The organism is Rhizobium sp. R339 (genome assembly GCF_002211395.1).
Taxonomy (GTDB): Bacteria; Pseudomonadota; Alphaproteobacteria; order Rhizobiales; family Rhizobiaceae; genus Rhizobium.
Genome location: NZ_LOKV01000023.1, coordinates 112,849 through 169,832 on the forward strand (window position 1 = coordinate 112,849; position 56,984 = coordinate 169,832).

At 62.2% G+C, this 56,984-nt stretch carries 52 protein-coding genes and 1 tRNA gene (2 of these 53 only partly in view); 21 read left to right on the forward strand and 32 right to left on the reverse strand.

The window, feature by feature from the left end; all coding sequences use genetic code 11:
• Window positions 1-285, forward strand: the 3' portion of a protein-coding gene (locus tag ATY76_RS19760; protein ID WP_088676425.1) for a helix-turn-helix transcriptional regulator. Its footprint begins 81 nt before the window's first position; 285 of the gene's 366 nt are visible here — the last part of the coding sequence; its start codon lies beyond the left edge, outside the window; its stop codon occupies window positions 283-285.
• Between the two features lie 268 nt (window positions 286-553).
• Here ATY76_RS19760 and ATY76_RS19765 read toward each other — a convergent pair whose 3' ends face one another.
• The 7 genes from ATY76_RS19765 to ATY76_RS19795 form a co-directional block, all read right to left on the reverse strand.
• Complete coding sequence (locus tag ATY76_RS19765; protein ID WP_088676426.1) at window positions 554-754, reverse strand: hypothetical protein; 201 nt, start codon at window positions 752-754, stop codon at window positions 554-556.
• 299 nt (window positions 755-1,053) lie between these two features.
• On the reverse strand, window positions 1,054-2,181 hold the full coding sequence (gene dnaJ / locus ATY76_RS19770) for a molecular chaperone DnaJ (protein WP_088676427.1): 1,128 nt from the start codon (window positions 2,179-2,181) through the stop codon (window positions 1,054-1,056).
• 85 nt (window positions 2,182-2,266) lie between these two features.
• Window positions 2,267-4,183, reverse strand: coding sequence for a molecular chaperone DnaK (gene dnaK, locus ATY76_RS19775; protein ID WP_088676428.1), 1,917 nt, complete (start codon window positions 4,181-4,183; stop codon window positions 2,267-2,269).
• Window positions 4,184-4,465: 282 nt separating this feature from the next.
• Entirely contained in the window at window positions 4,466-6,793 is a 2,328-nt protein-coding gene (locus ATY76_RS19780) for a transglycosylase domain-containing protein (protein WP_088676429.1), read from the reverse strand.
• Between the two features lie 151 nt (window positions 6,794-6,944).
• Complete coding sequence (locus tag ATY76_RS19785; protein WP_088676430.1) at window positions 6,945-7,166, reverse strand: hypothetical protein; 222 nt, start codon at window positions 7,164-7,166, stop codon at window positions 6,945-6,947.
• A 359-nt stretch (window positions 7,167-7,525) separates the two neighbouring features.
• A complete protein-coding gene (locus ATY76_RS19790; protein WP_088676946.1) occupies window positions 7,526-8,188 on the reverse strand; it encodes an SH3 domain-containing protein in 663 nt (220 codons plus the stop codon).
• Between the two features lie 355 nt (window positions 8,189-8,543).
• Window positions 8,544-9,932 carry a dipeptidase gene (locus tag ATY76_RS19795; protein WP_088676431.1) on the reverse strand — a complete coding sequence of 463 codons (1,389 nt, stop codon included), beginning with the start codon at window positions 9,930-9,932 and terminating at the stop codon, window positions 8,544-8,546.
• 285 nt (window positions 9,933-10,217) lie between these two features.
• On the opposite strand from ATY76_RS19795, the gene ATY76_RS19800 reads away from it, so the two are divergent.
• Window positions 10,218-12,602 (forward strand): EAL domain-containing protein, encoded by a 2,385-nt coding sequence (locus ATY76_RS19800; RefSeq protein WP_088676432.1) that lies wholly within the window; start codon window positions 10,218-10,220, stop codon window positions 12,600-12,602.
• An 11-nt stretch (window positions 12,603-12,613) separates the two neighbouring features.
• Here the strand turns inward: ATY76_RS19800 and ATY76_RS19805 are convergent, their stop codons facing one another.
• Window positions 12,614-13,030 (reverse strand): MarR family transcriptional regulator, encoded by a 417-nt coding sequence (locus tag ATY76_RS19805; RefSeq protein WP_088676433.1) that lies wholly within the window; start codon window positions 13,028-13,030, stop codon window positions 12,614-12,616.
• 426 nt (window positions 13,031-13,456) lie between these two features.
• Here ATY76_RS19805 and polA point away from each other — a divergent pair, with 426 nt between their 5' ends.
• Window positions 13,457-16,456: a DNA polymerase I gene (gene polA / locus ATY76_RS19810; RefSeq protein WP_088676434.1), complete on the forward strand. Its 3,000-nt coding sequence runs from the start codon at window positions 13,457-13,459 to the stop codon at window positions 16,454-16,456.
• 170 nt (window positions 16,457-16,626) lie between these two features.
• Window positions 16,627-18,969 (forward strand): DNA translocase FtsK, encoded by a 2,343-nt coding sequence (locus ATY76_RS19815; RefSeq protein ID WP_088676435.1) that lies wholly within the window; start codon window positions 16,627-16,629, stop codon window positions 18,967-18,969.
• Window positions 18,970-19,003: 34 nt separating this feature from the next.
• Here the strand turns inward: ATY76_RS19815 and ATY76_RS19820 are convergent, their stop codons facing one another.
• From ATY76_RS19820 to phnG, 15 genes are all read right to left on the reverse strand, one after another.
• Window positions 19,004-19,510, reverse strand: a complete 507-nt coding sequence (locus tag ATY76_RS19820) for a GrpB family protein (RefSeq protein ID WP_088676436.1) — start codon at window positions 19,508-19,510, stop codon at window positions 19,004-19,006.
• Window positions 19,511-19,529: 19 nt separating this feature from the next.
• Window positions 19,530-20,123, reverse strand: a complete 594-nt coding sequence (gene phnN / locus ATY76_RS19825) for a phosphonate metabolism protein/1,5-bisphosphokinase (PRPP-forming) PhnN (protein ID WP_190233710.1) — start codon at window positions 20,121-20,123, stop codon at window positions 19,530-19,532.
• Window positions 20,123-21,262, reverse strand: a complete 1,140-nt coding sequence (locus ATY76_RS19830; RefSeq protein ID WP_088676438.1) for an alpha-D-ribose 1-methylphosphonate 5-triphosphate diphosphatase — start codon at window positions 21,260-21,262, stop codon at window positions 20,123-20,125. The genes phnN and ATY76_RS19830 overlap by 1 nt, the downstream gene beginning before the upstream one ends.
• Window positions 21,263-21,276: 14 nt before the next feature.
• Window positions 21,277-21,972, reverse strand: a complete 696-nt coding sequence (locus ATY76_RS19835) for a DUF1045 domain-containing protein (protein WP_088676439.1) — start codon at window positions 21,970-21,972, stop codon at window positions 21,277-21,279.
• A gap of 141 nt (window positions 21,973-22,113) precedes the next feature.
• Entirely contained in the window at window positions 22,114-23,457 is a 1,344-nt protein-coding gene (gene phnE / locus ATY76_RS19840; protein WP_088676947.1) for a phosphonate ABC transporter, permease protein PhnE, read from the reverse strand.
• Window positions 23,458-23,464: 7 nt separating this feature from the next.
• The gene (phnE, locus tag ATY76_RS19845; protein WP_088676440.1) at window positions 23,465-24,424 is read right to left on the reverse strand and encodes a phosphonate ABC transporter, permease protein PhnE; all 960 of its coding nucleotides are present in this window, start codon (window positions 24,422-24,424) and stop codon (window positions 23,465-23,467) included.
• Window positions 24,425-24,489: 65 nt separating this feature from the next.
• Window positions 24,490-25,395: a phosphonate ABC transporter substrate-binding protein gene (phnD, locus tag ATY76_RS19850; RefSeq protein WP_088676441.1), complete on the reverse strand. Its 906-nt coding sequence runs from the start codon at window positions 25,393-25,395 to the stop codon at window positions 24,490-24,492.
• An 88-nt stretch (window positions 25,396-25,483) separates the two neighbouring features.
• A complete protein-coding gene (phnC, locus tag ATY76_RS19855; protein WP_088676442.1) occupies window positions 25,484-26,329 on the reverse strand; it encodes a phosphonate ABC transporter ATP-binding protein in 846 nt (281 codons plus the stop codon).
• A gap of 117 nt (window positions 26,330-26,446) precedes the next feature.
• Window positions 26,447-27,064 carry a DapH/DapD/GlmU-related protein gene (locus tag ATY76_RS19860; protein WP_088676443.1) on the reverse strand — a complete coding sequence of 206 codons (618 nt, stop codon included), beginning with the start codon at window positions 27,062-27,064 and terminating at the stop codon, window positions 26,447-26,449.
• Window positions 27,061-27,768: a phosphonate C-P lyase system protein PhnL gene (gene phnL / locus ATY76_RS19865; protein ID WP_088676444.1), complete on the reverse strand. Its 708-nt coding sequence runs from the start codon at window positions 27,766-27,768 to the stop codon at window positions 27,061-27,063. The genes ATY76_RS19860 and phnL overlap by 4 nt, the downstream gene beginning before the upstream one ends.
• Window positions 27,769-27,805: 37 nt before the next feature.
• Entirely contained in the window at window positions 27,806-28,582 is a 777-nt protein-coding gene (gene phnK, locus ATY76_RS19870; RefSeq protein WP_020052375.1) for a phosphonate C-P lyase system protein PhnK, read from the reverse strand.
• The gene (locus ATY76_RS19875) at window positions 28,579-29,454 is read right to left on the reverse strand and encodes an alpha-D-ribose 1-methylphosphonate 5-phosphate C-P-lyase PhnJ (protein WP_088676445.1); all 876 of its coding nucleotides are present in this window, start codon (window positions 29,452-29,454) and stop codon (window positions 28,579-28,581) included. Before ATY76_RS19875 ends, phnK begins: the two co-directional genes overlap by 4 nt.
• The gene (locus ATY76_RS19880) at window positions 29,451-30,557 is read right to left on the reverse strand and encodes a carbon-phosphorus lyase complex subunit PhnI (RefSeq protein WP_088676446.1); all 1,107 of its coding nucleotides are present in this window, start codon (window positions 30,555-30,557) and stop codon (window positions 29,451-29,453) included. The genes ATY76_RS19875 and ATY76_RS19880 overlap by 4 nt, the downstream gene beginning before the upstream one ends.
• 4 nt (window positions 30,558-30,561) lie before the next feature.
• The gene (gene phnH, locus ATY76_RS19885) at window positions 30,562-31,170 is read right to left on the reverse strand and encodes a phosphonate C-P lyase system protein PhnH (RefSeq protein ID WP_088676447.1); all 609 of its coding nucleotides are present in this window, start codon (window positions 31,168-31,170) and stop codon (window positions 30,562-30,564) included.
• Window positions 31,170-31,646 (reverse strand): phosphonate C-P lyase system protein PhnG, encoded by a 477-nt coding sequence (gene phnG / locus ATY76_RS19890; RefSeq protein WP_088676448.1) that lies wholly within the window; start codon window positions 31,644-31,646, stop codon window positions 31,170-31,172. Before phnG ends, phnH begins: the two co-directional genes overlap by 1 nt.
• A gap of 111 nt (window positions 31,647-31,757) precedes the next feature.
• Here phnG and phnF point away from each other — a divergent pair, with 111 nt between their 5' ends.
• Window positions 31,758-32,495 (forward strand): phosphonate metabolism transcriptional regulator PhnF, encoded by a 738-nt coding sequence (phnF, locus tag ATY76_RS19895; protein WP_088676449.1) that lies wholly within the window; start codon window positions 31,758-31,760, stop codon window positions 32,493-32,495.
• A 43-nt stretch (window positions 32,496-32,538) separates the two neighbouring features.
• Here the strand turns inward: phnF and ATY76_RS19900 are convergent, their stop codons facing one another.
• The 6 genes from ATY76_RS19900 to mepA form a co-directional block, all read right to left on the reverse strand.
• On the reverse strand, window positions 32,539-33,174 hold the full coding sequence (locus tag ATY76_RS19900; protein ID WP_004673523.1) for a 2,3-bisphosphoglycerate-dependent phosphoglycerate mutase: 636 nt from the start codon (window positions 33,172-33,174) through the stop codon (window positions 32,539-32,541).
• 21 nt (window positions 33,175-33,195) lie between these two features.
• Window positions 33,196-34,020 carry a 4-hydroxy-tetrahydrodipicolinate reductase gene (dapB, locus tag ATY76_RS19905; protein WP_088676948.1) on the reverse strand — a complete coding sequence of 275 codons (825 nt, stop codon included), beginning with the start codon at window positions 34,018-34,020 and terminating at the stop codon, window positions 33,196-33,198.
• A gap of 19 nt (window positions 34,021-34,039) precedes the next feature.
• Window positions 34,040-35,827, reverse strand: coding sequence for an ABC transporter ATP-binding protein (locus ATY76_RS19910; RefSeq protein WP_088676450.1), 1,788 nt, complete (start codon window positions 35,825-35,827; stop codon window positions 34,040-34,042).
• 123 nt (window positions 35,828-35,950) lie between these two features.
• A complete protein-coding gene (locus tag ATY76_RS19915) occupies window positions 35,951-36,976 on the reverse strand; it encodes a glucokinase (protein ID WP_088676451.1) in 1,026 nt (341 codons plus the stop codon).
• Between the two features lie 17 nt (window positions 36,977-36,993).
• Window positions 36,994-37,374, reverse strand: coding sequence for a methylglyoxal synthase (locus ATY76_RS19920; RefSeq protein ID WP_088676452.1), 381 nt, complete (start codon window positions 37,372-37,374; stop codon window positions 36,994-36,996).
• Between the two features lie 88 nt (window positions 37,375-37,462).
• A complete protein-coding gene (mepA, locus tag ATY76_RS19925) occupies window positions 37,463-38,539 on the reverse strand; it encodes a penicillin-insensitive murein endopeptidase (protein WP_088676453.1) in 1,077 nt (358 codons plus the stop codon).
• A 239-nt stretch (window positions 38,540-38,778) separates the two neighbouring features.
• Here mepA and ATY76_RS19930 point away from each other — a divergent pair, with 239 nt between their 5' ends.
• The 7 genes from ATY76_RS19930 to pncB all read left to right on the forward strand — a co-directional run bounded on the left by ATY76_RS19930 (window position 38,779) and on the right by pncB (window position 47,540).
• Window positions 38,779-40,611, forward strand: coding sequence for an extracellular solute-binding protein (locus ATY76_RS19930; protein WP_088676454.1), 1,833 nt, complete (start codon window positions 38,779-38,781; stop codon window positions 40,609-40,611).
• Between the two features lie 150 nt (window positions 40,612-40,761).
• Window positions 40,762-41,850: a microcin C ABC transporter permease YejB gene (locus tag ATY76_RS19935; protein WP_088676455.1), complete on the forward strand. Its 1,089-nt coding sequence runs from the start codon at window positions 40,762-40,764 to the stop codon at window positions 41,848-41,850.
• A complete protein-coding gene (locus ATY76_RS19940) occupies window positions 41,850-42,998 on the forward strand; it encodes an ABC transporter permease (protein ID WP_088676456.1) in 1,149 nt (382 codons plus the stop codon). Before ATY76_RS19935 ends, ATY76_RS19940 begins: the two co-directional genes overlap by 1 nt.
• Complete coding sequence (locus ATY76_RS19945; RefSeq protein ID WP_088676457.1) at window positions 42,995-44,632, forward strand: ABC transporter ATP-binding protein; 1,638 nt, start codon at window positions 42,995-42,997, stop codon at window positions 44,630-44,632. Before ATY76_RS19940 ends, ATY76_RS19945 begins: the two co-directional genes overlap by 4 nt.
• An 8-nt stretch (window positions 44,633-44,640) precedes the next feature.
• The gene (locus ATY76_RS19950; protein ID WP_088676458.1) at window positions 44,641-45,600 is read left to right on the forward strand and encodes a glyoxylate/hydroxypyruvate reductase A; all 960 of its coding nucleotides are present in this window, start codon (window positions 44,641-44,643) and stop codon (window positions 45,598-45,600) included.
• 84 nt (window positions 45,601-45,684) lie between these two features.
• On the forward strand, window positions 45,685-46,047 hold the full coding sequence (locus ATY76_RS19955) for a hypothetical protein (protein ID WP_190233702.1): 363 nt from the start codon (window positions 45,685-45,687) through the stop codon (window positions 46,045-46,047).
• Between the two features lie 188 nt (window positions 46,048-46,235).
• Window positions 46,236-47,540 carry a nicotinate phosphoribosyltransferase gene (pncB, locus tag ATY76_RS19960; protein WP_088676459.1) on the forward strand — a complete coding sequence of 435 codons (1,305 nt, stop codon included), beginning with the start codon at window positions 46,236-46,238 and terminating at the stop codon, window positions 47,538-47,540.
• Here pncB and ATY76_RS19965 read toward each other — a convergent pair.
• From ATY76_RS19965 to ATY76_RS19975, 3 genes are all read right to left on the reverse strand, one after another.
• A complete protein-coding gene (locus tag ATY76_RS19965) occupies window positions 47,522-47,761 on the reverse strand; it encodes a CrpP-related protein (protein WP_088676950.1) in 240 nt (79 codons plus the stop codon). The two genes, pncB and ATY76_RS19965, sit on opposite strands and share 19 nt — an antisense overlap.
• A gap of 371 nt (window positions 47,762-48,132) precedes the next feature.
• Entirely contained in the window at window positions 48,133-48,342 is a 210-nt protein-coding gene (locus ATY76_RS19970) for a KTSC domain-containing protein (protein WP_042117711.1), read from the reverse strand.
• Between the two features lie 241 nt (window positions 48,343-48,583).
• Window positions 48,584-48,673, reverse strand: a tRNA-Ser gene (locus tag ATY76_RS19975).
• Window positions 48,674-48,900: 227 nt separating this feature from the next.
• On the opposite strand from ATY76_RS19975, the gene ATY76_RS19980 reads away from it, so the two are divergent.
• The 9 genes from ATY76_RS19980 to deoA all read left to right on the forward strand — a co-directional run.
• Window positions 48,901-49,218 (forward strand): hypothetical protein, encoded by a 318-nt coding sequence (locus ATY76_RS19980; RefSeq protein WP_088676951.1) that lies wholly within the window; start codon window positions 48,901-48,903, stop codon window positions 49,216-49,218.
• Window positions 49,219-49,537: 319 nt separating this feature from the next.
• A complete protein-coding gene (locus ATY76_RS19985) occupies window positions 49,538-50,530 on the forward strand; it encodes a BMP family ABC transporter substrate-binding protein (protein ID WP_088676460.1) in 993 nt (330 codons plus the stop codon).
• A gap of 88 nt (window positions 50,531-50,618) precedes the next feature.
• Complete coding sequence (locus ATY76_RS19990; RefSeq protein ID WP_088676461.1) at window positions 50,619-52,130, forward strand: ABC transporter ATP-binding protein; 1,512 nt, start codon at window positions 50,619-50,621, stop codon at window positions 52,128-52,130.
• A 7-nt stretch (window positions 52,131-52,137) separates the two neighbouring features.
• Complete coding sequence (locus ATY76_RS19995) at window positions 52,138-53,241, forward strand: ABC transporter permease (RefSeq protein ID WP_088676462.1); 1,104 nt, start codon at window positions 52,138-52,140, stop codon at window positions 53,239-53,241.
• Window positions 53,242-53,252: 11 nt separating this feature from the next.
• On the forward strand, window positions 53,253-54,224 hold the full coding sequence (locus ATY76_RS20000) for an ABC transporter permease (RefSeq protein ID WP_088676463.1): 972 nt from the start codon (window positions 53,253-53,255) through the stop codon (window positions 54,222-54,224).
• A gap of 2 nt (window positions 54,225-54,226) precedes the next feature.
• A complete protein-coding gene (locus ATY76_RS20005; protein ID WP_088676464.1) occupies window positions 54,227-54,616 on the forward strand; it encodes a cytidine deaminase in 390 nt (129 codons plus the stop codon).
• Entirely contained in the window at window positions 54,613-55,413 is an 801-nt protein-coding gene (locus ATY76_RS20010; protein ID WP_088676465.1) for a purine-nucleoside phosphorylase, read from the forward strand. Before ATY76_RS20005 ends, ATY76_RS20010 begins: the two co-directional genes overlap by 4 nt.
• Window positions 55,414-55,528: 115 nt before the next feature.
• Window positions 55,529-56,305, forward strand: a complete 777-nt coding sequence (gene deoC / locus ATY76_RS20015; protein WP_088676466.1) for a deoxyribose-phosphate aldolase — start codon at window positions 55,529-55,531, stop codon at window positions 56,303-56,305.
• 1 nt (window position 56,306) lies between these two features.
• On the forward strand, window positions 56,307-56,984 hold the 5' portion of the coding sequence (gene deoA, locus ATY76_RS20020) for a thymidine phosphorylase (protein WP_088676467.1). 630 nt of this gene lie beyond the right edge of the window; only the first 678 of its 1,308 coding nucleotides appear in the window; it begins with the start codon at window positions 56,307-56,309; its stop codon lies beyond the right edge, outside the window.

Genomic DNA, 56,984 nt, shown 5'->3' on the forward strand with positions numbered 1-56,984 from the left:
GGTGAAGCACTCGGACTGACTTTCCAGCAGATCCAGAAATACGAAAAGGGAACGAACCGCGTTTCTGCCAGCAAACTGCACCAGATCGCAGTATTTCTCGGTGTCGAGATCTCCGCTCTCTTCGAGGGAACGGGCATATCGGAATTCGGCAGCCGGATCGAACTCAGCCCCGACGCCTATGCGCTTGCCCTGAGCTACGACAAGCTGAGCTCGACCGCAGGCAAGGAAGCCGTCAAGACCATCCTCACGCTCATGACCGGCGAAGCGGTCGAAAGCGCCGCCTGAGCGTCAGCTTTATGCCAGGAAAAACGGGGCCTCTTCAAGGAATGGAGGGCGCCCGGACCTTTGCATGTCTGCAGCGCAATCGCGCGGCAGGTCCACATCACCTAAGGAACAGAGCGTCTGGGTGACGGCGTGCGAAGAGAGCGGCTGCGGCGGATGCGTCGCCTGAAGGCATGCCGCGCAAAGTGGGCAGCGGTTTTTTTTCGACAACGATGTGCGAGGAAATGAAGACCTGAAGCGCGCGAAGCGATCCGAAAGATCGCCGCATATGTTAGTGAATCTCGCACCCATGCAGCGCCGTCAGCAGATCGTCCTGCGTCTGGTGGCCGGCATGGTAGAGGTCGATCGCCATGCTGGCGATGGAAAGGCCCTGCTGGCTGCGAAGCTTGATGTTGCGTTCGGCGCACCATGTGTAGATGGCGCCGGCGAGAACGTCGATGTCTTCGGACTGAGAGGAAAAGGCTGGCGCCATGATGGATACTCTTGCTTCCGTGGTCCCGCGTCCGATGGGACGCGCTGAGAACGCTGTGTTGTCTTAATTGCGCATCATTCTCCCGGTATCGGTGCCGTCTTCTGATTATGCGCTGACGGCAGAGATTGAAGTCATTTGGAAAACTTGCAAGCGGCATCATCCGCCTGCGTTAACGCAGTTTCTTTTCCGATTGAACGCCGTATCGATCTGGAACAGATGTCCCAAATTGGGACTGGCCCGATAAAAAAGCCGGAGACGTTTCCGTCCCCGGCTGTTGCGATTGCGTATCGATCGGAGCCTCAGCCTTCGAAGAATTCCTTCATCCGGGCAAAGAAGCCCGTCGATTCGGGATTGTTCTCCTTGGAGGAAATCTGCTCGAACTCCTGCAGCAGCTCGCGCTGACGCTTCGTCAGCTTCTGCGGCGTTTCGATCTGGATCTGAATGTAGAGGTCGCCCGTCTGCGCCGAACGCAGCACCGGCATGCCCTTGCTCTTCAGACGGAACTGCTTGCCGGCCTGCGTGCCCTCGGGAACCGTTACGCGCGATTTCGTGCCGTCGAGCGTCGCCACGTCGAAAGTACCGCCGAGGGCGGCCGTCGTCATCGAGATCGGAACGGCGCAATAGAGATCGGCTCCATCGCGCTGGTAGAACTCGTGCGGCTTCACCGACAGGAAGATATAGAGATCGCCGGCCGGTCCGCCGCGGGTGCCGGCTTCACCCTCGCCCTGGAGGCGAATGCGTGTGCCGTCCTCGATGCCCGAGGGAATATTGACCGAGAGCGAACGCTCTTCCGTCACCCGGCCCTGGCCGTGGCACTTCTGGCAGGGATCGGGAATGATCTGGCCGCGGCCATGGCAGGTCGGGCAGGTCCGCTCGATCGAGAAGAAGCCCTGCGCGGCGCGCACACGCCCCGTCCCCTGGCAGGTGCCGCAGTTCTTCGGCTGCGTGCCGGGCTTGGCGCCTGAACCCGAACAGACGTCGCAGGTGATCGACGTCGGCACGCGGATCTGCGCCGTCTTGCCGGAGAAGGCCTCTTCCAGCGTGATTTCCATGTTGTAGCGAAGATCGGCGCCGCGTTCGCGCCCGCCCGACGAGCGCTGGCGCGCGCGTCCGCCGCCCATCATCTCGCCGAAAATATCCTCGAAAATGTCCGAGAAGCCGCCGCCGGCAAATCCGCCGCCACCGCCGCCCATGCCGCCATGCTCGAAGGCCGCATGGCCGTAACGATCATAGGCCGCCCGCTTCTGCGGGTCCTTGAGCATTTCATAGGCTTCGTTGATTTCCTTGAACTTCCGTTCGGCGTCCTTGTCATCCGGGTTCTTGTCCGGATGGTATTTCATCGCCAGTTTTCGGAAGGCGCTTTTCAGCTCTTTCTCGTCCGCCGACTTGGCTACACCCAGAGTTTCGTAAAAGTCCGCTTTTGCCATTAAGGATTAAACCCCGGAAATGGATTTCCGGCTGCCATGGTGAGCAGCCGGATCAGGTGTTGAAGCATAACCACGCCGCCGCGGATTACGCGGACTTCTTGCGGTCGTCGTCCTTGATTTCCTCGTAGTCGGCATCGACGACATTGTCGCCGCCTTCCGCCGAGGCATCGGCAGCAGCGCCGCCTTCGGCCTGCTGTGCTTCATAGATCGCCTGGCCGAGCTTCATGGAAACTTCCATGAGTGTCTGGGTCTTGGCCTTGATGTCTTCGGCGTCGGCTTCGGTTGCCTCGGTCGCGGACTTCAGAGCGGCGATCGCATCCGAGATTGCGGTGCGGTCGGCTTCGGAGACCTTGTCGCCGTAATCCTTCAGCGACTTTTCCGTGGAGTGGATCAGGCTTTCGGCCTGGTTCTTGGCTTCCACGCCCTCGCGGCGCTTCTTGTCTTCGGCCGCATGCGACTCGGCATCCTTGACCATCTTCTCGATGTCGGCGTCGGAAAGACCGCCGGAAGCCTGGATGCGGATCTGCTGTTCCTTGCCGGTGCCCTTGTCCTTGGCCGAAACCTGCACGATGCCGTTGGCGTCGATGTCGAAGGTGACTTCGATCTGCGGCACGCCGCGCGGCGACGGCGGCAGGCCGACGAGGTCGAACTGGCCGAGCAGCTTGTTATCGGCAGCCATTTCGCGCTCGCCCTGCGAAACGCGGATGGTGACGGCCTGCTGGTTGTCTTCCGCGGTCGAGAAGGTCTGGCTCTTCTTCGTCGGGATCGTCGTGTTGCGCTCGATCAGGCGGGTGAAGACGCCGCCGAGCGTTTCGATGCCGAGCGACAGCGGGGTCACGTCGAGGAGCAGAACGTCCTTGACGTCGCCCTGGAGAACGCCGGCCTGGATCGCGGCGCCGAGGGCGACGACTTCATCCGGGTTGACGCCCTTGTGCGGCTCCTTGCCGAACAGCTGCTTGACGACTTCCTGTACCTTCGGCATGCGGCTCATACCGCCGACGAGAACGACTTCGTCGATTTCGGCTGCGGTAACGCCGGCATCCTTGAGGGCTGCCTTGCAGGGCGCGATCGTGCGCTGGACGAGATCGTCGACCAGGCTTTCGAGCTTGGCGCGGGTCAGCTTCAGCGTCAGGTGCTTCGGGCCCGAGGCGTCAGCCGTGATGAACGGCAGGTTGATTTCGGTCTGCTGCGAGGACGACAGCTCGATCTTGGCCTTTTCGGCAGCTTCCTTGAGGCGCTGCAGGGCAAGCTTGTCGTTCTTCAGGTCGATGCCGTTGTCCTTCTTGAACTCGGCAACGAGATATTCGACGAGACGCATGTCGAAGTCTTCACCGCCGAGGAAGGTGTCGCCGTTGGTGGACTTCACTTCGAAGACGCCGTCGCCGATTTCCAGGATCGAAATATCGAAGGTGCCGCCGCCAAGGTCGTAAACGGCGATCGTCTTGCCGTCCTTCTTGTCGAGGCCGTAGGCGAGAGCGGCAGCGGTCGGCTCGTTGATGATGCGGAGCACTTCAAGACCGGCGATGCGGCCGGCATCCTTGGTTGCCTGGCGCTGAGCGTCGTTGAAGTATGCCGGAACGGTGATGACGGCCTTTTCGACCTTTTCGCCGAGATAGGATTCGGCGGTTTCCTTCATCTTCTGAAGGATCATCGCGGAAATCTGTGCGGGCGAGTAGCCCTTGCCATTGGCTTCGACCCAGGCGTCGCCATTGTCGCCCTTGACGATGCTGAAGGGAACGAGATGCTTGTCCTTCTCGACGGTCGGATCTTCGTAGCGGCGGCCGATCAGGCGCTTCACCGCAAAGAGCGTGTTCGTCGGGTTGGTGACCGCCTGGCGCTTGGCCGGCTGGCCGACGAGGCGCTCGCCATCATCGGAAAAAGCCACCATGGAAGGGGTGGTGCGTGCACCTTCCGCATTCTCGATGACCTTCGCGTCCTTGCCGTCCATGACTGCGACGCAGGAATTCGTCGTTCCAAGGTCGATACCAATTACTTTTGCCATGTCATTCTCTCCTTGAAGCAAGCTGTCGGAACCCCGAGAAGGCATTTCCCTGACAGCCCCTTACGGGATGGGTCTACTTGAGATTACGCAATCGTGATTGCGGTGATGCGGCGTATATAAGGAGCGGTTTTCTGGACTGCAAGGCGGCAATTGGCCCGGAATCCAGCAAAACGAATGTGTTGCATTCAATTTTGACGGCAGCCGGGAAGGAGGTCTGCCGCTTGCCCGGAAGGGAGCCGTTTCCTAAAGCATCGGGCTTGTGCCGGGCGTGCCGCAAAAATCTCATTGGCCCATGATCAGATCAAGCAGGGTGGTGCGGCGCGGCTGCACCGAAGAGGTCGCCTGCGGCGTCCCGACATCGCCGGGCGGCACGACGTTTCCATAGCCGGAGCCATCGCCTTCGGCGACGTCTGAAGGCGGAACCGGACCGTTTCCGGACGGCGCATTTTGCTGGCGCACGGGCGCCTGCGGATAGCGATTGGAACTTTCGTCACCGCCGAAGACGCCGGAAATGATGCCGCCGATCGTCGTCGATGGCGGCGCCTCGGCCGTGACCGGCTGCCCGCCGTCGGGTACGGCCTGCGCCATCGGCTGGCCGTTGTTCTGATCGCCGATCAGCTGGCCGTTGCCAAAGAGCGGAGCCGGCGAAAGACCCTTATGGGCGGCGATCATGAATTCCTTCCAGGCCTTGGCCGGAAGACCGCCGCCGGTCACTTTCTTCATCGGCTTGCCGTCGTCATTGCCGAACCAGACGCCTGTCGTGAGATTGCTGGTGAAGCCGACGAACAGCGCGTCGCGCGAATTCTGAGTCGTGCCGGTCTTTCCTGCCGCCTGCCAGCCGGGGATCTTGGCGCTCTTGCCGGTGCCGTTTTCGATGACGCCCATCATCATCGCATCCATTTCGGCGGCGATCTGCTCGGAGAGCACGCGCGGCGGGCTGTCATAGGTATTTTCGTAGAGAACCTTGCCTTCGGCGGTGGTCACCCGGCGGATGACATGCGGCGTCGCCTTGTAGCCGCCGTTCATGAAGGCGGCGTAGGAGGCGGTCAGCTCCATCAGCGAGACCTCGGATGTGCCGAGCGCAATCGACGCGTTCGGCTGCAGCTCGCTTTCGATGCCGAGCCGGTGGGCGAGCTTGATCACCTGATCCGGCCCGTCATACATCACCAGCTGCGCGGCCACTGTGTTCAGTGACTTGGCAAGCGCGGTTGCCAGTGTCACTTCGCCATTGTATTTTTTCTCGTAATTCTCCGGCGTCCAATCGCCGATGCGGATCGGCGCGTCGTTGAACACCGAAAAAGGCGTCAGTCCCTTCTCCAGCGCAGCGGCATAGACGAAGGGTTTGAACGAGGATCCCGGTTGGCGCTTCGCCTTGACGGCGCGGTTGAACTGGCTTGCCGCATAATCCCTGCCGCCGACGAGCGCGCGGATCGCGCCGGTGCCGTCGATCGAGACGAGTGCCGCCTGCGAGGCGTCGAGCTTGCCGCCTTCCTTGTCGAGCACGTCGACCAGCGATTGTTCGGCCTTCTTCTCCAGTGATTTGTCGATGGTCGTATCGACGATGACGTCTTCCTTGATGTCGCCGATCAGCCCGGGCAATTGATCCATCACCATGTCGGCGACATAGTGCCCGGCGCCCGACCAATAGCTCTTGGCCGAAGCCGGGGTCTGCGACATCGCCGTCTTCACCTCGGAATCGGTGATGAAGCCCTGCTCTCGCATCGCCGCGAGTACGAGTTGGGCGCGTGCATTCGCCGCTTCCGCGTCGCGGGCCGGCGACAGCCGCGACGGCGCCTTGAGCAGGCCGGCCAGCACGGCGGCCTCGCCGAGGTTCACGTCACGCGCTGATTTGTTGAAGTAGCGCCGCGACGCCGCTTCGACGCCATAGGCATTCGATCCGAAGAACACGCGGTTGAGATACATCGCAAGGATCTGGTCCTTGGTATATTTCTGCTCCAGCCAGAGCGCCAGCAGCACCTCCTGCACCTTGCGCTCCAGCGTTCTCTCGGGAGAGAGGAAGAGGTTCTTGGCAAGCTGCTGCGTCAGTGTCGAGCCGCCCTGCACCATGTGGCCGGCGGTGAAGTTGGTGACGATCGCTCGGCCGAGGCCGAGCGGATCAACGCCGAAATGCGAATAGAAGCGCCGGTCTTCGATGGCGATGACGGCTTCCGGAATATAGGGCGACATGTTTTCGAGCGACAGCGCCTCGCCGCCGGTGGCACCGCGATTGGCGATGACGCTGCCGTCGACGGCGGTAATCTTGACGTTCGGCGGCCGTTCCGGGATCGCCCATGTGCTGGCGCTCGGCATGCGCGAGCCGTAATAGACGACAAGCCCGGCGACGCCGATGCCGGCCCAGATGAAAAGCACGACGCACCAGTAGACCACGCCGCGCAGGAAGCCGAAAAAGCCGCCGCCTTCGCGCTCGCGCGGCTCGCGCCGCCGGCGGGGAGCCGCCCTCTGTTTCGGGGGTTTTGAGCTGCCGCGCCGCGCGGACCGGTTTCCGGCTATGCGGTCGTCGGCATCGAGCGAGAACTCGTCATCGTCGCGTGCCGGACGGCCGCTGAAGGACGGTTCGATTCTGTCGCCTGATCTGCCTCTGCCTGCCATCGCCGACCGGTCACACCCCTGTTCGATCGCGAAGCCCGGCTTCGCACAACGGCGCACTTGCGGGCGACGCGATCATCCGAGTGAACTTTAATTGCGGCGATTTAACGGGGTGTTAAAGAACATAAAGTGGCGGAAACTACGCCTCTCGCCTTCAATACTGGCGAGCCTCGTAATCATCGGTCGTCTCCGGGTCTTGCTTATATTCCCATTGGCCCAAATGGAAACGGCGCCAGATCTGGCCGGAAGGATTGAGGTTTGTCCCATCGGTGAGGCGCACGGGAAGGATGGGATTGTATTTATGCCAAACGGTAAGGTCTTTGGCGGCCGCCCGAGGGCCGAAAAGCCCGAAGAAAGCCAGGTAGTCTTGCGTCATCAGCTTCCAGCCTCGAACGGATCAAATCAATCCGCAATGTCGTGAAGGTGCAATAAAGAACCCTGCAAGACAAGGGCATCACGAGATCCTCACAGCAAATCGTCGGTGGCTTCCGTCGCACCCACGACGCTGCGTTGCACATCTTTTCTCGGACAGGTGGAACCAACAGGCTTCGAGGTTGTTTATGGGGAAGCGGGACAGCCCCCTCACGTCCCGCGAATGATCGGCCGTCTCCCCTCAACACGCGCCGATCGACATCAGGCCCGGTGCATCCCCCCAAGGGATCGCCGGGCTTTTTCTCGAGTGCCCGCCGTGCCGACAAATGCCAAAAGGGCGGCGCTGCCGCCGCCCCTTATTTATCATTGGTCGCAGGAGAGATCGCCGGGGAGGCAATCAGGATCTCTGCGATCCGGTCTGCGGTTTCCATCTCGCCAGCCGTCCTGCCTCTCCTGATCGCCGGCTCGATTGCGCCAGTCTCTGTCGCGGTCCCGGTTGCGCCAATCCCTGTCGCCGTCCCGGTTGCGATCCGCATCGCGCCAGTTCCGGTCGTCGTTCCGGTTGTCTCGGTCCCGCCGATCCCGGTCCCGGGCGCGATTGTCGCGGTCGCGGTAGTAATAGTCCGGGCCGCGGCTCCAGCGGTCACGCTCGCGGTAGAAATCTCGGTTGCGGTAATAGCGATCCCAATAATTGTCGACGCTGAAGCGGATGACCGGAATGCCGAGCGGACGGTAATATTGCGGACCGACATAGATGCGGCGCTGCTGATAGAGGGCCTGGACATATTGGCCGGAGACCCAGCCGCGGCCGCCGTAGAATTCCACGTCGCACCAGTTGACGTCGGAAAGGCAGCCGCGAATCTCGACGGCGGAGCCGGCGGGTATGACCGCGACGGCAGGATACCGGGTGCTCGGTCCCGCACGCATGTTGACGTTCGCCGTCGAATAGCCCTCGGCAGCCTGCGCGACCACAGGCGCCAGCACGAACAGGCCGGCCGCAGCGATTTTAGCAAACAGATTTTTCACGCTTCTCTTACTCCTGATAGGCGCATTCTCGGGCAGCGCCTTGTATTTGCCATCCGACCGAACGGTGAAACCTTCGCCCTCTACGCGAGAGAGCGTTATCATTCACCTTGTCTTTCAATGACTTATATGACGATCGCGATGAACGTAGCTTGAACGGGGAGACTCCCGCGCCTTCTCATAGCCGGGCAACCCCGCGCATTCGAGGAGGCGTTAACGATCCGTTAACCTTTCGAGGGCAGTCTGCCTGCAATACCCGCTGCTCCTTGACCACGGATGAACTGGCACTGAGCGAGCGGATGACGAAAGGCCGGTTTCAACCGGCCTTTTTGTTATCGCGATCTGGAACGCCGCACCTTCAGGCGGCGAGCGCCTGAAGGATCCGCACCCAGGAGCGGATGCCCTTGTGGTAGGAAACGAGCTCGTATTTTTCGTTCGGCGAATGGATGCGGTCATCGCTGAGGCCGAAGCCGACGAGCAGCGATTCCATGCCGAGCATCTTCTGGAAATCGCCGACGATCGGGATCGAGCCGCCCATGCCGATGACGATGGCGGGTTTCGGCCACTCGTCGGACAGCGCGCTCTTCGCCTTGGTCAGAACAGGCGAATCATAGGAGAGATGAATCGCCGGCGAGCCGCCGTGCGAATGGAATTCGACCGAGCAGTCGGCCGGAATCTTCGACCTGATATAGCTGCGGAAGGCCTCGCGGATGGCGGCCGGATCCTGCGTGCCGACGAGTCGGAACGATACCTTCGCCGAAGCCTTGGCGGCGATCACCGTCTTGAAGCCTTCGCCGGTATATCCGCCCCAGATGCCGTTGACCTCGGCAGTCGGCCGCGCCCAGGTAAGTTCCAGCACCGAGCGGCCTTTTTCGCCGGATGGAATGGAAAGGCCGACTTCGCCGAGGAAGCTTTCCGCCGTCTTGCCGAGCGTCTCCCATGACGCCTTGATGTTGTCGGGCGTCTCCTCGACGCCTTCATAGAAGCCGTCGAGCGTAATGCGGCCCGTTTCGTCATGCAGGCCGGCAAGGGCCTCGACGAGGATATGGATCGGATTTGCCGCAGCACCGCCGAAGAGGCCGGAGTGCAGATCGCGGTCGGCAGCCGTCACGATCACTTCCTCGCCGACGAGGCCGCGCAGCGCTGCGGCGATCGCCGGCGTGTCGCGGTCCCACATGCCGGTATCGCAAACCAGCGCATAATCGGCCTTGAGTTCGGCGGCATTGGCTTCCAGGAAGGGCTTCAGCGACGGCGAACCGGATTCTTCCTCGCCCTCGAACAGGATGGTGATGCGGCAGGGAAGGGCGCCGTTGATTTCCTTATAGGCGCGGCAGGCCTCGACGAAGGTCATCAACTGGCCCTTGTCATCCGACGTGCCGCGGCCGGTCAGGATCTCGCGGCCTTCGCCGACATCCTTGATCGACGGCTCGAAGGGGTCGTTCTCCCAAAGTTCGATCGGATCGACCGGCTGAACGTCGTAGTGGCCGTAGAAAAGAACGTGCGGCGCATCGGCGCCGGCGCCGGCATGGTGGGCGACCACCATCGGATGGCCGGGCGTGTCGCGCACCGATGCCTCGAAGCCCAGCCCCTGGAGATAGGCGACCAGCCATTCGGCGGCTTTGCGGCATTCTGCCTTATAGGCGGGATCGGTGGAAATCGACTGGATGCGCAGAAGCTCGAACAGCTTTTCAAGGCTCGATGAAAGATTCTGGTCCGCGCGCGAAAGCACCGGTTGTATATCGGTCATTTTCGACTCCTTTTCGAAATTCGGCCGGACGATAGACCAAACCGGAAAGGCAGGCGAGGCGGAAAAGCAAAATCGATGGGGCGCAAGCGCGCCGAAACGACTCGGATCGCTTTGACGGAAGCACGTCTAAAGCTCTTTGTTTTTTTGCATGTCGTTATCCCCGAACCGCTGCCCATGTCCTGAGGACATGCATTAGTAATAAAGAAGAAAGTTCTAATTCAATTTACAGTTATTTAGCACAAGCTAAATAGCATCGGCCGAAAGCAAGCTGTTCGGGGGGAGCAGATGTTCTCGGTCATTACATGTATTCGCGACAATCACGATTGGCGCCTGGTTATAGTGGCGGCCGCTGTCTGCTTGGTTGGCGCCATGGCGGCGATGCTGCTGCTTTCCCGTGCGCAGGAGTGCGACGCCGGGCGGCGCAAGCTCTGGATCGGCGCATCCGGCTTTGCCTTCGGCACCGGTGTATGGGCAACGCATTTCATCGCGATGCTCGCTTATGACGGCGGCACGCCGATCAGCTACGCACTCGACCTGACACTGCTTTCCTTTTTTCTGTCGGTCACAAGCTCGTGGGTGGCGATCCTCGCCGCGACGCAACGTGACGGACAATTTTCCCGCATTTGCGGCGGCGTCCTGATGGCTCTCGGCATTGCCGCCATGCACCTGACCGGCATGCAGGCGATCGAGACGCAGGCGGTGATCCTCTACGATCCCGTGATGACACTGACAGCGGTTCTGGCCGGAATGTTTCTGGCGAGCGCCGCCTTCCATATCTTTTTCACTTTGAAGGGCATGCGGCGGCTGCTGACCTCGTCCCTGGTCTTCGTCCTTGCCATCTGCACGCTCCACTTCATCTCGATGGGCAGCATTACGCTCGTGCCGGACCCCGGCAAGGAGGTTCCCACATTGGTGCTCGACACCAGGGTGCTCGCCGCCATCGTCGTGGTGGCGGCAACCGCTCTCATCCTGGTCGTCCTTGCCGTGGTCTTCGTCCAAAGCCATCTGACGGATCTGCGCGGACTTGCCAATGCCTCGCAGGAGGGGCTGCTGATCCTGCGCGAAGGCCGGATCATCGACGCCAACGAGCGGTTCCAGGCCTTGTCAGGCTGGATGCTGGCCGCCCTCTTGGGCAAGGCGCCCTCGGATGTCCTGACGGTCGTTCAAGGAGCGCGGGAGAACAGGCCCGGCGAGACGCTGCTGAACACACGCGCCGGCAGGGAAATTGCCGTCGAGGCGACCAGCAGCAGGATCGTTTATCGTGGCCGCAATTGCGAGGTGCTGGCGGTACGCGATCTCACCGAGCGCAAGCAGGCCGAGGAGATGATCGAGCATCTCGCCCACCACGACGTGCTGACCGACCTGCCGAACAGGTCGCTCTTCGACACCCGCATCCGGCAGGCGCTGCAGGTGGCCGAACGAAAGAACACCGAAGTCGCGCTGTTCCTTCTCGACCTTGATCGGTTCAAGGCGGTCAACGATATCTTCGGCCATGCCGAAGGCGACCGCATTCTCTGCAAGGTGGCCTCGATCCTGCGCCGGGTGGCGGGTGACAGCGATACGATCGCCCGCCTCGGCGGCGACGAATTCGCCATCATCCAGCCCGCGGCGCAACAGCCGGCGTCGGCGCAAAGGCTTGCGGCTGCGATCATCGACGAATTCGCCGCCGAGATGGACACGGCCCGGGATCCGACCGCCGTCGGCGTCAGCCTCGGCATCGCGCTCTATCCCAGGGATGGGAGCACGGCTGAAGAACTCTACAACAATGCCGATACCGCGCTCTACCGCGTCAAGCACGACGGCCGCGGCCAGGCCTGCTTCTTCGATGCGGAAATGGACGAAGCGGCGCGCAACCGCCGCCAGATCGAGAGCGACCTGCGCCACGCGATCATCCGCAACCAGCTTCATGTCAGCTACCAGCCGATCCTCAACGCGCAGAGTGGCGAGATCAGCGGCTACGAGGCCCTGATGCGCTGGCACCGGCCGGGCCACGGCATGACCGAGCCGGACGTCTTCATCCCGATCGCCGAGGAAAGCGGTTCGATCGTGCAGCTTGGCGAATGGATATTGCAGCAGGCCTGCATGGAGGCCATGCGCTGGCCGCAGCCGCTGAGGATTGCCGTCAATGTTTCGCCGGTGCAGTTCATGCTGCCCAATCTGTGCGAGCGGATCGGGGCGGTCCTCGCCGAGACGGGACTGGCGCCCGATCGGCTGGAACTCGAGATCACCGAGGCAGCCCTGATCCGCGATCGCGACCGGGTGATGGTGACGCTGCAGCGCCTGCGCAAATTGGGCGTGCACATCGTCATGGACGATTTCGGCACCGGCTACTCCTCGCTCTCCAACCTGCGCTCGTTCCCCTTTGACAAGATCAAGGTCGACCGCAGCTTCACCGGCGTGCTGGAGCATGATGCGACGGCTCGATCGATCGTGCGCGCCATCATCGGTCTCGGCCACAGCCTCGGCATGCCCGTGGTCACCGAGGGCGTGGAAACCGAGGTGCAGCGCCGGATCGTCGTCGAGGAAGGCTGCGCGCAGGTGCAGGGCATATTGCTCGGCGAGCCGGATATCGAGCCGAGCGTAAAGCTTGCCGCTCATCAAGGCTTCATGCCCAAGCAGGCCGGAACCGGCGTGCCGCCGCGATGGCGCACAAGCCTCGTCAGCGAATGATCTTAATTTGGTCAGAGCGCCTTGGCGTTTTCCAGGAGCCGGCGGATATATTCGAGCGTCAGTTCACGCTCGAAAGAGCGAAAACCTTTGAACAGCGCAAGGTCGGCCTCGCGCGCGGTCTCGATCGCCTCCGCCTCCATGGCGCGCGCCTTCGGCGTCAGGAAGATCAGTTGCGCCCGCTTGTCGGATGGATGCGGCTGCCGTTCGATCAATCCGTCTCGGACCATGCGCGAAAGCGTATTGGCCATGGTCGCCTGCTCGATGTCGACCCGTTCGAGAAGCTGTTTCTGGGTCAGTCCGTCTTCGGCCCAAAGCTCCAGCAAGATGGGAAACTGGCCCGGAGAAAAACCAAGCCCGACCGCGCGCTGGTGCAGCGAGCGGGCGAAACCTTTCGCCAACTGGCTGGCAAGGTAAGCTCCCGAATCCATGCGGTTAAATCCCATGATTGCAAGTTGGCTCAAAAGCATGCCGGAGACAATGCAGCAAATCGCCCAGGATGATCCAAAACATATGAGCCGAGATCATAATTTCGAGTGGCTGCAAAAAACATAAAGCCGCCATGGCCTGGAGGTTGGCCATGGCGGCTTGATAGTGAGGACAAAGGCCCGGAGAGGGGGATAAGGCCTTTGTCCAAGCCTGACGCGGCGGGGGACAAGCCGGTGATCAGACCCGCGGCACATCAAGCGCCGGTGACATGGATTTGTGACTACGAATGTGGTTTTTCAAGGGTAACGCTACGTTACAAATCGGTAACAGTTTGGTGAGCAGAAATCTCTCGGATTTCAAACGCCCATAATCTCAGGCGTTCGAACTTTATATGGACCTCGTCCCGTGCCCGCGCTATCCATGCACGCATGAAAAAAGGCGATCACCTCTTCCTAGTCGACGGTTCCGGATTCATTTTTCGGGCGTTTCATGCATTGCCGCCGCTAACGCGCAAAACAGACGGCCTGCCGGTCGGCGCCGTTTCCGGTTTCTGCAACATGCTGTGGAAGCTGTTGAGAGATGCGCGCAATACGGATGTCGGCGTCACGCCGACCCATCTTGCCGTCATCTTCGACTATTCGGCCAAGACGTTCCGCAAGGATCTCTACGATGCCTACAAGGCCAATCGCTCGGCGCCTCCGGAAGAACTCGTTCCGCAATTCGGCCTCATAAGAGAGGCGACGCGCGCCTTCAACTTGCCCTGCATCGAGACCGAAGGCTTCGAGGCCGACGACATCATCGCCACTTACGCCCGCTTGGCCGAGGCGTCGGGCGCCGATGTCACCATCGTCTCGTCAGACAAGGATCTGATGCAGCTCGTCACACCGAATGTCCACATGTACGACAGCATGAAGGACAAGCAGATCGGCATTCCCGATGTCGTCGAGAAATGGGGCGTGCCGCCGGAAAAGATGATCGACCTACAGGCGATGACCGGCGATTCCGTCGACAATGTCCCCGGCATTCCCGGCATCGGCCCGAAGACTGCCGCCCAATTGCTCGAGGAATATGGCGACCTCGACACGCTGCTCGAACGCGCCACCGAGATCAAGCAGGTCAAGCGCCGCGAGACGATCCTCGCCAATATCGACATGGCAAAGCTTTCGCGCGAACTCGTGCGGCTGCGCACCGATGTTCCGCTCGACCTCGATCTCGATGCGCTGGTGCTGGAACCGCAGAACGGGCCGAAGCTGATCGGCTTCCTCAAGGCGATGGAATTCACCACGCTGACGCGCCGGGTCGCCGAAGTTTGCGATTGCGATGCGAGCGCCATCGAACCGGCGGTCGTGCGCATCGAATGGGGTGATGCGGCCCACGGTCCCGATCTCAGTGCGGCAGAGCCGGAACCGGTCGCCGGCGGCATCCCTGACGTTGCCGGTGAAGCCGTGCCGGTGCCGCAGCGTGCGAAGACGAAGGCCGCCGTCGAAGGCGCCTTTTCGCCTGCCGATCTTGCCAAGACGCGGGCCGAGGCCTTCGCGACGCTGCCCTTCGATCATTCCGCCTATGTGACGATCCGCGATCTCGCCGCACTCGACCGCTGGATCGCCGATGCGCGCGATACCGGCCTCGTCGCCTTCGATACCGAGACCACGTCGCTCGATGCGATGCAGGCCGAGCTCGTCGGTTTCTCGATGGCGATTGCCGACAATGTCGCCGATCCCACCGGCACGAAGATCCGCGCCGCCTACGTGCCGCTTGCCCACAAGAACGGCGTCGGCGATCTGCTTGGCGGCGGCCTTGCCGAAAACCAGATCCCGATGCGCGATGCCCTGCCGCGGCTCAAGGCCTTGCTGGAGGACGAATCGGTTCTCAAGGTCGCCCAGAACCTGAAATACGATTACCTCCTGATGAAGCGATACGGCGTCGAGACCAGAAGTTTCGACGATACGATGCTGATTTCCTACGTGCTCGACGCCGGCACTGGCGCCCACGGCATGGACCCGCTCTCGGAAAAATTCCTCGGCCATACGCCGATCCCCTACAAGGATGTGGCTGGCAGCGGCAAGGCGAACGTCACCTTCGATCTGGTCGATATCGACCGCGCCACCCATTATGCCGCCGAAGATGCCGATGTGACGCTGCGCCTCTGGCTGGTGTTGAAGCCGAGGCTGGCGGCCGCGGGCTTGACCAGCGTTTACGAACGGCTGGAGCGGCCGCTGCTGCCAGTGCTGGCGCACATGGAATCGCGTGGCATCACCGTCGACCGGCAGATTCTGTCGCGCCTCTCCGGCGAGCTCGCCCAGGGCGCCGCACGCCTGGAGGACGAGATCTACACGCTGGCCGGCGAGCGTTTCAATATCGGTTCGCCGAAGCAGCTGGGCGATATCCTGTTCGGCAAGATGGGCCTTGCCGGCGGCAGCAAGACGAAGACCGGCCAATGGTCGACTTCTGCGTCGGTTCTGGAGGATCTCGCCGCCGCCGGTTTCGAACTGCCGCGCAAGATTGTCGACTGGCGCCAGCTCACCAAGCTGAAATCCACCTATACCGACGCGCTGCCCGGCTATGTCCATCCGGGAACCAAGCGGGTTCACACCTCCTATTCGCTGGCATCGACGACGACGGGGCGCCTGTCCTCTTCCGAGCCGAACCTGCAGAACATTCCGGTGCGCACCGCCGAAGGCCGCAAGATCCGTACCGCCTTCATCTCGACGCCGGGCCACAAGCTGATCTCGGCCGACTACAGCCAGATCGAACTGCGCGTGCTCGCCCATGTGGCCGAGATCCCGCAGTTGACCAAGGCATTCGAGGATGGCGTCGACATCCATGCCATGACGGCGTCGGAAATGTTCGGTGTGCCCGTCGAAGGCATGCCGAGTGAGGTCCGCCGCCGCGCCAAGGCGATCAATTTCGGCATCATCTACGGCATCTCGGCCTTCGGGCTTGCTAACCAGCTTTCGATCGAGCGTTCGGAAGCCGGCGATTACATCAAGAAGTATTTCGAGCGCTTCCCCGGCATCCGCGACTATATGGACAGCCGCAAGGCGATGGCGCGCGACAAGGGCTATGTCGAAACGATCTTCGGCCGGCGAATCAATTATCCGGAGATTCGTTCCTCCAATCCGTCCGTGCGGGCCTTCAACGAACGGGCGGCAATCAACGCCCCGATCCAGGGCTCGGCGGCGGACGTCATCCGCCGGGCGATGATCAAGATGGAGCCGGCGCTCGCGGAAGCCGGCCTTGCCGAGCGCGTTCGCATGCTGCTGCAGGTGCATGACGAACTCATCTTCGAAGTCGAGGACGAGGATGTCGAAAAGGCGATGCCCATCATCGTCTCGGTCATGGAAAATGCCACCATGCCGGCGCTCGAAATGCGCGTGCCGCTGAAGGTCGATGCGCGTGCCGCCACCAATTGGGACGAGGCGCACTAGCCACGTCCCTAAAAAAGCGAAGATTTTTCCTCTTTACCCAATTCATTGAAATCACAGCAACTTATGCCCAGAAGCCGTATCGGAACGATACGGCAGGAAGGAACTTATTAACCTTCCTTTTCTATCCCGGTAGGGTCGTAATTTGCCAAGCGTGAGTGAGTAGCGGACGCATGCGTTTTCCCAGAACCAATTTGACGGATGCCGCAGATTTTTCCAGCGGGCTTGAAACTGAGCTTCGAGAGGAAGATGCCGGCGAAAGGCCGCCGGCGCCGATTTGGCAGAGCAATTTTTCCCTGGCGCCGAACGTTCGTTTCACCCGAACGCCGGAAACGCTGATCAGCCGGCGCCGGTCGCCGAACGAACCCGTTCGCGATGATTCGCAAATTGCACAGCAGGCGATCCGAATCGAGCCGGTCGCCGTCGACGTGCCCTTCGATATTTACCTGCCGGAGCCGGAAGAGCTTGCCCCGGCGCCTGTTCCCGTGGTCGAGGCTCAACAGCCGGCGCTCTCCGTCGCAGCTGAAGCGCCGGGCCTGCGTGCGGCGTCCGAGCTGTCTTCGATTTCGGATTTTGCCTTCTGGGAAGTCATGGCCTTCGAGGAGGTCGAGCCGATCCGCGCGCCCGCAATCATTCTGCCGAAGATCGAGACCACCCCAGAATCGATCACCTCCTTGTTCCGCGTCATGGAATGGCGTCCGGGCGCACCGAAAATCACGCCCGCCGCATCCCGCCCGGTCCAGCCGCTGGTTGCAGCGCCGGTGCGGCCTGCCGTGCGCCTGCCCGCGGCGATATCGCGGGAAAGACCCGCCCCGGCTCCGGAGGCGCCCGTCGCGCCGGTGCTTCAGGTCGCTCAGGCACCTCAGGCAGCACCCGTTCCTCAAGCTGCACCTGTAGCTCAGGCTGCACCGGCCCCCCGTCAGATGCCGCCCGTCGCGGCGGTCCTGCCGTCGCCGCGTCTTGCGGCAAGGCCGGAAAAGGTCGATTCGTCAGGCTACGAGTTTCCGCCTCGGGCTCTTTTGCAGGAGCCGCCGGAGCGCCTTGGCGAGATCATGTCGCAGGAGACGCTGGAGCAGAATGCCGGCCTCCTGGAAAGCGTGCTGGAGGATTTCGGCGTCAAGGGCGAGATCATCCATGTCCGCCCCGGTCCCGTCGTCACTCTCTACGAATTCGAGCCGGCGCCGGGCGTGAAGTCGTCGCGCGTCATCGGCCTTGCCGATGATATCGCCCGCTCGATGTCGGCGCTTTCGGCCCGTGTTGCCGTCGTGCCGGGCCGCAACGTCATCGGCATCGAACTGCCGAATGTCACCCGCGAAACCGTCTATTTCCGCGAGATGATCGAAAGCCAGGATTTCGAGAAGAGCGGCTATAAGCTGGCGCTCGGCCTCGGCAAGACCATCGGCGGCGAGCCCGTCATTGCCGAACTCGCCAAGATGCCGCATTTGCTCGTTGCCGGCACCACCGGCTCGGGCAAGTCGGTCGCCATCAACACGATGATCCTGTCGCTGCTCTACCGGATGACGCCGGAGCAGTGCCGGCTGATCATGGTCGATCCGAAGATGCTCGAACTTTCCGTCTATGACGGCATTCCGCATCTGCTGACGCCTGTCGTTACCGATCCGAAGAAGGCGGTCATGGCGCTGAAATGGGCCGTGCGTGAAATGGAGGAGCGTTATCGCAAGATGTCGCGCCTCGGCGTACGCAACATCGACGGCTATAACGACCGTGTGGCGCAGGCGCGCGAAAAGGACGAAACCGTCCACATCATGGTCCAGGTCGGCTTCGACCGGCAGACCGGCGCGCCGATCGAGGAGCAGCAGGAGCTGGATCTGGCGCCGATGCCCTATATCGTCGTCATCGTCGACGAGATGGCCGACCTGATGATGGTCGCCGGCAAGGAGATCGAAGGTGCGATCCAGCGTCTCGCGCAAATGGCGCGTGCCGCCGGCATTCACCTGATCATGGCGACGCAGCGCCCGTCGGTCGACGTCATAACAGGCACGATCAAGGCGAACTTCCCGACCCGCATCTCCTTCCAGGTCACCTCGAAGATCGACAGCCGCACCATTCTAGGCGAACAGGGCGCCGAGCAACTGCTCGGCCAGGGCGACATGCTGCATATGCAGGGCGGCGGGCGCATCGCCCGCGTTCACGGCCCGTTCGTCTCGGATGCCGAGGTCGAAAAGGTCGTTGCCCATCTGAAGACGCAGGGACGCCCCGAATATCTCGATACCGTCACCGCCGATGAGGAGGAAGAGACGGAAGAGGAAGAGGGCGGCGCGGTGTTCGACAAGAGCGCCATGGGCGCCGAGGACGGTGACGAGCTTTACCAGCAGGCGGTCAAGGTCGTCATGCGCGACAAGAAATGCTCCACCTCCTACATCCAACGCCGCCTCGGCATCGGCTACAACCGTGCGGCCTCCCTGGTGGAGCGCATGGAAAAGGAAGGTCTCGTCGGACCGGCTAACCACGTCGGCAAGCGCGAGATTGTATCGGGACGAGGCGAGGGCGACTGATCGATGGCGGGACGGAGTGCGGGCGCATTCCGTCTCACGGTCTCAGCGCCGCCAATCGCACGGTCTCGCTAACGAATTCGGTCTTTCCGCCGGTATAGACGTCCCAATCACCGTCTGCCTGCGCAGCCAGCCGCCGTTTCAGTTCGGCATAGGCCGTGGCTCTCTCGGGATGATCTCTGAGGTAGTCGCGAAACAGGATGCGTTGCCGATGCGCGAAATTTTCCGGGCCGCAAAGATAAAGCCTGAACCCGTACCCTTCGCAGTCTCGGGTGAAGACCCACCGGCCTTCTCCATGAAGGTCGCCGTGAAAGATGAAATTCGCCGCGCGCAGCAATTCGATCGCCGTCTGTAGAGCATCGGCGGAAATCGTCACGGCATCGACGTCGATCTTCGGCTTGGCCGCCAGGCCAGGCACGGAGGTGCTGCCGATATGATCGATGGAAAGTACGAGGCCCGGGAGCAGGACGGAGACCTCGGCGCTGATGTCGTCAAAAAGCAGCGGCCAGGAAGGGTCGTAATCGACAACTTTGATGGCGCGCATGCTGGTCTCTCGCTTGCGGTCAGTGCACCTCGGCCAGGAGCCCGTCCAGGATCTCGATCATCTTCTGCTCGGCCTCTTCGAGCGAGCCGCTATTGTCGAGATCCGTCACGTCGTATTCGCCACGCACTGTCAGCGGTCCGCGGGCGAGCCGCGCCATGATATCCTCATGCGTCTCGCGTCCGCGCGCCTCCAGCCGACCGGCAAGTACCTCGGGGCGGGCGGTGACGTTGATCACCTTCAGCCGGGGGAAGGCGGCCTGGAAACGGTGAAGCGCGGAGCGCGAGCCGTTGGCGACGACGATATGGCCCTTCGACAGCGCCACCGAGACTTCGGCCGGAATGCCGTATTTCAGGCCGTGCGCTTCCCACCAGACGGCGAAGGAACCTGACTGCTCCATGGCTGCAAAGCCTTGGAGGGAGACGGAAAGATGATCCTCGCCCCCGGCGTCGCGGTGACGGGTGATGACGCGGCGGGTGAAATGAACCTCGGCGCGGCCGGTGAAATGCCGGGCGGCAAGCTTCATCAGCGTGTCCTTGCCGGCGCCGCTCGGCCCGACGACGACGACCATGATGCCGTGCTCGGCGCCGGCTCCGGGATGCGGTTCGTGCGGCATCATGCGACACGGCGTCCCTGGCGCCAGACGGAGCGCGTCACCGGCACGCCATGCGAACGGTGAACGCGCACGAGATCGGCGCGCAGCCCGGTTGCGATCCGGCCGCGGTCGTCGAGGCTGACGGTACGGGCGGGCGTCGACGTCACCATGGCGATCGCCTTCGGCAGCGTGATGCTCTCCACCTCGTCAGCGAGGATGAAAGGCGCGTGCAGCAGGCTGAGCGGCACGTAATCGGAGGATAGCACGTCGAGCACGCCCATTTCGGCGAGATCGCGGGCGGCGATATTGCCCGAGTGGGATTTGCCGCGCACGATATTCGGCGCGCCCATCAGCACGCTCATGCCGTGCTCGTGCGAGGCCCGGGCGGCATCGAAGCTGGTCGGGAATTCGGCAAGGCGCACACCGTTGTCGATCGCCTCGTCGACATGCGAAAGCGTTGCATCGTCATGGCTTGCGACGGTGATGCCGCGCTCACCACAGACCTTGGCAATGGCGTTGCGATGCGGCGTCGAATTGCGCGCCGATTCGGCCTGACGTTTGGCGACGAAGCGGGCGAAGACCTCGTCGCTCAAGCCGCGCTTCTTCTGGTAGTAGAAAATGTACTGGTCCATTGTCTGGAACTGCCGCTGGCCGGGCGCATGGTCCATCAATGAGACGAGGCGCACATGCGGATCGTTTTCGAAATCGGCGAAATGCTCGAGCACATTGTCGGCCGAGACCTCGCAGCGCAGGTGAATGAGGTGCTCGGCGCGCAGCCGTCCTTCCTTCTCCGCCGCCTGGATGGCATCGGCCATCTCGCGCATCTCGCCATGCTCGAAGCCGCCGTCCTCGTCCGCCCCCATTCGCAGGCAGTCGAAAACCGTGGTAATGCCCGATGTGACGATCTGGGCGTCGTGCGCCTGGATCGCGGCCGTCTTGTTCCAGCGGATGCCGGGACGCGGCTGGTAATGGCCTTCGAGATGGTCGGTGTGCAGCTCCACGAGGCCCGGAATGATGTAGTCGCCATCGAAATCTTCGCCGGCTACCGAATTGCCTTCGGAGATATCGGCAATCTTGCCGTCGCGAATGAGCATCGAGCCTGTGAGGATGTCGTCCTCGAGAACGATGCGGGCATTGGAAAACACGGTCTCTTTGCTCATGGGCGTCTGATCTTTCAGCGTTTGGCGCCGGCAAGCGGCAGCCAGGAATGAACTTTGAACGGGGCGCCGCGCGTCTCCTCGGTGAAGACGGCAAGGCCGGAAATCAAAAGCGGCCGGCCGGTGAAACCGGAAAAACGCTCGGCCAGGATCGCCTTCATCACTGCGGCACGTATCTCCGGCACCTGGCCGGTCAGTGTCATGTGAAAGCCGAAATCCTCCATGACGTAAGGATAACCCCAGCGCAGCAGATTGGCACGCTGGCTGTCGCTGAGCTTCTCCGGATCGCGCCTGATAATATCGGCTTCGGAGAGCGCCGCGCGAAAGGGCTCAAAGGATTTTACCACCTTCGCGGCGAAATCCTGAAGAGGTTGATGAGGAGAACCGGGAACAAGGGCAAAAAAACGGCCGAGCTGGCCAAGCACGAGCTCGGGGATCTCAAAAGCCGGCGTGCGCGCGGCAAACTCTTCAACAACCGCCATGAGATCCCTCTCGGTGACCGAGGCGGCAAGCGAAAACGGCGCCTTGATCGTGGCGTGAAAGCCGTAGCGTCGCGGGTCGGCGGTCAGTTCGAACTGCTCGGCGGCACTCAGCGTCTCATGCTCCGGCGCAGGATAGGTCTCGCCGGTGAAAGCATCGCGGCCGAGCCAGCGCGAGGCCGCGCCGGTCAGGGGATCATCCTTCGGCGGCGAAAAATAGAGAGCGTAGCGCAAGGCTTTTATCCTGGGGATCGTCGAGACGGGGGAGCGCAATGTGCAGTGATTTGGCGGCGAACCGCAAGCAGGCTCCCGGCTAAAAGATTTCCGTGACAGAATGATGATGGCGGCAGCGCCCCCACGCTTTGAATTCTTAGGTCAGTGCGCTTTCGTGCCCATCAGCCGGTGGCGCAACGCGTTCGAGGCCGCGTCGAAGAGGAAGACGACGATCAGGATCAGAATGACCATGTAGGCGACGTTTTCCCAATTGGCGTTGGTGCGCATGGCCTCCCAGAGTTTGAGGCCGATGCCGCCCGCGCCGACGGCGCCGATGATCGTCGCGCCGCGAACGTTCGATTCCCACTGATAGAGCGTCTGGCTGACGATAACAGGGACGATCTGCGGCATAATGCCGTAACGGTGGACGAGCACGGCCTCAGCGCCGGTCGATTTGACGCCCTCCCGCGGCTTGTTGTCGATATTCTCCAGCCCTTCGGAATAGAGCTTGCCGAGCGTGCCGGTCTCGGTGAGGAAGATTGCGCCGGAACCGGCAAGCGGGCCGGGACCGAAGGCGCGGGTCAGGAACAGCGCCCAGATCAGCATGTCGACCGAGCGCAGGAAATCGAAGAAGCGCTTGAGGATCTGGTTCAAAAGCCGGTTCGGCGTGATGTTGCGCGCCGCCAGGAAGGCGAGCGGGAAGGCGGCGAGCGAGCCGAGCAGCGTTCCGAGGAACGCCATGACGATTGTCTGGAAAAGCTTCGTCCAGACGTCGCCATGCTGCCACTCGCTGTTGTTCCAGATGTCGTCGAAGGCAAGCGACAGGTTGGACTGGTCGGGCTTGAGGCGCGGGCCGGAGACGATGAGGCTGACGACCTCGCCGGCCGGCTTGTCGAAGAAGGACGATTGCGGGTCGAACAGGAAGTTCGCCCAGCCGATGAAACGCTTGCGGATCTTCACGCGGTCGACGGAAATGCTGACGTCGCCGCCAAAGCCGAGATTTGCGAGCACGTTGTCGTCATAAACGGTCATCCAGCTCGGCACGGGTCCGACGACCTTCGGCGCGCCGCTCGACACGTCGACGGGGACGCTGACGCCATGCGCGGCGACGATCGTCTCGCTCTTCGAGACGGTAACGGTGCGGCTCGTGCCGATGATGGAAACGGTGACGCTGCCGTCGGGATTGTTGACCAGCCAATCGGGGTGGGGATTGTCGCCGAGCGGCGAGAAACGGGGATAACGCACCTCGATCGAACCGTCGTCCTGAATGCGGAATTCCGGCTGAACGTCGTAGCTCACCCATTGGCTGAGATAAATACCGACACGCTCCCAGCGGGCTTCGGCGAAGAGCTTCGGCAGGTCGAAGAACCAGACGGCGTAGAGGCCGTAGAGCAGCGTCGCGATCGCGATCATCAGCCCGCCGAAACGCTGGCGGAACGACCGGTGGAAATATTCGGGATAGCGCGCTTCTATCTCGTTCATGCGGTTTGCGTCGATCACCGTCATGGCGGCCTCAATGTTGTAGAAGGAAAGCATGCTCGCCGACGAGACGGCGGCGCAGCCATGCGGAGAACTGATCGACGGCGACGATCGTCACGAACAGCAGGAGAACGAGCGCCATCGTCTTGGCGCCGAAGCCGCGCGAGATCGAAAGCTTCAGTTCCTCGCCGATGCCGCCGCCGCCGACGGCGCCGATAATGGTCGAGGCGCGCACGTTGATCTCAAGGCGCAAGAGCGTATAGGAGGTGAAATTCGGCAGCACCTGCGGCAGGGCGGCGAAGCGAACGCGCTCGCACCAGTTGGCACCGACCGCTTTCATGCCCTCATGCGGCTTCATGTCGATATTCTCGGCCACCTCGTAGAAGAGTTTGCCGAGTGCGCCGATCGTGTGCAGGGTGATGGCGATGATGGCGGCGACCGGCCCGATCGACAGGATCGCCGAAAACAGGCCGGCGATGACGATCTCCGGGAAGGCGCGCAGGAATTCCATCAGCCGTTTGGTGAAGATGCGCAACGGCCATGAACTGGTCAGGTTGCGCGCGGCAAAGAAGCTCAAGGGAACGGCAAAGATAAAGGCGATGATCGTCGAAAGCAGCGCCACGTTGATCGTGACGATCATCAGCTCGAAATATTCGGGAATGTAGAAGGCGCCCGAGACATAGACGCGCCCCTTGTCGAAATTGAATTCCTCGCCGCCCTTGTCGTTCACGCTCGCTATGTCGAACAGCGCGCGCCAGACGTCGTTCCAGTCCTTGGGAATGAGCCAGCTCAGAAAATCGAAGAGATGCGGCAGGCGGTCGAAGAAATGGCCGGCGTTGCTCTCGTCGGCGAAGCGGACGGAGCTGACGAAAGCCGCGATCAGGATGACCAGGCCGAGCACGGTATAGAAGCGGCGCTTGGCGACCATGCGGCCCCAGGCGGTGCCGATCTCCTCGGTGCTCTGCATGTGCGGCTGTGTATCGGCAATAGTCATGGACGCCCCGCCCGGTTACAAAGAAAGGGCGGCCGTTTCCGGCCGCCCCGCATTCCAAAGCCCGATCAGCCGCCGATGGCAGCTTTGCGGACTTCGACAACAGTGTTGTAGAACTCGTGCTTGACGGGGGCATAGCCCTTGTAATCACCGCCTTCGACGGCTGCGAAGCACTTGTGATCCTTTTCCGGCAACGCCGTGAAGAAGGCTGCGAGCTTCGTCTGCCACTCCTGGCCTAGAGCGTTGCGAACGACGAGCGGACCGTTCGGGATCAGCGGCGAACGCCAGACTTCGACCAGCTTGTTCGGATCGACGGCGCCCTTGTCGACTTCCTTGCGGAAGGTGCCGGAGGTGTAGCCGTCCTTGAAATCGCCGATGCCCGAGGAGTCGTCGACGGCAACGTCGACCTTGCCGTCATAGGCGGCGAGAAGGTTGTTCTCATGGCCGCCGTTGAACTGCGTCGAAGCGAAGAACTTGTCATTCGGCATGCCCGTATCCTTCGGGATCTGCGTCAGCGGCACGAGATAGCCCGAGGTGGAATCCGGATCGGCATAACCGAGCTTCTTGCCCTTGGCGTCCTTGATGGTCTTGATGCCGGAGGACTTCAGCGCGAGGCCGATCGAGTGGTAGCCGGTCGAACCGTCCTTCTGCTGCGTCGTGAGGATCGGCGTAACGGCCTTCGGATCCTTGATGTAGACGGCTGCATAGCCGGAAGCGCCGAGTTCGGCGAAGTCGAGCGTGCCGCCGAGCAGGCCCTGGATGACGCCGTCATAATCGGCGGCCGGGAAGAGCGAGACCTTCTCGAAGCCGAATTCCTGCTTCAGGTGGTCGGCGAGGCAGGCATAGTTGCGCAGGCGGTCGGTTTCGTTTTCGCCGCCGAGGATGCCGATACGGAATTCCTTGAGGTCTGCGGCGTTGGCGGCGCCGGCGAGCGCAAACAGCGCCGTTGCCGCAAAGAGTGCTTTCTTCAACATGCGTTCTCTCCTATCGGCCGGTGTCCCCGGCCTTCCCGTTACAAAGAAATGTGCCCTTGACGCGGGCCTTCGATCGCGGCCGTCCCGCTCAGAGACCGGCCAGCGCCAGCGGCTGGACGCCGGCGGATTGATTGTCCGCCCGCTCGGGCGCGATGTTGATCGATGTGGAGGTCATCGTTTCGTCGATGCCGGCCCCGTCCCTGTCCGTCCCGTAGATCGCCCTCACCGCGTCGGCCGTCAGTTCCGACGGCTTGCCGTCGAAGACGACGCGGCCGCCGGCCATGCCGACGATGCGCTCACAATAGTTGCGGGCGGTATCGAGCGTGTGCAGGTTGGTGATGACGGTGATGCCCTCGCGCTCGTTGATATCGCGCAGCGCGTCCATGACGATCTTGGCGTTCAGCGGATCGAGCGAGGCGATCGGCTCGTCGGCAAGCACCATCTTCGGGTTCTGCATCAGCGCGCGAGCGATCGCCACGCGCTGCTGCTGTCCGCCGGAAAGCGTGCCGGCCGCCTGCAGTGCCGTCTGCTCGATGCCGAGGCGTTCGAGGGCGGCGATCGCATGCACGCGCTCCTCGCGGGTGAAGATGTTAAGCAAGCTGAGAAACGTCGAGCGGTGATTGAGGCGGCCGAGCATGACATTGGTGAGAACATCGAGGCGCGGCACCAGGTTGAACTGCTGGAAAATCATCGCACAGTCGCGCTGCCAGTTGCGCAGCGCCCGGCCGCGAAGCCCGGAAACCTCGACGCCGGCGAAGTGAATAGAGCCGGAGCTCGGCTCCTGCAGGCGGTTGATCATGCGCAGCAGCGTCGACTTGCCGGCGCCGGAGCGGCCGATGATGCCGACCATCTGGCCTTGGGGAATGCTGAGCGTGACGGTGTCGACGGCGAGCTTGCTTCCGAAACGGCGTGTGACATTCTGCAGCTCGAACATCATGCTCTTCCCTTGTATTCCAGGCTCTGATGAGCATCGCATTAGTCCCGCTTCGTGAACCTCGCGTGTCATATTTGTGTAGTTCGTGTCACAATTCTCCGTGCCTATATCGGAGGTTTAGCCAGCATATCTCGCCAGAAAATCTTCCGCGCTCAGGTTGCGAAAATCCTGCAACGCCTGGCGCAGAAGGTCATGGTCCCAGTCCCACCAGGCAAGCCGGTCCATGCGCTCGCCGACCGCTTTCGGAAAGCGCTCGCGGATCAATTGAGCCGGCACACCGCCGACGATCGAGTAGGCCGCGACATTCTTCGAGACGACGGCGCCGGCGCCGATCACCGCGCCGTTGCCGACGCTGACGCCCGGCAGGATCGTCGCCCCATGGCCGATCCAGACGTCGTTGCCGATCGTCACCCGGTTTGCGCGCCGCCAGGCGAAGAAATCTTCCTCCACGTCGCCGTCCGGCCAGTAGTCGGCGGCGCGATAGGTGAAATGGTGCAGCGTCGCACGCCAGGTCGGATGATTGGTGGCGTTGATGCGCACGGCGGCGGCGATGTTGACGAACTTGCCGATCGTCGCGCACCAGACGGAGCCGTCCTGCATGATGTAGGAATAGTCGCCGAAGGTGGCCTCGCTGATGCGGCAGCGATCGGAGACCTCCGTATAGCGCCCGAAGGTGGAATCGCTGACCTCGGCCGTTGCGTGGATATAGGGCTCGATATCAAGCTTGCGGCTCATGCGGCGATCTCACGCGGCGAGAATTGCTGGACGTCGAGGATGCGGTCGGCGACCGCCTCGCGCACTTCCTTGTCGTGGAAGATGCCGAGAAGGGCGACGCCCGCCTTTTTCTTCTCCGCGATCATATCGACGACGACGGCACGATTCTTGGCATCGAGCGAGGCTGTGGGTTCGTCGAGAAGCAGGATCGTATGCTCAGTGATGAAGCCGCGGGCAATGTTGACGCGCTGCTGTTCGCCGCCGGAGAAGGTGGCGGGCGGAAGCTGCCACAGCGCTTCCGGCAGGTTGAGCCGGGCAAGCAGGGCGCCCGCCTTTTCCCGTGCTGGTCCGGCTGCCTCGCCATGCGCCACCAGCGGTTCCGCCACCACGTCGATTGCCGCGACGCGCGGCACGGTGCGCAGGAATTGGCTGACATAGCCGAGCGTATTGCGCCGCACGTTGAGTATGGTGCGCGGATCGGCGGAAGCGAGATCGACGATGCGCTCCTCGTGGCGGACGAGGATCTGGCCGGTATCGACGGCGTAGTTGCCGTAGATCATCTTGAGCAGCGAGCTTTTGCCGATGCCCGACGGGCCGCCGAGCACGACGCATTCGCCTGATGCGACCGAGAAGGCGACATCGGAGACGACAGGCAGCCGGATGCCGTCGCGCAGGTGCATGGTGAAGCTCTTCGAGACTTCGGAAACGACGAGGGGCGTTGGCATGATGTCTTCTTCCTTGGTTTTGGACCTGCAGCGGCGCTCAGACCTGCAGGATCGAGGAAACGAGCAGTTGTGTGTAGGGTTCGCGCGGATCGTCGAGCACCCGGTCGGTGAGCCCGTGTTCGATGACGTGGCCGTCCTTCATCACCATCATGCGATGCGATAGCAGACGCGCGACCGCAAGATCGTGGGTGACGATGATGGCAGAGAGGCCGAGATCGTTGACGAGACCGCGCACGAGATCGAGCAGGCGCGCCTGCACGGAGACGTCGAGGCCGCCGGTCGGCTCGTCCATGAAGACCAGCCGCGGACCGGTGACGAGATTGCGGGCGATCTGCAGGCGCTGGCGCATGCCGCCGGAAAAGGCGCGCGGCTGGTCGTCGATGCGGTCGGCATCGATCTCGACGCGTTCGAGCCAGTCGATCGCCGAGGCGCGGATCTTGCCGTAGTGCCGGTCGCCGATCGCCATCAGTCTCTCGCCGACATTGGCGCCGGCCGAGACCGTCATGCGCAGGCCGTCGGCCGGGTTCTGATGCACGAAGCCCCAGTCCGTGCGCATCAGGAAACGCCGCTCGGCCTCGTTCATGCGGTAGAGATCGCGGTAGCTGCCGTCGCGCATGTGGTATTCGACGCTGCCCGTGCTCGGCAGCAGACGGGTGGAGAGGCAATTCAGCAGGGTGGTCTTGCCGGAGCCGGATTCGCCGACGATGGCGAGCACTTCGCCCGGCCAGAGCTCGAAAGAGACATCGCGGCAGCCGATGCGGTTGCCGTAGAATTTCGAGACATCATGGACTTTGAGAAGCGGAGTATCGCTCATTCTGCAGCCTCCCGGGCCAGCATCTCGCCGGCATGCCCCTGTGCGCGGCGGTCTTCGCAATGATCGGTGTCGGAGCAGACGAACATGCGGCCGCCCTTGTCGTCGAGGATGACTTCGTCGAGATAGACATCCTCCGCGGCGCAAAGGGCGCAGGGTTTGTCGAAGCGCTGGATGTCGAAGGGATAGTCCTCGAAATCCAGGCTGACGACGTCGGTATAGGGCGGGACTGCATAGATGCGCTTCTCTCGGCCGGCGCCGAAGAGCTGAAGGGCATCCGACATATGCATCTTCGGATTGTCGAATTTCGGCGTCGGCGACGGGTCCATGACGTAGCGGCCGTGAACCTTTACCGGATAGGCGTAGGTCCTGGAGATGCGGCCGTTATGGGCAATGTCTTCATAGAGCTTCACATGCATGAGACCGTATTCTTCCAGCGCATGCATCTTGCGCGTCTCGGTTTCGCGCGGCTCGAGGAAGCGCAGCGGCTCGGGAATCGGCACCTGATAGACGAGCACCTGTCCGGCCCTGAGCTTTTCCTCAGGGATACGGTGGCGCGTCTGGATGATCGTCGCTTCGCTTGTGTGAGTGGTCACCGCGACATTGGCGACCTTCTGGAAGAAGGCGCGGATGGAGACGGCGTTGGTCGTGTCGTCGGCGCCCTGGTCGATGACCTTCAGCACGTCGTCGGGCCCGATGATCGAGGCCGTCACTTGCACGCCGCCGGTGCCCCAGCCGTAGGGCATCGGCATTTCGCGCGAGGCGAAGGGCACCTGATAGCCGGGAATGGCGATCGCCTTCAGGATGGCGCGGCGGATCATCCGCTTGGTCTGTTCGTCGAGATAGGCGAAGTTGTAGCTGGCCAGATCGCTCATTCGGCGGCTTCCTTCATGTCTTCGCCGCTGTTGCGGGCGGCTTCGAATTCGCGACGCATGCGGCGGACGAGATCGAGTTCGGCCTGGAAGTCCACATAATGCGGAAGCTTCAGATGCTCGACGAAGCCTGTCGCCTGGACGTTGTCGGAATGGGAGATGACGAATTCCTCGTCCTGGGCCGGCGCGGTGATATCCTCGCCGAGCTCTTCAGCCCGCAATGCGCGATCCACCAGCGACATCGCCATCGCCTTGCGCTCGCTCTGGCCGAAGACGAGCCCATAGCCGCGGGTGAATTGCGGCGGCGCCTTGGCCGACCCCTTGAACTGGTTGACCATCTGGCATTCGGTGATCTGGATGGTGCCGAGCGAGACGGCGAAGCCGAGTTCCGATACATCGAACTCCACCTCGACCTCGCCGATGCGGATCTCGCCGGTGAAGGGATGATTGCGGCCATAGCCGCGCTGCGTGGAATAACCGAGCGCCAGCAAAAAACCCTCGTCGCCGCGGGCAAGCGCCTGCAGGCGCAGATCGCGGCTCATCGGAAATTCCATCGGCTCGCGGGTCAGGTCGCCGATCTCGTGATCCTCGGGCATGTCGCCATCGGCCTCGATCAACCCTTCCTCGCCGAGGATTTCGGAGACACGCATGACGCGGCCGGTTTCGGCAGTGCGCTGGACGGGCGCCTCGACCGCTTCATCGGAAAGCAGCGAGGGATCGAGCAGGCGGTGGGTATAATCGAAGGTGGGCCCAAGTAGCTGGCCGCCCGGCAGATCCTTGTAGGTCGCCGAGATGCGCCGCTCGATGGTCATATCAGCCGTGTCGAGCGGCCTGGAATAGCCGAAGCGCGGCAGCGTCGTGCGATAGGCGCGCAGCAGGAAGATCGCCTCGATCATATCGCCGCGCGACTGGCGGACGGCCAGTGCGGCGAGCGTACGGTCGAAAAGCGAGGCCTCGGCCATGACGCGGTCGACGGCGAGCGCCAGCTGCGCCACGATCTGGTCGATGCCGATCGCCGGCAGCGAGCGGTCGCCGCGCCGGCGGTCGGCAAGCAGGCGGTGGGCATTGGCGATGGCGGCCTCGCCACCCTTGACGGCAACATACATGAGCTCAGATCTCCGTTGCTGTGATCTTGGTGGTGCGCGGCAGGCAGAGAAACCGCTTGCCCGATGTCAGCACGATGTCGATGCCGCGGGGGAAGAGCGCGCGATTCTCGGTCCAGAGCCGTAAAAAAGTCTCCGGCAGGCCAACCGGCGCGATCTCCGCGACGCTCTGGATGCCGGGACCCATCAGCGCCAATCCGCGTCCGCCTTCGAGTGCGGAAAGTTCGATGACGAGGGTCGTCGAGCGGTCGGGGTATTCCTGCGTCCCCAATGCAAAGAGGCCGAAAGAGCAAAGCGTGGTGCCCGCCTCGATGAAGGCAAAGCGCGCATCGGCCTTTTCGGGAGTCAGCGGAGCGCCGGTATGGAAGCCGAGCCAGTCCGGCACGGCGGATTTCGCCAATCCCTGCGTCAGCCACACGGACGTGTCGTGGTCGCAAAGGGTGAGCGCGATCGCGCCGGCGGCGATGCCGAGCGGCGCCGGCGGATCGATATCCGGCCCTGCGGTCTGGATGGTGCCGGGGCGGGCCATGCCGTCCATCAGCATCTTGAAGACGCTCTGCGCATGGAAAACCGGATCGGCAAAGCCGCCGGTCAAGGCTTCTGTAGCGAGTCCCATCAGTTGTCCCCCCGCACCATGGTGAAGAAATCGACGCGGGTCGCGGCCGTCTCCTCCGCCTTGCGGCGTTCGGCGGCGGCGAGGCGTTCGGCGATCGGTAAAAGCAGCGCCTGTTCGACGAAATCCTTCGTCGCATCTTCCTGCCAGAGCGCGTCGAAGATCGCCGCAAGCCGCGCCTTCTTGCGGTCGGTGCCGAGCGCCTGCGCATGGCCGATAGAGCCGGATTCCAGCCGGACCGTCGCGCGCGTCACCGTCACTTCGCCAAGGTTGAACGGCGCCCCGCCGCCGCCGATGCGGCCGCGCACCATGACCAGCCCGGTCTCCGGTCCGCGCACCGGATGCGCCGCGGGCTTTTGCGGCAAGGCATCCCAGACCGCCTGGAGTTCGCTCCGTTCCGCACGCGCCAGCAGGTCGGCGGCGCGTTTGCGCCCTAAGACCGCCTGTGACGCAGCGTCGTTCCTGTCCGCTGATGCCATCGCCGCTTCCTCTAAAATGTCTATTGATATAGACAACCATACAAGCTATACCTAGCCTTAAATCGATGTCGTGACAAGCGTGTGACATCGCCGGCGCAGGGCAGGGGCTGAATGGCAGGATTGAAGCAGGTGCAGAGGCAGACCGGTGTGGCGCTGTGGCGTCAGATCGCCGACCGGATTCGCGAGGCGATCGGCACGGGAGCCTATGACGAGACGGAAATGGTGCCGCCGGAAACGGTGTTGGCGCTGCAATTCGGCGTCAACAGGCATACGGTGCGCAGTGCGCTTGCAGCCTTGGCGCAGGAGGGGATCGTGCGCGCGGTGCAAGGCCGCGGCACGCTGATCGAGCGCAAGGAGCGGCTGAACTTCCCGATCACCCGGCGCACCCGCTTCACCGCCGGCATCGGCGATCAGGCGCGCGAGACGCGCGGCCTTCTGCTCGATGGGGCGACGGAGGAGGCGAGCGCCGAGGTCGCCCGCTGGCTGGGCCTCAAGCCGGGGGAACAGGTTGTCCGGCTGGAAACATTGCGCCATGCCGACAAGCGGCCGGTCTCAAAGGCGACGAGCTGGTTTCCCGCCGTCCGCTTCGCCGGGATCGGCGAGGCCTATCGCAAGCACGAATCGATCACCAAGGCTTTCGCCGAACTCGGCCTGTCGGACTATGTCCGCGCAACCACCGAGGTGACGGCCGCGCATGCGGGCACGGCCGACCTCGCCGATCTGGAACTCACCCCCGGCGCGATCCTGCTGATCGCCAAGGCGATGAATACCGATCTCGACGGCGTGCCGGTGCAATATTCGATCAGCCGCTTCGCGGCCGACCGGGTGCAGTTCACGATTGAAAATTGAGAAATGACGTGCCGGCCGCTCCGGCTGGCACGTTCAGCAGGCCTCAGTGCGCGCCGGACATGTCGCCGAGCACTTCCTTTGAAGCCACGGTGGAATCGGCATTCAGCTTGTAGACCATGGGAACGCCGGTCGCGAGGTTGAGGGCGAGCACGCCTTCCTTGGTCAGCTTGTCGAGCACCATGACCAGCGAACGCAGCGAATTGCCGTGGGCAGCGACCAGCACCTTTTCGCCACGCAGCACCCGCGGCAGGATTTCGGTGAGGTAATAGGGCCAGACGCGGGCGCCGGTGTCGCGCAGGCTTTCACCGCCCGGAGGCGGCACGTCATAGGAGCGGCGCCAGACATGCACCTGTTCCTCGCCCCATTTGGCGCGCGCATCGTCCTTGTTGAGGCCGGAGAGATCGCCGTAGTCGCGCTCGTTCAGCGCCTGGTCGCGGATCGTCTGGAGATCGGGCTGGCCGACCTTGTCGAGGATGAGCTTCAGTGTGTGCTGGGCGCGCACCAGCGCCGAGGTATAGGCGACGTCGAATTTGATCCCGTATTCGGCAAGGGCGGCACCGCCGGCATTGGCTTCCTGAATGCCGAGCTCCGTCAGGTCGGGGTCCTTCCAGCCGGTGAAGAGATTCTTCAGGTTCCAGTCGCTCTGGCCGTGGCGAACGAGGACGAGGGTACCGCTCATGAATATGCCTCCGATATGTCGTTATTGGGAAGAAAGCCCGAGCACGTCGAGCATGGAATAGAGACCCGGCTTCTTGTCGCGCGCCCAGAGTGCGGCCTTGATGGCGCCGCGCGCGAAGATCGAGCGGTCGGCAGCACTGTGCGACAGGGTGACGATTTCGCCTTCTCCGGCGAAAAGCACGGAATGTTCGCCGATGACGGAGCCGCCGCGCAGCGTCGCAAAGCCGATCGTGCCGGCCTCGCGGGCTCCGGTATGGCCGTCGCGCACCCTGACCGATTTCGAGGCGAGATCGATATTGCGGCCCTTGGCCGCGGCTTCGCCGAGGAGAAGGGCGGTGCCGGAAGGCGCATCCACCTTGTGCCTATGATGCATTTCCAGGATTTCGATGTCCCAATCATCAGGTTCGAGCGCCCGGGCTGCCTGTTCGGTAAGCACGCTGAGCAGATTGACCCCGAGGCTCATATTGCCCGACTTGACGACACGGGCGTGGCGGGCGGCCGCCGCGATCCTGGCGTTGTCGTCTTCCGAACAGCCGGTGGTGCCGATGACATGGACGATGCGGGCCTGTGCGGCGAGACCGGAGAATTCCACTGTGGCAGCGGGCGAAGTGAAATCGAGCACGCCTTCGGCATGCAGGAAGGCCTGCAGCGGGTCGTCGCCGATGATGACGCCGGTCGGGCCGAGGCCGGCGATTTCGCCGGCATCCTTGCCGACGAAGGGCGAACCGGCGCGCTCGACGGCGGCATGCAGCGTCACGCCCTCGATGGAATGGATGAGCCGGATCAGCGTCTGTCCCATGCGCCCTGCTGCGCCAACCACCACCAGTTTCATCGCAGCATCGCTCATCTCGGTCATCCGTATCAGCTCAGTTTGAATCGGAGGCCGAGGGCCTCTGCAGATTGTTGAGGCGAGCGTAAAGACCGTCGCTGACCTTCGCAAGCGTCTCGTGATTGCCCTCTTCCACGACCCGGCCCTGCTGCATGACGACGATCTTGTCGGCGCGCACCACGGTCGAAAGCCGGTGGGCGATGACGACGACGGTGCGTCCGGTCATCGCCTCGTCGAGCGCCTTCTGCACGGCGGCTTCGGATTCGGTGTCGAGCGCCGAGGTCGCTTCGTCGAGCAGCAGGATCGGCGCGTTGCGGACGAGCGCGCGGGCGATCGACAGGCGCTGGCGCTGGCCGCCCGAAAGCGTCACGCCGTTTTCGCCGACCGGCGTATCGTAGCCCTGCGGCTGGGCTGAGATGAAGTCATGCGCATAGGCAAGCCGGGCCGCTTCTTCCACCTCGGCATCGGTCGCTTCCGGCCGGCCGTAGCGGATATTGTCGCGGATCGTGCCCTCGAACAGATAGGGCTGCTGCGAGACATAGGCGAGTTGCTGGCGCAGCGACTTCTTGGTGATGTGGGCGATATCCTGCCCGTCGATCAGGATTTCGCCTTCGCGCGGATCGTAAAAGCGCGGAATGAGGCTGATGACGGTGGATTTGCCCGCACCTGAAGGGCCGACGAGCGCTGTGGTTTCTCCGCCTTCGGCGACGAAGCTGACGCCGCTCAGCACGCTCTCATTGCCATAGGCGAAGGAGACGTTGCGGAATTCGATGCGGGCCTGCGTCACAACAAGCGGCCGCGCATCCGGCAGATCGCGCTGGCGCGGCTCCATGTCGAGCAACTCGTAGATCATCCGGGCATTGACGACGGCGCGTTCCATCTGCACCTGCAGGCGGGCCAGCCGGCGGGCCGGATCATAGGCAAGGAGCAGCGCCGTCACAAAGGAGAAGAAGGCGCCCGGCGGCACATTGTAATAGATCGAGCGGTAGGCGGCATAGGCAAGCACGCTGGCGACGGCAAAGCCCGCGAAGCTCTCCGTCAGCGGCGAGGTGCGCTCGGAAAGCCGCGCAATGCGGTTCGCCCGGTTTTCGGCAGCCTTGATGAGCTTGTTGACCTTGCTTTCCAGCTCCTCTTCCATCGTGAAGGCTTTGACGATGGCAATGCCCTGGATCGTCTCCTGCATCGCGCCCAGCACGTGGCTGTTCAGATGCACCGCCTCGCGGGTCGCCGAGCGGAGCCGCTTGGAAACATAGCGCAGCGCGTAAAGCAGCGGCGGCGCCATGATGAAGACGGCGAGGCTGAGCAGCGGGTCCTGCAGGACCATCACGCCAATCAGCGACACGAAGGTCAGGAGGTCGCGCACCGTCGACGTGATCGTCAGATTGAGCACGTCGCGGATGCCGGTGACGTTCTGGCTCACCTGCGCGGCGATGTGAGCCGAGCGCGCCTCGCTGAAGTAGCCGACCGAAAGCGTCATCAGATGCGAATAGAGGCGGCGCTGATATCGGGCGACGATATCGTTGCCGACCTTGGAGAGCGCCACTGCCTGGCCGTAGCTCGCAAAACCGCGCAGCACGAAGGCGACGAAGATCGAAAGACAGATGATCCAGACGACGTCGGCGCGGCGGTTGGCGAAGGCCTCGTCGATGATTGCCCGCATGATCCAGGCGGTGAATGCCGTCGAAAGCGCCACGACCACGAGGCAGGCGATCGCAAAGACATAACCCCAGAGATGGTCGCGGCCGTTTTCAGCGATGATGCGCTTCAGGATGCCGGTGACGGTATCGCTGCTGACGCTCTGCTTTCTGCTTTCCACGGCTTCCAAATATTAAGCTTCCTGTCCGAGGCCAAGCGCGCCGTAAATGCGGCGCGCACTTTCGCGGGCTCTATAAAGAGTTGGGACTGGTTTGGCTAGAGCGCCCCGCGCCCGGGAGGGGGCGCGCGCTGGTCAGCGCCGCCAGCGGCGGCCTTCCGTCGAGACGCCGAAATTGGCCGGCATGCGCGCATAGGAGGAAAGCCCGGCGAGCGCTGCCAGCGGATGCGTCACCACATAGGTCGGGATCGTGCGTAGCAGCGCGCTGTGCGGCGCCTTGTCCTCGAAGGCGGTGCGAAATTCCGGCTTCTTCAGCGCCGGGAGAATCTTCTGCGAGATGCCGCCGGAGAGGTAGACGCCGCCCCGTGCCATGAACACCATCGCCATATCGCCCGCCACGCGGCCGAGATAGGTGGCAAATAGCGACACCGTCTCCACCGCCGCCTTGTCGCTGCCAACAAGCGCATGCGAGGTGATGTCGGCCGGATCCTTCATCGTCGGCTGAATGCCGTCGACGATACAGATGGCGTTGTAGAGATTGACGAGGCCGCGCCCGCAGAGGATCTGTTCGGCCGAAACACGGCCTTCGATCGTCTCGATATGCGGGAAAATATCATAGTCGCGCTTGCTGCGCGGTCCGAGATCGATATGGCCGCCTTCGCCCGGAACCGGGATCCAGCTGTGCTGGGCATGCACGAGCCCGCCGACGCCGAGGCCGGTGCCGGGTCCGAGCACGACGCGCGACGCGATCATGTCGCCGGTGGCGCTGCCGATGCGCTCGCGGTTTTCATCCGACAGGGCGGCGATCGCCAGCGCCTGTGCCTCGAAATCGTTGACGACGAGCACGTCCTCGATGCCCAAGCCCTCGATCATCGTCCTCGGCCGCACCACCCAGTCGCAATTGGTCAGCGGGATTTCGTCGTCATTGATCGGGCCGGCGACGGCAAGGATCGCCGAACGCGGCTGCACAGCGGTCTTGTCGAGCACGCCCTTCTGGATCGCTTCGTCGATCGTCGCGAAATCCGCCGTGCGCACGTTCGGAAACTGCCTCGGCTCGGCATAGGCATCGGACAGGATGGAAAAGCGGGCATTGGTGCCGCCGATATCGCCGATCAGGATCGGGAAGGGCAGCGGAGCGGTACTGTTGTTCGGTTTTGGCATGGCCGGTCCCGTGCTGATCAGGCTTCGAGTGTGGGAAGGAGCTTTATAGCGGTCGCGTGGTTGAGCGCCATCGGAATGTCGTAGACGATCGCCAGCCGCATCAGCGCCTTCACGTCGACATCATGCGGCATCGGCGTCAGCGGATCGACAAAGAAGATCAGGGCGCCGACCTCGCCGGTCGAGATCAGCGCGCCGATCTGCTGGTCGCCGCCGAGCGGCCCGCTTTTGAGCCTAGTGACGTCGAGATCGGGGGCGGCGTCGAGCACACGCCCGCCGGTCGTGCCTGTCGCGACGATCTTCCAGCGGGAAAGGACGTCCCTGTTGGCGCGGGCGAAATCCGCCATATCGTCCTTCTTCTGGTCATGCGCAATCAAAGCGAGGCATTTGCCGCCGGCCATGAACCCAATCTCCGCCCGAACAATTCAATCGATTTGACCGCTTCTATACCAAGAGTTTGCGATTTGAAAGACAGCCTGCCGGCGCCGCTCACTGCATCACCGGCTTGTCGTTCGGAAACGGGCCGACATCCGGCAGCATCCCCTCGGCATCGGCGGCAGGGTCCGCGGCCGGAGCGGCGGTGAGCGCGCTCGCGGCGGAAGATCCGCCGTAAGTCGCGGCCTGCACGGAGGCGACGGAAGCGGAATCGAGCACGGCGCCGCAGGCCTTCGGCAGATCGGAGACCATCATCTCGCGCGGCGGCTTCGGCGGTTTGGCGCCGGGCTTCGGCGGCTTGGGTGGCGCCCACGGGGCCGGCGTGAACCAATAGGCGAGCGACTTGTCGCAGCCGTCTCCCGCGGCGACGGGAGCTTGCGGCGTGCATCCGGCTGCGCCGGGCGGGCACTTCATCCGGATGTGGAAATGCGAGTCATGGCCGTATATCGGCCGGAGCTTGCCGAGGTTGGTGCGATCGCCCGTCCAGGTGTCGCACATCTTTTTCTTGATCGCAGGATTGACGAAAATCCGCTCCACCTGGGGATAGCTCGCCGCCAGCATCAAAAGCCGCGCCCGCGATTGCGTCCATACCTTGGGATCGACGGTCAGGAACTTGTTCTTCTGCAGCATGGTTGTGAAAGGCAGGCTCTCACGCTCCTCGGCCGTCAGGCGGCGCGCCGGCATCGGCGTGAACCATATATCGGCATCGAGGCCGATCTGGTGCGAGGAATGGCCGTTGAGCATCGGCCCACCGCGCGGCTGGGCGATGTCGCCGACGAGAATGCCCGGCCAGCCGGCATACGTGACCGCATCCTGAGAAAACCGTTCCAGGAGCGCGATCATCGCAGGGTTGCCCCAGCGGCGGTTGCGCGAAAGCCGCATCGCCTGCCAGGTCGGGCCGTCGGTCGGCAGCGCCACGGCGCCGGTCATGCAGCCCTTGGCGTAGAAACCGATCGGCTGCGCCGGCCCCTCAGTCGGCAGGCTGGCGCCGCCGAACAGGGCCTTGGCGCTGCCCGGGCTCGGCTTCTTCTGCTGAGCGCCGACGTCGCCGGCGGCAAGGCTCGCGCCGATCGTGCCGGCGAGCGCCAGTTTGCCGAATGTCTTGAAAGCCTGAGCGAAGCCGAATGCCATGCTGTTCCCTTGAGAGTGATTTGCGTTCGAATCTATCGTGAAAAGTGATTTTGGTGAATCGATGTTTTGGCGGGCGTGGACTGGAACAAGCGCTGACGGATCGCGTGACGATGGACCTCGTGGAGCTGAAACGAGCGAAAGTCAAAATTTCGCGAGCCTGGCAAAAACCAAACTCTCTCCTGTTTTTCGCCAGTATTTTCCTTATTGTCGAATCTATCAATAATTAGGGGAAAGCGTGAATGGCGGCTTTGTGGTCGAAGATCGGTCTGGTTCTGTCGCTTGCCGGCGCTCTGGTGCCAGTGACTGTTATGGCCGAGGATCAGCCGTTTCAGATCGGAAGCTCTGTCATCAGCGAGATGAAGTACAAGCCGGGCTTTGCGCATTTCAATTACGTCAATCCCAACGCCCCGAAGGGCGGCGACCTGCGCCTGTCCGCGAGCGGCGCCTTCGACACCTTCAATCCCTTGCTTGCCAAAGGCCAGACGGCGGTCGGTCTTTCGCTCGTACACGACACGTTGATGAAGTCAGCCGATGACGAGCTCCTCGTCTCCTATGGCCTGCTTGCCGAGGGGCTGTCCTTTCCCGCTGACGTCTCGAGCGCGACCTTTCGCCTGCGCAAGGAAGCGAAATGGGCGGATGGCCAGCCGGTGACGCCCGAGGACGTCATCTTCAGCCTGGACAAGACCAAGGAACTCAATCCCGTCACCGCGAACTATTATCGCCATGTGGTAAAGGCCGAAAAGACCGGTGATCGCGACGTCACCTTCACCTTCGACGAGAAGAACAATCGCGAGCTCCCGAATATTCTCGGCCAGCTGGTGGTCGTGCCGAAACATTGGTGGGAGGGGCAGGGACCGGACGGCAAGCCGCGCGATATTTCCAAGACGACGCTCGAGCCGGTGATGGGGTCCGGACCGTATAAGATCGCATCCTTCTCGCCCGGTTCGACGATCCGCTATGAGCTGCGTGACGACTATTGGGGCAAGGACCTCAACGTGAATGTCGGCCAGAACAATTTCCGCAACGTCATCTACACCTATTTCGGCGATCGCGATGTCGAGTTCGAAGCCTTTCGCGCCGGCAACAGCGACTATTGGCAGGAGACGACGGCTTCCCGCTGGGCGACGGGATATGATTTTCCCGCGGTGAAGGAGGGGCGCGTCAAGAAGGAAGAGGTTGCAAACCCGCTGCGCTCCACCGGCATCCTGCAGGCTCTCGTGCCCAACATGCGGCGCGACATCTTCAAGGACGAGCGCGTCCGCGAGGCGCTGAACTACGGTTTCGATTTCGAGGAGTTGAACCGCACGGTTGCCTTCAACAGCTACAAGCGCATCGACAGTTACTTTTGGAACACCGAACTCGCCTCGTCCGGCCTGCCGCAGGGGCGTGAGCTGGAAATATTGCAGGGGATGAAGGACAAGGTTCCGCCCGAGGTCTTCACGACGCCCTACACCAATCCCGTCGGGGGCGATCCCCAGAAAAGCCGCGACAACCTCCGCAAGGCGATTGCGCTTCTGAAGGAAGCCGGATGGGAGCTCAAGGCCAATCGCATGGTCAACACCAAGACCGGCCAGCCGATGAGCTTCGAGATCCTGTTGTCGAGCCCGATACTGGAGCGCTGGGCCGTGCCTTATGCCAACAATCTCCGGAAAATCGGCATAGATGCGCGGGTGCGGACGGTCGATGCATCGCAAGCTGTCAATCGCGAGCGCAGCTTCGACTACGACATGATCTGGAATGTCTGGGCGCAGACGATGAACCCCGGCAACGAACAGGCCGACTATTGGGGATCCGGCTCGGTCAACCAGCAAGGCTCCCAGAATTATGCCGGCATCGCCAATCCGGCCGTCGACGAACTCATCCGCATGATCATCTTCGCGCCGAACCGCGATGAACAGGTAGCGGCGATCAAGGCGATGGACAGGGTCCTGCTTGCAAACCACTACGTCATTCCGCTGTTCTATCGCGGCAACTATAACCTCGCCTATTGGAACACGATCACCCATCCGGCCGAATTCCCGGCCTATAGCCTCGGCTTCCCCGATGCCTGGTGGTCAGCCTCGGCAAAATGAGCGGGCTTGCATTGCAGGGCCCCTCGGCTCCAAATGGCACAAGCGAATCACGACAAGCCGGCAAAGCCGGCAAGGGAAGGCTGACGGATTGAGCGGCATCAGACTGGACGGCAGGCAGACAAGAAGAACATTTCCGGAGGCTGAAGGCTGATGGGCGCTTATGTCATTCGCCGCCTGCTTCTGATGATCCCGACCATCGTCGGCATCATGGCGATTTCCTTCATCGTCATTCAATTCGCGCCGGGTGGCCCCGTCGAGCAGGTGATCGCCCAATTGACCGGTCAGGCCGATGGCGCCGACCAGCGCCTGTCAGGCGGCGGCGACCTCCTGGGTGATAGCGGTGGCGACGAAGGCTCCAGGTATCGCGGCGCCCAGGGGCTCGATCCGGAACTAATCGCCAAGCTGGAAAAACAGTTCGGCTTCGACAAACCGCCGCTGACGCGTTTCGGCGAGATGATGTGGAATTACATCCGCTTCGATTTCGGCGAGAGCTTCTTCCGCAATACCTCCGTGCTCGACCTCATCAAGGAGAAGCTGCCGGTGTCGATCTCGCTCGGCATCTGGATCCTGATCTTCTCCTATGCCATCTCCATCCCGCTCGGTATCCGCAAGGCGGTCAAGGACGGATCGACCTTCGACGTCTGGACCTCGGGCGTCATCATCATCGGTTACGCCGTGCCGAGCTTCCTCTTCGGCATTCTGCTGATCGTGCTTTTCGCCGGCGGTTCCTTCTACGACTGGTTTCCGCTGCGGGGTCTCGTCTCCGACAATTTCGACCAGCTCGCCTGGTGGCAGAAGCCGCTCGACTATTTCTGGCATCTCACCCTGCCGTTGATTTCGCTTTCTCTCGCCGCCTTCGCCACCACGACGCTGCTGACCAAGAATTCCTTCATCGAGGAGATCAAGAAGCAGTATGTCGTCACCGCTCGCGCCAAGGGCCTGAACGAGCGACAGGTGCTCTACGGCCATGTCTTCCGCAATGCCATGCTGATCATCATCGCCGGTTTCCCCGGCGCCTTCATCTCCGCTTTCTTCACCGGCTCGCTGCTCATCGAAAACATCTTCTCGCTGGATGGCCTCGGCCGCCTCGGCTATCTCTCGGTGGTCAACCGGGATTATCCGATCGTCTTCGCCACACTCTACATCTTCTCGCTGCTCGGCCTTTTCGTCAGCCTGGTCTCGGACCTGATCTACACCTGGATCGATCCGCGCATCGATTTCGAGCGGAGGGATGTCTGATGGACGCCGCCGCAAATCCCGCCGTCGCAACCCCGGTCAAGCCGCCGCGCAAGGGACTGCTCTCGCCGACCAACATCCGCCGCTGGAAGAATTTCCGTGCGAACGGCCGCGGCTACTGGTCGTTGTGGCTGTTCCTGCTGCTGTTCGGGCTCAGCCTGTTTGCCGAATTCCTCGCCAACGACCGGCCGATCATCGCCTCCTACAAGGGCGAGATCCTGTTTCCGGTGCTGATTGATTACCCCGAGGAGAAGTTCGGCGGCTTCCTGGCGGAAACCGATTATCGCTCCTCGGTGATTGCGGACGAAATCAACGCCAATGGCTGGATGATCTGGCCGCCGATCCGCTATTCCTACCGCTCGGTCAATTCGAACATTCCGCATTCGGCGCCGACCGCCCCCTTCTGGCTGATGACCAAGGAGGAGCGCTGCGCCGGTTATCCCCAAGGCGCGAACGATCCCGCCTGCACCCTCGGCAATCTCAACTGGCTCGGCACCGACGATCAGGCCCGCGACGTGCTGGCGCGCGTCATCTACGGTTTCCGTATCTCCGTGCTCTTCGGCCTCGCGCTCACCATCTGCTCGGCGATCATCGGCGTCACGGCGGGCGCGGTGCAGGGTTATTTCGGCGGCTGGACCGACCTTTTGCTGCAGCGTTTCATCGAGATCTGGTCGTCGATGCCGGTGCTCTACATCCTGCTGATCATCGCTGCGATCCTGCCGCCCGGCTTCTTCGTGCTGCTCGGCATCATGCTGCTCTTTTCCTGGGTCGGCTTCGTCGGCATCGTGCGCGCCGAATTCCTGCGCGCCCGCAATTTCGAATATGTCCGCGCCGCCCGCGCGCTCGGCGTCAACAACCGCACCATCATGTGGCGTCACCTCTTGCCCAATGCCATGGTGGCGACGCTGACCTTCCTGCCCTTCATTCTCTCCGGCTCGATCACAACGCTGACCTCGCTCGATTTCCTGGGCTTCGGCATGCCGCCGGGCTCCCCCTCGCTCGGCGAGATGATCGCCCAGGGCAAGACCAACCTGCAGGCGCCCTGGCTGGGGCTGACGGCCTTCTTCACTATGTCGATCATGCTCTCCCTGCTGATCTTCATCGGCGAAGCCGTGCGCGACGCCTTCGATCCGAGGAAGACGTTTCAATGAGTGAGATGACAAAACCGCTGCTTTCCGTCCGCGATCTCTCGGTTGCCTTTCACCAGGGCGGCGAGACCTCGCTCGCCGTCGATCGTATCTCCTTCGACATCGCCAAGGGCGAGGTCGTGGCGCTCGTCGGCGAATCCGGTTCCGGCAAATCCGTCTCTGCCAATTCGATCCTGCGGCTCCTGCCTTACCCTTCCGCAAGCCATCCCTCCGGCGAAATCCTGTTCAAGGGCAAGGACCTCCTGAAGGCGCCGGAGCGGGTGTTGCGGGAGGTGCGCGGCAACGACATCACCATGATCTTCCAGGAGCCGATGACCTCGCTCAATCCGCTTCACACGATCGAAAAGCAGATTGGTGAGATACTCGCTTTGCACCAGGGTCTGACCGGCCAGCCGGCGCGTGAGCGCGTGCTGGAATTGTTGAACCAGGTCGGCATCCGCGAGCCGGAGAAGCGGTTGAAAGCCTATCCGCACGAACTGTCAGGCGGCCAGCGCCAGCGTGTCATGATCGCCATGGCGCTCGCCAACCGGCCCGAATTGCTGATCGCCGACGAGCCGACGACGGCGCTCGACGTCACCGTGCAGGCGCAGATCCTCGAATTGCTGCGGCAATTGAAGACGGCGCACGGCATGTCGCTGCTGTTCATCACCCACGATCTCGGCATCGTGCGCAAATTCGCCGACCGCGTCTGCGTCATGACCAAGGGCAAGATCGTCGAGGCCGGCACGGTGGAGGAGGTCTTCACCAATCCAAAGCACGACTATACACGCCACCTTCTCGCCTCCGAGCCGCGCGGCGAGCCGCCGCTTGCCGATCCGTCGAAGCCGGTGGTGATGGAAGGCTCCGATATCCGCGTCTGGTTCCCAATCAAGGCAGGCCTGATGCGCCGGGTCGTCGATCATGTGAAGGCGGTCGACGGCATCGATCTTTCGCTGCGCGCCGGGCAGACGCTGGGCGTCGTCGGCGAATCCGGTTCCGGCAAGACCACGCTTGGTCTCGCGCTCACCCGGCTGATCTCCTCGCAGGGGCGGATCGCATTTATCGGCAAGGATATAGCCGGCTATTCGTTCAGTGAGATGCGGCCGCTGCGCAATCAGCTGCAGATCGTCTTCCAGGATCCCTACGGCTCGCTCAGCCCCCGCATGTCGGTCGGCGATATCATTGCCGAAGGGCTGAAGGTGCATGAGCGCGCCTTGAGCGCCGAAGAGCGCGACCAGCGCGTGTGCTGGGCGCTGGAGGAGGTGGGGCTCGATCCACTGACCCGCTGGCGTTATCCGCATGAATTCTCCGGCGGCCAGCGCCAGCGCATCGCCATTGCCCGCGCCATGGTGCTGAAGCCGCGCTTCGTCATGCTCGACGAGCCCACATCCGCGCTCGACATGAGCGTGCAGGCCCAGGTGGTCGATCTCCTGCGCGACCTGCAAAAGAAGCATGACCTCGCCTATCTCTTCATCAGCCATGACCTGAAGGTGGTGAAGGCGCTTGCCAACGACGTCATCGTCATGCGTTTCGGCAAGGTGGTCGAGCAGGGGCCTTCCGCGGAGATCTTCCGCGCGCCGAAGGACGAATACACCAGGGCGCTGATGGCCGCCGCTTTCAACATCGAGGCGGTGCCGACGCCCGCCGTGCAGCAGTAAAGAAGATCATGTCCGCACGTCCTCCCGTTCTCGTCGATATCAAGTTCAATCCCGAAGGCGTTGCTCGCGTCCTGAAGACGGCCTTTGCCGATCGCGGCAGCATCAATCTCGCCGAGCCCGCCAATAGCGGGCGTGATCTAAGCGAAGCTGAATACGCCCTTCTCTGGAAACCGGATGCCGACCTCTTCCAGCGGGCGCCGAACCTCAAGGCAATCTTCTCGGGCGGCGCCGGCGTCGACCATATCATCGGCATGGACGGCCTGCCCGATATCCCGATTGTCCGTTTCGTCGATCGCAGCCTGACGACCCGCATGAGCGAATGGGTCGTCATGCAGTGCCTGATGCATCTGCGTGGCCAATACGCCCATGATATCAGCCAGCGGCAGCGCCAATGGGCCAAGCTGATTGCGCCGGAGGCGGCCGAGGTGACGGTCGGTGTGATGGGCCTTGGCGTCCTCGGCCAGGATGCAGTCGCCAAGCTCAAGGTGATGGGTTTCGATGTCATCGGCTGGTCGCGCACCCGCAAGGAGATCAATGGCGTCGAAACCTTCGATGCGCGCGCGCTGGATCGCTTCCTCGCAAAGACGGACATTCTTGTCGGCCTGCTGCCGCTGACGCCTGAGACAACAGGGTTTTATAATAGCGGGCTCTTTAAGAAGCTCCGCCGCGATGGGGCGCTTGAAAAGCCGGTCTTCATCAATGCCGGCCGCGGCAAAAGCCAGGTCGAGGCCGATATCGTCTCGGCTATCCGGGATGGCACGCTCGGCGGTGCGTCCCTCGATGTCTTCGAAGTGGAGCCGCTGGCTTCCGGCAGCCCGTTGTGGAATCTGGAGAACGTCTTCATCACGCCGCATGATGCGGCCGTCTCGGAAGAAAACGCACTCTTCCGTCATGTCGAGGCGCAGATCGCCCGGTTCGAGCGCGGCGAGCCGCTGCAATTCGTCGTCGACCGCGCCGTCGGCTATTGAGGGCCCGGAACCTTCAAGACAGCAGACCGTTTTCCTGCAGAGTTCTTTATGGCCGATCGGCCGTCAAGACAGCGGAAGGAGACGATGATGGCGCATCAGACGGAAACACGCTGGGAAAAGTCCGATGGCAAGCTTCACCGGGAAGAACAGATCCCGCCGGTGAAGGCAAGGCAGGGGCGTATGGGTTATCGCATCCTGATGGTGCTGCTCGCCGCCCTGGTGCTAGCTTTCGTGGTCTGGATTCCAGTCGAAATCTGGGGCAATCGCGAGGCGGAGGAAGTGGCGCCGCAACAGCCCGGTCAGCAGCTTCAGTCGCAGCAGCCAAGCGCAGCGCCTGCGCCGACGCTGCAGAACGGCAATGCGATTCCGACCGAAACGCCGAACACCACGCCGGCCGCTCCGAATGTCGCGCCTGCACCAGCCCAGCCGGCCGCGCCGGCCCAGTAAAGCTTTGCCAGTTAATCTCCTGCATCCCGCCGCCATGCCGCGGCGGGATGTTTATTGTTTTGTCTGGACTTTCTCTGCCGATTTTTCGATAAGAAGGCGCACGAGCCGGTTTCGTGCGCCCGGCCGGAGCTTAGCAGCACCTCGGAACTTGGCAGCGCCTGACCGGAGTGGACAGGGGCAGGAATCTCATGGCCAAGACTGATATCGCGAGACGCGTCTACAATCACGCTTGGAAACTCGACCCGATCATCCGTAGCCTGATCGATACCGACTTCTATAAGCTCCTGATGCTGCAGATGATCTGGAAGCTCTATCCCGATGTGAACGCCTCCTTCACGCTGATCAACCGTACCAAGCGCGTGCATCTCGCCGAGGAGATCGACGAGGGCGAATTGCGCGAACAGCTCGATCATGCCCGCACATTGAGGCTCTCCAAGAAGGAGATGATCTGGCTTGCGGGTAACAGCTTCTATGGCCGCGCCCAAATCTTCGAGCCGGAATTCCTCGCCTGGCTTTCCAACTTCCAGCTCCCCGAATACGAGCTGTCGAAGAAGGATGGGCAATATGTCCTGGATTTCCACGGGTCGTGGAAAGAAACCACCATGTGGGAGATCCCGGCACTTGCCATCGTCAACGAGCTGCGTTCGCGCTCGGCGATGAAGGCGCTCGGCCCCTTCACCCTCGATGTGCTCTATGCTCGCGCCAAGGCGAAGATGTGGTCGAAAGTCGAGCGGCTGAAGGAGCTTCCCGGCCTGCGCATCTCCGATTTCGGCACCCGCCGCCGCCACAGCTTCCTCTGGCAGCGCTGGTGCGTCGAGGCGCTGAAGGAAGGCATCGGACCGGCCTTTACCGGCACAAGCAACGTATTGCTGGCGATGGATTCCGATCTCGAAGCGGTCGGCACCAATGCCCATGAACTGCCGATGGTGGCCGCAGCGCTGGCGGAAACCGACGAGCAGCTGCGCAACGCGCCCTACAAGATCCTGCGCGATTGGAACAAGCTCTATGGCGGCAATCTTCTGATCGTCCTGCCGGATGCTTTTGGCACCGCTGCCTTCCTGCGCGACGCGCCGGAATGGGTCGCCGACTGGACCGGCTTCCGCCCGGACAGCGCACCGCCGATCGAAGGTGGCGAGAAGATCATCGACTGGTGGAAGAAGATGGGCCGCGATCCGCGCCAGAAGCTCTTGATCTTTTCCGATGGCCTCGATGTCGACGCCATCATCGATACCTACCGGCATTTCGAAGGACGCGTGCGCATGAGCTTCGGCTGGGGCACCAATCTGACGAATGATTTTGCCGGCTGCGCGCCGACCGAAATATCGGGCCTCAACCCGATCTCCGTCGTCTGTAAGGTCAGCGACGCCAACGGCCGTCCGGCGGTAAAACTCTCGGACAACCCGCAGAAGGCAACCGGCGAGCCGGCGGAGGTCGAACGTTACCTGAAATTCTTCGGCGCCGAGGATCGGGTCGATCAGACCGTCCTGGTATAGGCACGCGGCGAGGCGCGGCCCTCCCGGGGCATATCGATATGCCCCGCCATCGCATCCTCGATCGACCAGCCGAAGCGCCAGGCGTCGAACATCGAATACCATTCCTGCAGATCGGTGATCGGGAGGACATTCGGCTTCGACATCGGGTTGTCGGCCAAGGTACGGCCAAGTGCACGGTCGCGCACGCCGCGCTCCTGCATTTCAAGCAGATTCTCGAACATCATCACCCCGACCCTCCATTCGATGGGTTTATGCAATCATGCTAATGAAGCATTGTCGAGTCCGGATATCGCCATTCCGGTTTTTCACAGGATTAGCCCCAATTCGCTATTTTGGGATGGTCACGGCTTAGTCTGACGTCGATCCTGGCGAGACCAACGAAGCGTGACGGGGAGGCCCGGTTTCCTGGCTGGGGTCCGCCACCGGGCCTCCCGGCTGTCCGAATCTCTCAAAGCCGGCAGCGTCGACAACTTGCCGTTTTCCGCTCGGGTCGATCCAACTGCGATGGGTACGAGCATTAGCCAAGGGTTAATATCCACCGGCCTCGCCCCGAATCGAACCATCCCGGCGCGGGCTGGCATCCGTCTCCGCTTCAGGCAGCCAATCTGCGAAACCGCGTCCTGATCCTGTCGAGGTAATAATGACCGGGAGACGGCGCCGCCGTCATCGCATGGGCTTCCGACGACGGAACGCCCTCGAACAGGCGCTCTTCGCCATTCTTGAAGCAGATCCTGAGCCGCCCATCTTCCTGGTTGAAATAGACGGATTTGATGATCTTCGATTTGACCGAAAGTTCTTCCACCTGTTTTACCTCTGTTTTTAGTTTTGCAGACGGTAAACCCAAACGTGCAAAGACGCGGTGAAGCAGCGTGGTAAAAATTCAGGAATCTTTCTGATCAGTCCTGGCGCTTTTCTCGATGGGGGATCGGGCCTTCGTTTCGCGCTGGCTCATTATCCGTATTCGCCATGGACACGAAGATTGGGCCAGCCAGGTCAGGCTTAAAATTCAATCTATTGGAAGATCAAAACGCGGATGCCGAAAATGGCGGACAGGGAGGGATTCGAACCCTCGGTACGCTTTCACGTACACACGCGTTCCAGGCGTGCGCCTTAAACCACTCGGCCACCTGTCCTTTGGCGTTCGCGCCCGGATAGGAGCAAATCGTCGGAACGGCGCGATATATACCGATGAATTTTTGCCGATCAACCCAAATCTAACAGTTTTTTGACTTCTTCCGATAAAACTCGCCTGCGCCCATCCCATTGTGCTTCACCTCATCGACGACTATGTAATTCTCAAGGTGGAGAATGGCGCGGGTTGGCCGGAATTGTCCGGCATATCGAAGCGTCGGAGGGATTGATGCGTTTCCTGTTGCGTCTGGCGAGTCTTGTCGCGCTTGCGGCAGCCGTTATTGCCGGGACCATCGATTCGATACAGTCGGTTGCGGCCTCGGCCGTGGTGATGACCCCGATCTCCGATGCCTGGCAGGATGTGAGCCCGGCGACCCTGACCTCGCTGCAATCGTCTCTTTCCTACTACGTCCACCCGCGTTTTTATGCTTTCATTTTCCAGTGGCTGATGCTCCAGCCGGCCTTTGCCGTCTTCCTGGTGATCGCGCTGCTGCTCTGGATGGTCGGCTACAAGAAGCCGCAGATTTCCGGACGCTTCATTGCATAGAAGCATAGTCTTGCGGGTATGATCCGGTGACAAATTTCGAAGGATGCCGCCTTCTCCATGCTCTCGACATCGATCGCCGGATTGGCTAGAAAATCCGCATTCAGATGAGAGGGGCGTCCAAAAATCGGTCTCGAAGAACCGATTTTCAGCAATCGCCGCAAATCTTTACCAACCGAAAAATTTCTGGTGAATTTTTCCGTGAGCCATGCAAGGATGCGCGCAGCCTGGCCTCCGGGGGGAGGTCGGTGGTTCCGCAGACATGTCCAAAAAGGACTTGCGGGAGGACCCCTAACAAATAGCAACAACAGGGCTGCAACTCATGAAAAAATCCCTTCTCACCCTCCTTGCCATGGCTGCCATGTCGACGACGGCGCTGGCCGCCGATGTCAAGCCGGCGCTGGTTTACGGCACTGGCGGGAAGTTCGATAAGTCTTTCAACGAAGCGGCCTATAACGGCGCAGAGAAATTCAAGGCCGAGACCGGCATTGCCTATCGCGATTTCGAGCCGACGGGCGACACCCAGGGCGAACAGGCTATCCGCAACTTCGCAAGCCGCGGTTTCAATCCGGTGGTTGCCGTTTCCTTCGCCTGGACCTCGGCTATCGAGAAGGTTGCAGCCGAATTCCCCGATACCAAGTTCATCATCGTCGATTCCGTCGTCGACAAGCCAAACGTCCGTTCGGTCGTCTACAAGGAAGAAGAGGGCTCCTATCTCGTCGGCATTCTCGCCGGCATGGCCTCTAAGACCGGCAAGGTCGGTTTCGTCGGCGGCATGGACATTCCGCTGATCCGCAAATTCGAATGTGGCTATGAGCAGGGCGCCCGCGCCGCAAAGGCCGGTATCGAAGTATTCCAGAACATGACAGGCACCACCGGTGCGGCCTGGAACGACCCGGTTCGCGGCGGTGAGCTCACCAAGAACCAGATCGACCAGGGTGCCGACGTCATTTACGCGGCAGCCGGCGCCACCGGTCTCGGCGTTCTGCAGACCGCTGCCGACAACAAGAAGCTGTCGATCGGCGTCGACTCCAATCAGAACCACCTGCATCCCGGCTCGGTGCTGACCTCGATGGTCAAGCGCGTCGACCTCGCCGTCTACAACGCCTATACCGACACCAAGAACGACAAGTTCACCGGCGGCGTCCAAGCGCTCGGCGTCAAGGAAGATGGTGTCGGTGCTGCGATCGACGACAACAACAAGTCGCTGATCACGCCGGAAATGCAGGCCGCCGTCGACAAGGCGAAGGCCGACATCATTGCCGGAACCGTCAAGGTTCACGATTATACCTCGGACAACGCTTGCCCGAAGTGATCCGTGCCCTGATGTAATCGACGATTGAGATCGGGCGTATGGCGGAGGGGATTTTCGCCATACGCCCTTTTCTTATTTGGAGCCTGCAGTGACAGATAAGCCCGCTATCGAGCTTGTCGGCATCGATAAGAAATTCGGTGCCGTCCACGCCAACAAGGATATCAACCTCACCGTTGCCAAGGGGACGATCCACGGCATCATCGGTGAAAACGGCGCCGGCAAATCGACGCTGATGTCGATCATCTACGGTTTTTACCACGCCGATAGCGGCGAGATCCGCGTCAACGGCAATCCGGTCACCATCCGCGACAGCCAGGCGGCGATCGCCGCCGGGATCGGCATGGTGCACCAGCATTTCATGCTGGTCGACAATTTCACGGTGCTGGAGAACATCATGCTCGGCGCCGAAGGCGGCATGCTGCTGGCGAGAGGCGTCGCTTCGGCCCGCGCCGAGCTGAAGCGGCTGGAAACGGAATATGGGCTGGAAGTCGATCCAGATGCGCTCATCGAAGAGCTTCCGGTCGGCCTGCAGCAGCGCGTCGAAATCCTGAAAGCCATGTATCGCGGCGCCGAGATCCTGATCCTCGACGAGCCCACCGGCGTGCTGACGCCGGCGGAGGCCGACCATCTTTTCCGCATCCTCAAGGTGCTGCGCGACCAGGGCAAGACGATCATCCTCATCACCCATAAGTTGCGCGAGATCATGGCGATCACCGATACGGTGTCCGTCATGCGCCGCGGCGAGATGGTCGCGACCCGCAAGACGGCGGAAACGACGGTGGAGGAACTCGCCGAGTTGATGGTCGGCCGCCGCGTGCTGCTGCGCGTTCAGAAGGGTGAGGCAAACCCCGGCGCTCCGGTGCTCACGGTTCGCAACCTCACCGTCAAGGACAATCGCGGCGTCACCATGGTCGACAATGTCTCCTTCGACGTGAGGGCCGGCGAGATCGTTGGCATCGCCGGTGTCGCCGGCAACGGCCAGTCGGAATTGCTGGAGGCGATTGCCGGCATCCGCAAGCCCACCTCCGGAGAAATCCTTCTCGACGGTCAGACGATCGACAAGGCCGACCCTGCCCGTCTGCGCGAACTCGGCCTCGCCCATATTCCCGAAGACCGCCATCATATGGGGCTGGTGCTGAAGTTCGAGGAATACGAAAATTCCGTGCTCGGCTATCATCGCCGCCCGGGTTACAGCAAAGGTCCGCTGCTCGATCTCGAAGCGATCCGCAGGGATGCGATGGAAAAGATCGAGAAATACGACATCCGCCCGCCGAACCCGCGGCTGAAGACGGCGAATTTCTCCGGCGGCAACCAGCAGAAGATCGTCGTCGCCCGCGAGATCGAACGCGACCCGAAGATGCTGATCATCGGCCAGCCGACCCGCGGCGTCGATATCGGCGCCATCGAATTCATTCACCGCCGGATCATCGAGATGCGCGATGCGGGCAAGGCGATCCTGCTCGTCTCCGTCGAACTCGATGAGATCCGCGCCCTTTCAGACCGTATCCTTGTCATGTTCGCCGGCCATGTCGTCGGCGAGAAGACGCCCGATGCCGGTGAACAGACCCTCGGCCTGATGATGGCCGGCATTGCCGCGTGAGGATTTTATGAGCACTGCATCAGTTCCATTGCCCAACTGGATCAGTTACGGCCTGATCCCGCTGTTGAACCTCCTCGTCGCTTTCCTGATATCGGGCTTCGTCGTCTGGCTGATCGGCGAGAGCCCGCTCGATGCGCTGTCGCTGCTGCTCGAAGGCGCGTTCGGCAGCGGCGAAGGCATAGGATTCACGCTCTATTACGCGACGAGTTTCATCTTCACCGGCCTTTCCGTCGCGGTTGCCATCCATGCCGGCCTTTTCAACATCGGCTCGGAAGGTCAGGCCTATATTGGCGGCCTCGGCTGCGCGCTCGTGGCGCTGGCGCTCGATCGCTATGTGCCGTGGTATGTGACGATGCCGATCGCCGTCATAGGCGCTGGTCTCTTTGGTGCAGCCTGGGCCTTCATTCCCGCGTTCCTTCAGGCCAAGCGCGGCAGCCATATCGTCATCACGACGATCATGTTCAACTACATCGCCGCCGCTCTCATGGTGTACCTGCTGGTGCACGTGCTGATCGTGCCGGGCAAGATGGCGCCGGAAACCCGCACCTTCCTCGAGGGCGGGCAGTTGCCGAAGCTTGGCTGGGTCATGAGCATCTTCGGCAGTAAGCTGGGTGCCGCACCCTTCAACGTCTCCTTCATCATCGCCCTTTTTGCCGCCTGGTTTGTCTGGATCCTCATCTGGCGCACCAAGCTTGGCTTCGAGATGCGAACGCTGGGCGTGAGTTCGACGGCGGCAGCCTATGCCGGCATTCCCTATGCGCGGATCGTCATCATCGCCATGCTGCTGTCCGGTGCGCTCGCCGGCATGATGGCGCTGAACCCGGTCATGGGCTCTTCCGCCCGCCTGCAGGTGGAGTTCGTCGGCGGCGCCGGTTTCGTCGGTATCGCCGTATCGCTGATGGGCCGCAATCATCCGCTCGGCATCATCTTCGCCGCAGTCCTTTTCGGCGTCCTTTATCAGGGCGGCGACTGGATCTCCTTCGAAATGCCGAACATCACCCGCGAAATGATCCTCGTCATCCAAGGTCTGGTGATCCTGTTCGCCGGCGCGCTGGAATATATGTTCCGGCCGGCGATGGTGCGCGTCTATCAACAGTTCAAGCGAGCCTGAAGGAGCGGACGATGGATTATTATGACATCTTCATCAATGTCCTGAGCTCGACGGTACGGCTCTCCATCCCGCTGATCTTTACAGCGCTCGCAGGCCTGTTTTCCGAGCGTGCGGGCATCTTCGATATCGGTCTCGAGGGCAAGATGCTGGGCTCGGCCTTCGCCGCCGCCTGCGTGGCCTATCTCACCGGCTCGGCCTGGCTTGGTCTCGGCGCCGGCATCGTCTGCTCGGTGGCGCTCAGTCTGGTGCATGGCTTTGCCTCGATCACCAACCGCGGCAACCAGATCGTGTCGGGTGTCGCCATCAACTTCTTCATCGCCGGTATCACCATCGTGCTCGGCCAGGCCTGGTTCGGCCAGGGCGGGCGCACGCCGCAACTGCCGCCGGATGCGCGCTTCGCGCCGATCATCCTGCCGGGCGCCGATGCCGCCCGCGACATCCCGATCATCGGCCCGCTCTACGCCAACGTCATATCGGGCAACAATATCCTCACCTATCTCGCCTTTCTCGCCGTGCCCTTTTCCTGGTGGGTGCTTTACCGCACGCGCTTCGGCCTCAGGATGCGCGCCGTCGGCGAAAACCCGGGCGCGGTCGATACGGCTGGCATCTCGGTCACCTGGCTGCGCTACCGCGCCGTCATGTGCGCCGGCATCCTCTGCGGCTTTGCCGGCACTTATCTCGCGATCGCCCAGTCCGCCGCCTTCATCAAGGACATGTCGGCCGGCAAGGGCTATATCGCGCTCGCCGCTCTGGTCTTCGCCAAGTGGAAGCCGGTGCCGGTCATGTTCGCCTGCCTGCTCTTCGGCTTCCTCGATGCGTTGGCGAACTTCATGCAGGGCAAGCAGGTGCCGCTGATCGGCGAGGTGCCGGTCCAGGTCTTCCAGGCGCTGCCCTATATCCTGACCTGCGTCCTGCTTGCCGGCTTCATCGGCGTCGCGATCCCGCCGAAGGCCGGCGGAGTGCCTTATACGAAGGAGCGTTGATCATGTCCCACGACCTGTTCGAAGCCGCCCGCGGGGCAATGGCCTTTGCCCATGCGCCTTATTCGAAATTTCCCGTCGGCGCGGCGATCCGCGCCGAGGACGGCAAGGTCTATACCGGCGCCAACATCGAGAACCTGTCCTTTCCGCAAGGGTGGTGCGCCGAGCCGACGGCGATCAGCGCCATGATCATGGGCGGCGCCAAACAAATCGTCGAAATGGCCGTCATTGCCGAGAAACTCCCGCTCTGCCCGCCTTGCGGCGGCTGTCGGCAGAAGATCTCCGAATTCGCCTCCAAGGATACCAGGATCTATCTCTGCGACGAGGCGGGCGTGCAGAAGACCATGACCATGGAAGAGCTTCTTCCCTTCAGCTTCGAGACCGAACTCGGATGAGGGCGACGGTCGATCTGCTTGCCGCATTGCTCGGCACCATCAAGCCGCGCCACGGCATCGTGCTCGGCTCCGGCCTCGGTGCCCTCGTTGGGCAGCTGGAAGGCGCCGTGCGTATTCCCTATCGCGACCTGCCGGGCTTTCCCGTCAGCGCCGTGTCGGGCCATGCCGGCGAAGTCGTCGCCGGCCGCCTCGGCGGCGTGCCTGTGGTCATGCTCTCCGGCCGCGTCCACTACTATGAGAAGGGCGATGCCAATGCCATGCGGCTGCCGATCGAGGTCTTGAAGGCGCTCGGCGTCGAGGCATTGATCCTGACCAATTCGGCAGGGTCGCTGCGTGACGACATGCCGCCCGGTTCGGTGATGCAGATCACCGATCATATCAACTATTCCGGCATGAACCCGCTGATCGGCGAAGAAAGCGATCATCGCTTCGTCGGCATGACCAATGCTTATGATGCCGGTCTGGCCGCCGCGATGCAGAAGGCTGCGGCAAAGCTCAAGATCGAGCTGGCCCAGGGTGTTTACATGTGGTTCTCCGGCCCGAGCTTCGAAACGCCGGCCGAAATCCGCATGGCGCGCATCCTTGGCGCCGATGCCGTCGGCATGTCGACGGTGCCCGAGGTCATCATCGCAAGAATGCTGGGCCTGAGGGTTGCGGCCGCCTCCGTTATCACCAACTATGGGGCAGGCATGACCGGCAATGAGCTCAGCCACGAAGAAACCAAGGACATGGCGCCAATCGGCGGCGCCCGTCTTGCCGCCATACTGAAAGACATGCTTGCGGCCGGAACAGGATGATTTTAGGCCGGGTCGGCCTAAAATCCGAATCCTGTTCTACATTCAAGAGTGAGAGCATGATGTCGTCCGAAAACCGCTCCACACTATTCGGCCTCATGCTCTAGAGGAAGCGAAAATGAATAGCCATTCCATCCGGGAGACGGCAGCCGTCGCCCTTTCCCTTCTCGATCTCACCAATCTGAAGGACGATTGCACCGAAGCCCAGATCGACGCGCTCTGCGCCCGTGCGCAGACGCCCTATGGCAACAGCGCCGCGATCTGCATCTGGCCGCGTTTCGTCGCCCATGCCCGCAATATTCTCGGCACGGGCCATGCGGTGCGGATCGCGACCGTCGTCAACTTCCCTTCCGGCGATATGGAAGTCGCCGATGTCGCCGCCGAAACACGCGAAGCGATCGCCGATGGCGCCGATGAAATCGATCTGGTCATTCCCTACCGCAAATTCATATCAGGCAATGAGAAGGCGGTGACCGACATGGTCAGGGCCGTTCGTGCCGAATGCGCCGGTCCGGTTCTCCTCAAGGTCATCATCGAGACCGGCGAGCTGAAGGATGCGGCATTGATCCGCCGTGCCTCCGAACTCGCCATCGAAGCTGGCGCCGATTTCATCAAGACTTCCACCGGCAAGGTCGCTGTCAACGCGACGCTCGAAGCCGCCGACATCATGATCCGCGCCATTCGTGAGAGCGGCCGCAAGGTCGGCTTCAAGCCGGCCGGCGGCATCGGCTCGGTAGCCGATGCGGCGCTCTATCTCAGCCTTGCCGAGACCATCATGACACCGGATTGGGCGATGCCGTCGACCTTCCGTTTCGGCGCCTCCGGTCTGCTCGATGATATTCTGGCGGTTCTCGGTGGGGCGCAGTCGGTATCCGCTGCGGCATCGAGCTATTGAAATGATCCCGCAGGAGATCATTCGGCGCAAGCGCAACGGCGAGGAGCTCGCCTCTAACGATATCAGCTCCTTCATCGCCGCGCTTGCCGCCGGGCAACTGTCGGAAGGTCAGATCGGCGCCTTTGCCATGGCCGTCTGGTTCAAGGGCATGTCGCGGGCCGAAATCGTGGCCTTGACGCTGGCGATGGCCAACTCCGGCGACAGGCTGGAATGGGCCGACATCGATCGCCCGGTCGCCGACAAACATTCGACTGGAGGCGTCGGCGACAATGTTTCGCTGATGCTGGCGCCGATCGCCGCCGCCTGCGGCCTCGCCGTTCCGATGATATCGGGACGCGGCCTCGGCCACACGGGCGGCACGCTGGATAAGCTCGAATCCATTCCAGGCTATACGATTACCCCGGATGCGGATCTGTTCCGCAGGGTGGTGAAAGAGGCGGGATGCGCCATCATCGGCCAGACCGGCGCCTTGGCGCCTGCCGACGGCAGGCTCTATGCCGTGCGCGACGTGACCGCCACCGTCGATTCCATTCCCCTGATCACCGCCTCCATCCTCTCCAAGAAACTCGCCGCCGGCCTTCAGACGCTGGTGCTCGATGTCAAGGTCGGCAACGGCGCTTTCATGGCTGAGCGCGATCAGGCGGAGGACCTGGCGCGTTCGTTGGTCGACGTGGCGAAT

What these genes read in the sequence shown, in the direction of transcription:
- ATY76_RS19765 (WP_088676426.1), bottom strand. Translation starts at nt 754, where the DNA reads ATGGCGCCAGCCTTTTCCTCTCAGTCCGAAGACATCGACGTTCTCGCC.
- dnaJ (WP_088676427.1), bottom strand. Translation starts at nt 2,181, where the DNA reads ATGGCAAAAGCGGACTTTTACGAAACTCTGGGTGTAGCCAAGTCGGCG.
- dnaK (WP_088676428.1), bottom strand. Translation starts at nt 4,183, where the DNA reads ATGGCAAAAGTAATTGGTATCGACCTTGGAACGACGAATTCCTGCGTC.
- ATY76_RS19780 (WP_088676429.1), bottom strand. Translation starts at nt 6,793, where the DNA reads ATGGCAGGCAGAGGCAGATCAGGCGACAGAATCGAACCGTCCTTCAGC.
- ATY76_RS19785 (WP_088676430.1), bottom strand. Translation starts at nt 7,166, where the DNA reads ATGACGCAAGACTACCTGGCTTTCTTCGGGCTTTTCGGCCCTCGGGCG.
- ATY76_RS19795 (WP_088676431.1), bottom strand. Translation starts at nt 9,932, where the DNA reads ATGACCGATATACAACCGGTGCTTTCGCGCGCGGACCAGAATCTTTCA.
- ATY76_RS19800 (WP_088676432.1), top strand. Translation starts at nt 10,218, where the DNA reads ATGTTCTCGGTCATTACATGTATTCGCGACAATCACGATTGGCGCCTG.
- ATY76_RS19805 (WP_088676433.1), bottom strand. Translation starts at nt 13,030, where the DNA reads ATGGATTCGGGAGCTTACCTTGCCAGCCAGTTGGCGAAAGGTTTCGCC.
- polA (WP_088676434.1), top strand. Translation starts at nt 13,457, where the DNA reads ATGAAAAAAGGCGATCACCTCTTCCTAGTCGACGGTTCCGGATTCATT.
- ATY76_RS19815 (WP_088676435.1), top strand. Translation starts at nt 16,627, where the DNA reads ATGCGTTTTCCCAGAACCAATTTGACGGATGCCGCAGATTTTTCCAGC.
- ATY76_RS19820 (WP_088676436.1), bottom strand. Translation starts at nt 19,510, where the DNA reads ATGCGCGCCATCAAAGTTGTCGATTACGACCCTTCCTGGCCGCTGCTT.
- phnN (WP_190233710.1), bottom strand. Translation starts at nt 20,123, where the DNA reads ATGCCGCACGAACCGCATCCCGGAGCCGGCGCCGAGCACGGCATCATG.
- ATY76_RS19830 (WP_088676438.1), bottom strand. Translation starts at nt 21,262, where the DNA reads ATGAGCAAAGAGACCGTGTTTTCCAATGCCCGCATCGTTCTCGAGGAC.
- phnE (WP_088676947.1), bottom strand. Translation starts at nt 23,457, where the DNA reads ATGACGGTGATCGACGCAAACCGCATGAACGAGATAGAAGCGCGCTAT.
- phnE (WP_088676440.1), bottom strand. Translation starts at nt 24,424, where the DNA reads ATGACTATTGCCGATACACAGCCGCACATGCAGAGCACCGAGGAGATC.
- phnD (WP_088676441.1), bottom strand. Translation starts at nt 25,395, where the DNA reads ATGTTGAAGAAAGCACTCTTTGCGGCAACGGCGCTGTTTGCGCTCGCC.
- phnC (WP_088676442.1), bottom strand. Translation starts at nt 26,329, where the DNA reads ATGTTCGAGCTGCAGAATGTCACACGCCGTTTCGGAAGCAAGCTCGCC.
- ATY76_RS19860 (WP_088676443.1), bottom strand. Translation starts at nt 27,064, where the DNA reads ATGAGCCGCAAGCTTGATATCGAGCCCTATATCCACGCAACGGCCGAG.
- phnL (WP_088676444.1), bottom strand. Translation starts at nt 27,768, where the DNA reads ATGCCAACGCCCCTCGTCGTTTCCGAAGTCTCGAAGAGCTTCACCATG.
- phnK (WP_020052375.1), bottom strand. Translation starts at nt 28,582, where the DNA reads ATGAGCGATACTCCGCTTCTCAAAGTCCATGATGTCTCGAAATTCTAC.
- ATY76_RS19875 (WP_088676445.1), bottom strand. Translation starts at nt 29,454, where the DNA reads ATGAGCGATCTGGCCAGCTACAACTTCGCCTATCTCGACGAACAGACC.
- ATY76_RS19880 (WP_088676446.1), bottom strand. Translation starts at nt 30,557, where the DNA reads ATGTATGTTGCCGTCAAGGGTGGCGAGGCCGCCATCGCCAATGCCCAC.
- phnH (WP_088676447.1), bottom strand. Translation starts at nt 31,170, where the DNA reads ATGGGACTCGCTACAGAAGCCTTGACCGGCGGCTTTGCCGATCCGGTT.
- phnG (WP_088676448.1), bottom strand. Translation starts at nt 31,646, where the DNA reads ATGGCATCAGCGGACAGGAACGACGCTGCGTCACAGGCGGTCTTAGGG.
- phnF (WP_088676449.1), top strand. Translation starts at nt 31,758, where the DNA reads ATGGCAGGATTGAAGCAGGTGCAGAGGCAGACCGGTGTGGCGCTGTGG.
- ATY76_RS19900 (WP_004673523.1), bottom strand. Translation starts at nt 33,174, where the DNA reads ATGAGCGGTACCCTCGTCCTCGTTCGCCACGGCCAGAGCGACTGGAAC.
- dapB (WP_088676948.1), bottom strand. Translation starts at nt 34,020, where the DNA reads ATGAGCGATGCTGCGATGAAACTGGTGGTGGTTGGCGCAGCAGGGCGC.
- ATY76_RS19915 (WP_088676451.1), bottom strand. Translation starts at nt 36,976, where the DNA reads ATGCCAAAACCGAACAACAGTACCGCTCCGCTGCCCTTCCCGATCCTG.
- ATY76_RS19920 (WP_088676452.1), bottom strand. Translation starts at nt 37,374, where the DNA reads ATGGCCGGCGGCAAATGCCTCGCTTTGATTGCGCATGACCAGAAGAAG.
- mepA (WP_088676453.1), bottom strand. Translation starts at nt 38,539, where the DNA reads ATGGCATTCGGCTTCGCTCAGGCTTTCAAGACATTCGGCAAACTGGCG.
- ATY76_RS19930 (WP_088676454.1), top strand. Translation starts at nt 38,779, where the DNA reads ATGGCGGCTTTGTGGTCGAAGATCGGTCTGGTTCTGTCGCTTGCCGGC.
- ATY76_RS19935 (WP_088676455.1), top strand. Translation starts at nt 40,762, where the DNA reads ATGGGCGCTTATGTCATTCGCCGCCTGCTTCTGATGATCCCGACCATC.
- ATY76_RS19940 (WP_088676456.1), top strand. Translation starts at nt 41,850, where the DNA reads ATGGACGCCGCCGCAAATCCCGCCGTCGCAACCCCGGTCAAGCCGCCG.
- ATY76_RS19945 (WP_088676457.1), top strand. Translation starts at nt 42,995, where the DNA reads ATGAGTGAGATGACAAAACCGCTGCTTTCCGTCCGCGATCTCTCGGTT.
- ATY76_RS19950 (WP_088676458.1), top strand. Translation starts at nt 44,641, where the DNA reads ATGTCCGCACGTCCTCCCGTTCTCGTCGATATCAAGTTCAATCCCGAA.
- ATY76_RS19955 (WP_190233702.1), top strand. Translation starts at nt 45,685, where the DNA reads ATGATGGCGCATCAGACGGAAACACGCTGGGAAAAGTCCGATGGCAAG.
- pncB (WP_088676459.1), top strand. Translation starts at nt 46,236, where the DNA reads ATGGCCAAGACTGATATCGCGAGACGCGTCTACAATCACGCTTGGAAA.
- ATY76_RS19965 (WP_088676950.1), bottom strand. Translation starts at nt 47,761, where the DNA reads ATGTTCGAGAATCTGCTTGAAATGCAGGAGCGCGGCGTGCGCGACCGT.
- ATY76_RS19980 (WP_088676951.1), top strand. Translation starts at nt 48,901, where the DNA reads ATGCGTTTCCTGTTGCGTCTGGCGAGTCTTGTCGCGCTTGCGGCAGCC.
- ATY76_RS19985 (WP_088676460.1), top strand. Translation starts at nt 49,538, where the DNA reads ATGAAAAAATCCCTTCTCACCCTCCTTGCCATGGCTGCCATGTCGACG.
- ATY76_RS19995 (WP_088676462.1), top strand. Translation starts at nt 52,138, where the DNA reads ATGAGCACTGCATCAGTTCCATTGCCCAACTGGATCAGTTACGGCCTG.
- ATY76_RS20000 (WP_088676463.1), top strand. Translation starts at nt 53,253, where the DNA reads ATGGATTATTATGACATCTTCATCAATGTCCTGAGCTCGACGGTACGG.
- ATY76_RS20005 (WP_088676464.1), top strand. Translation starts at nt 54,227, where the DNA reads ATGTCCCACGACCTGTTCGAAGCCGCCCGCGGGGCAATGGCCTTTGCC.
- ATY76_RS20010 (WP_088676465.1), top strand. Translation starts at nt 54,613, where the DNA reads ATGAGGGCGACGGTCGATCTGCTTGCCGCATTGCTCGGCACCATCAAG.
- deoC (WP_088676466.1), top strand. Translation starts at nt 55,529, where the DNA reads ATGAATAGCCATTCCATCCGGGAGACGGCAGCCGTCGCCCTTTCCCTT.